Origin of the sequence: Paenibacillus terrae (assembly GCF_005217525.1) — a bacterium.
GTDB lineage: Bacteria > Bacillota > Bacilli > Paenibacillales > Paenibacillaceae > Paenibacillus > Paenibacillus terrae_C.
Map to the genome: position 1 here is coordinate 776,194 of NZ_PNXQ01000016.1, position 41,667 is coordinate 817,860.

General features: G+C 47.9%; 42 protein-coding genes, 1 pseudogene, 1 riboswitch and 1 other annotated feature. Of the genes and pseudogenes, 3 read left to right on the forward strand and 40 right to left on the reverse strand.

What is annotated here, in order from left to right:
• From C1I60_RS25930 to C1I60_RS21175, 19 genes and pseudogenes are all read right to left on the reverse strand, one after another.
• Window positions 1-137 (reverse strand): annotated as a pseudogene (locus C1I60_RS25930) (ABC transporter permease); the annotation flags it as partial.
• On the reverse strand, window positions 134-1,651 hold the full coding sequence (locus C1I60_RS21090; RefSeq protein ID WP_137063470.1) for a sugar ABC transporter ATP-binding protein: 1,518 nt from the start codon (window positions 1,649-1,651) through the stop codon (window positions 134-136). The pseudogene C1I60_RS25930 and the gene C1I60_RS21090, both read right to left, overlap by 4 nt.
• Before the next feature lie 67 nt (window positions 1,652-1,718).
• Window positions 1,719-2,822: a sugar ABC transporter substrate-binding protein gene (locus C1I60_RS21095; RefSeq protein ID WP_137063471.1), complete on the reverse strand. Its 1,104-nt coding sequence runs from the start codon at window positions 2,820-2,822 to the stop codon at window positions 1,719-1,721.
• 211 nt (window positions 2,823-3,033) lie between these two features.
• On the reverse strand, window positions 3,034-4,512 hold the full coding sequence (gene spoIVA / locus C1I60_RS21100; protein ID WP_137063472.1) for a stage IV sporulation protein A: 1,479 nt from the start codon (window positions 4,510-4,512) through the stop codon (window positions 3,034-3,036).
• 13 nt (window positions 4,513-4,525) lie between these two features.
• The gene (locus C1I60_RS24990; protein WP_137063473.1) at window positions 4,526-4,807 is read right to left on the reverse strand and encodes a hypothetical protein; all 282 of its coding nucleotides are present in this window, start codon (window positions 4,805-4,807) and stop codon (window positions 4,526-4,528) included.
• 190 nt (window positions 4,808-4,997) lie between these two features.
• A complete protein-coding gene (locus C1I60_RS21110) occupies window positions 4,998-5,348 on the reverse strand; it encodes a 2Fe-2S iron-sulfur cluster-binding protein (protein ID WP_044646787.1) in 351 nt (116 codons plus the stop codon).
• 53 nt (window positions 5,349-5,401) lie between these two features.
• Window positions 5,402-6,028 (reverse strand): hypothetical protein, encoded by a 627-nt coding sequence (locus C1I60_RS21115; RefSeq protein ID WP_170970885.1) that lies wholly within the window; start codon window positions 6,026-6,028, stop codon window positions 5,402-5,404.
• A 185-nt stretch (window positions 6,029-6,213) separates the two neighbouring features.
• Window positions 6,214-6,489, reverse strand: a complete 276-nt coding sequence (locus C1I60_RS21120) for a stage VI sporulation protein F (RefSeq protein ID WP_137063474.1) — start codon at window positions 6,487-6,489, stop codon at window positions 6,214-6,216.
• Window positions 6,490-6,660: 171 nt separating this feature from the next.
• Window positions 6,661-7,701 (reverse strand): NAD(P)H-dependent glycerol-3-phosphate dehydrogenase, encoded by a 1,041-nt coding sequence (locus C1I60_RS21125; RefSeq protein WP_137063475.1) that lies wholly within the window; start codon window positions 7,699-7,701, stop codon window positions 6,661-6,663.
• Window positions 7,694-8,302 (reverse strand): glycerol-3-phosphate 1-O-acyltransferase PlsY, encoded by a 609-nt coding sequence (gene plsY, locus C1I60_RS21130; protein WP_137063476.1) that lies wholly within the window; start codon window positions 8,300-8,302, stop codon window positions 7,694-7,696. Before plsY ends, C1I60_RS21125 begins: the two co-directional genes overlap by 8 nt.
• Before the next feature lie 11 nt (window positions 8,303-8,313).
• On the reverse strand, window positions 8,314-9,636 hold the full coding sequence (gene der / locus C1I60_RS21135) for a ribosome biogenesis GTPase Der (RefSeq protein ID WP_137063477.1): 1,323 nt from the start codon (window positions 9,634-9,636) through the stop codon (window positions 8,314-8,316).
• Window positions 9,637-9,780: 144 nt separating this feature from the next.
• Complete coding sequence (gene rpsA / locus C1I60_RS21140; RefSeq protein ID WP_137063478.1) at window positions 9,781-11,007, reverse strand: 30S ribosomal protein S1; 1,227 nt, start codon at window positions 11,005-11,007, stop codon at window positions 9,781-9,783.
• Window positions 11,008-11,126: 119 nt separating this feature from the next.
• Window positions 11,127-11,720 (reverse strand): lysophospholipid acyltransferase family protein, encoded by a 594-nt coding sequence (locus C1I60_RS21145; protein ID WP_137063479.1) that lies wholly within the window; start codon window positions 11,718-11,720, stop codon window positions 11,127-11,129.
• Entirely contained in the window at window positions 11,717-12,424 is a 708-nt protein-coding gene (cmk, locus tag C1I60_RS21150; RefSeq protein WP_137063480.1) for a (d)CMP kinase, read from the reverse strand. Before cmk ends, C1I60_RS21145 begins: the two co-directional genes overlap by 4 nt.
• A gap of 132 nt (window positions 12,425-12,556) precedes the next feature.
• Complete coding sequence (locus C1I60_RS21155) at window positions 12,557-13,213, reverse strand: flagellar brake protein (RefSeq protein ID WP_137063481.1); 657 nt, start codon at window positions 13,211-13,213, stop codon at window positions 12,557-12,559.
• A gap of 176 nt (window positions 13,214-13,389) precedes the next feature.
• Window positions 13,390-14,772: a germination protein YpeB gene (gene ypeB / locus C1I60_RS21160; RefSeq protein ID WP_137063482.1), complete on the reverse strand. Its 1,383-nt coding sequence runs from the start codon at window positions 14,770-14,772 to the stop codon at window positions 13,390-13,392.
• Window positions 14,773-15,037: 265 nt separating this feature from the next.
• Window positions 15,038-15,733, reverse strand: a complete 696-nt coding sequence (gene prsW, locus C1I60_RS21165) for a glutamic-type intramembrane protease PrsW (RefSeq protein ID WP_137063483.1) — start codon at window positions 15,731-15,733, stop codon at window positions 15,038-15,040.
• Between the two features lie 86 nt (window positions 15,734-15,819).
• Window positions 15,820-16,434: a genetic competence negative regulator gene (locus C1I60_RS21170; RefSeq protein WP_137063484.1), complete on the reverse strand. Its 615-nt coding sequence runs from the start codon at window positions 16,432-16,434 to the stop codon at window positions 15,820-15,822.
• A 197-nt stretch (window positions 16,435-16,631) separates the two neighbouring features.
• Window positions 16,632-17,009, reverse strand: coding sequence for a hypothetical protein (locus tag C1I60_RS21175; RefSeq protein WP_137063485.1), 378 nt, complete (start codon window positions 17,007-17,009; stop codon window positions 16,632-16,634).
• Between the two features lie 93 nt (window positions 17,010-17,102).
• Here C1I60_RS21175 and C1I60_RS21180 point away from each other — a divergent pair, with 93 nt between their 5' ends.
• On the forward strand, window positions 17,103-18,029 hold the full coding sequence (locus C1I60_RS21180) for a polysaccharide deacetylase family protein (protein WP_137063486.1): 927 nt from the start codon (window positions 17,103-17,105) through the stop codon (window positions 18,027-18,029).
• Window positions 18,030-18,185: 156 nt separating this feature from the next.
• Here C1I60_RS21180 and C1I60_RS21185 read toward each other — a convergent pair whose 3' ends face one another.
• Both C1I60_RS21185 and C1I60_RS21190 read right to left on the reverse strand, forming a co-directional pair.
• Window positions 18,186-18,521 (reverse strand): hypothetical protein, encoded by a 336-nt coding sequence (locus C1I60_RS21185; RefSeq protein WP_137063487.1) that lies wholly within the window; start codon window positions 18,519-18,521, stop codon window positions 18,186-18,188.
• Window positions 18,518-19,105, reverse strand: a complete 588-nt coding sequence (locus C1I60_RS21190) for a type II CAAX endopeptidase family protein (protein ID WP_137063488.1) — start codon at window positions 19,103-19,105, stop codon at window positions 18,518-18,520. The genes C1I60_RS21185 and C1I60_RS21190 overlap by 4 nt, the downstream gene beginning before the upstream one ends.
• A 184-nt stretch (window positions 19,106-19,289) precedes the next feature.
• Window positions 19,290-19,541: a binding site (T-box leader), on the forward strand.
• Window positions 19,542-19,801: 260 nt separating this feature from the next.
• Here C1I60_RS21190 and serA point away from each other — a divergent pair.
• Window positions 19,802-21,394 (forward strand): phosphoglycerate dehydrogenase, encoded by a 1,593-nt coding sequence (gene serA / locus C1I60_RS21195; RefSeq protein ID WP_137063489.1) that lies wholly within the window; start codon window positions 19,802-19,804, stop codon window positions 21,392-21,394.
• Between the two features lie 222 nt (window positions 21,395-21,616).
• Here serA and C1I60_RS21200 read toward each other — a convergent pair whose 3' ends face one another.
• The 6 genes from C1I60_RS21200 to C1I60_RS21225 all read right to left on the reverse strand — a co-directional run bounded on the left by C1I60_RS21200 (window position 21,617) and on the right by C1I60_RS21225 (window position 27,303).
• A complete protein-coding gene (locus tag C1I60_RS21200) occupies window positions 21,617-23,059 on the reverse strand; it encodes an ATP-binding protein (protein WP_137063490.1) in 1,443 nt (480 codons plus the stop codon).
• Between the two features lies 1 nt (window position 23,060).
• Window positions 23,061-23,777: a response regulator transcription factor gene (locus C1I60_RS21205; protein WP_137063491.1), complete on the reverse strand. Its 717-nt coding sequence runs from the start codon at window positions 23,775-23,777 to the stop codon at window positions 23,061-23,063.
• Between the two features lie 110 nt (window positions 23,778-23,887).
• Window positions 23,888-24,646, reverse strand: coding sequence for a pseudouridine synthase (locus tag C1I60_RS21210; protein ID WP_137063492.1), 759 nt, complete (start codon window positions 24,644-24,646; stop codon window positions 23,888-23,890).
• A gap of 78 nt (window positions 24,647-24,724) precedes the next feature.
• Complete coding sequence (locus C1I60_RS21215) at window positions 24,725-25,255, reverse strand: spore maturation protein (protein WP_137063493.1); 531 nt, start codon at window positions 25,253-25,255, stop codon at window positions 24,725-24,727.
• Window positions 25,256-25,262: 7 nt separating this feature from the next.
• The gene (locus C1I60_RS21220; protein ID WP_137063494.1) at window positions 25,263-26,000 is read right to left on the reverse strand and encodes a nucleoside recognition domain-containing protein; all 738 of its coding nucleotides are present in this window, start codon (window positions 25,998-26,000) and stop codon (window positions 25,263-25,265) included.
• A 40-nt stretch (window positions 26,001-26,040) separates the two neighbouring features.
• On the reverse strand, window positions 26,041-27,303 hold the full coding sequence (locus C1I60_RS21225) for a D-alanyl-D-alanine carboxypeptidase family protein (RefSeq protein ID WP_137063495.1): 1,263 nt from the start codon (window positions 27,301-27,303) through the stop codon (window positions 26,041-26,043).
• A 210-nt stretch (window positions 27,304-27,513) separates the two neighbouring features.
• On the opposite strand from C1I60_RS21225, the gene C1I60_RS21230 reads away from it, so the two are divergent.
• On the forward strand, window positions 27,514-28,230 hold the full coding sequence (locus C1I60_RS21230) for a protein-glutamine gamma-glutamyltransferase (protein WP_137063496.1): 717 nt from the start codon (window positions 27,514-27,516) through the stop codon (window positions 28,228-28,230).
• Window positions 28,231-28,328: 98 nt separating this feature from the next.
• Here C1I60_RS21230 and ytfJ read toward each other — a convergent pair whose 3' ends face one another.
• The 13 genes from ytfJ to C1I60_RS21295 form a co-directional block, all read right to left on the reverse strand.
• A complete protein-coding gene (gene ytfJ, locus C1I60_RS21235) occupies window positions 28,329-28,820 on the reverse strand; it encodes a GerW family sporulation protein (protein WP_137063497.1) in 492 nt (163 codons plus the stop codon).
• A gap of 86 nt (window positions 28,821-28,906) precedes the next feature.
• On the reverse strand, window positions 28,907-29,608 hold the full coding sequence (locus tag C1I60_RS21240) for a DUF2953 domain-containing protein (protein WP_137063498.1): 702 nt from the start codon (window positions 29,606-29,608) through the stop codon (window positions 28,907-28,909).
• 187 nt (window positions 29,609-29,795) lie between these two features.
• Entirely contained in the window at window positions 29,796-30,398 is a 603-nt protein-coding gene (gene scpB / locus C1I60_RS21245; protein ID WP_137063499.1) for an SMC-Scp complex subunit ScpB, read from the reverse strand.
• Window positions 30,367-31,161, reverse strand: a complete 795-nt coding sequence (locus tag C1I60_RS21250) for a segregation and condensation protein A (RefSeq protein WP_137063500.1) — start codon at window positions 31,159-31,161, stop codon at window positions 30,367-30,369. The genes scpB and C1I60_RS21250 overlap by 32 nt, the downstream gene beginning before the upstream one ends.
• A 173-nt stretch (window positions 31,162-31,334) precedes the next feature.
• Window positions 31,335-31,799, reverse strand: a complete 465-nt coding sequence (gene ribH, locus C1I60_RS21255) for a 6,7-dimethyl-8-ribityllumazine synthase (RefSeq protein WP_137063501.1) — start codon at window positions 31,797-31,799, stop codon at window positions 31,335-31,337.
• Window positions 31,800-31,845: 46 nt separating this feature from the next.
• Window positions 31,846-32,538, reverse strand: coding sequence for a 3,4-dihydroxy-2-butanone-4-phosphate synthase (gene ribB, locus C1I60_RS21260; protein WP_137063502.1), 693 nt, complete (start codon window positions 32,536-32,538; stop codon window positions 31,846-31,848).
• 28 nt (window positions 32,539-32,566) lie between these two features.
• Window positions 32,567-33,232 (reverse strand): riboflavin synthase, encoded by a 666-nt coding sequence (gene ribE / locus C1I60_RS21265; protein WP_137063503.1) that lies wholly within the window; start codon window positions 33,230-33,232, stop codon window positions 32,567-32,569.
• A 331-nt stretch (window positions 33,233-33,563) separates the two neighbouring features.
• Window positions 33,564-33,737, reverse strand: a riboswitch (FMN riboswitch).
• A 68-nt stretch (window positions 33,738-33,805) separates the two neighbouring features.
• Complete coding sequence (locus tag C1I60_RS21270) at window positions 33,806-34,273, reverse strand: IDEAL domain-containing protein (protein ID WP_137063504.1); 468 nt, start codon at window positions 34,271-34,273, stop codon at window positions 33,806-33,808.
• Window positions 34,274-34,494: 221 nt separating this feature from the next.
• Complete coding sequence (locus C1I60_RS21275) at window positions 34,495-36,783, reverse strand: thiamine pyrophosphate-dependent enzyme (RefSeq protein WP_137063505.1); 2,289 nt, start codon at window positions 36,781-36,783, stop codon at window positions 34,495-34,497.
• Window positions 36,783-37,796 carry a 2-oxoacid:acceptor oxidoreductase family protein gene (locus C1I60_RS21280; RefSeq protein ID WP_137063506.1) on the reverse strand — a complete coding sequence of 338 codons (1,014 nt, stop codon included), beginning with the start codon at window positions 37,794-37,796 and terminating at the stop codon, window positions 36,783-36,785. The genes C1I60_RS21275 and C1I60_RS21280 overlap by 1 nt, the downstream gene beginning before the upstream one ends.
• Window positions 37,797-38,045: 249 nt before the next feature.
• The gene (locus C1I60_RS21285) at window positions 38,046-38,480 is read right to left on the reverse strand and encodes a peptidylprolyl isomerase (protein ID WP_014282150.1); all 435 of its coding nucleotides are present in this window, start codon (window positions 38,478-38,480) and stop codon (window positions 38,046-38,048) included.
• 160 nt (window positions 38,481-38,640) lie between these two features.
• Window positions 38,641-40,008, reverse strand: coding sequence for a diaminopimelate decarboxylase (lysA, locus tag C1I60_RS21290; protein WP_137063507.1), 1,368 nt, complete (start codon window positions 40,006-40,008; stop codon window positions 38,641-38,643).
• A 110-nt stretch (window positions 40,009-40,118) separates the two neighbouring features.
• The coding region (locus C1I60_RS21295; protein ID WP_137063877.1) for a spore germination protein at window positions 40,119-41,667 on the reverse strand (1,549 nt) is incomplete at its 5' end.

Genomic DNA, 41,667 nt, shown 5'->3' on the forward strand with positions numbered 1-41,667 from the left:
GCAATTGAGCCAAGAATGTCCATCAAATTATCATACGTCCAGAAATAGGGCAATGTGGCTGAAAAAAACGCCAGCACTCCCATAATTACGACTACAGCCCCATAACGAAAGGAGATGTTTAACCATTTTTCCTTCATGAATGCACCTCTTCACCGCCGCTGGCATACAACAGAAGCTGCTCCTGCTCCACTTCGCCCCGCGTAAATTCCTTTATTATTTTTCCGTCATACATCACCGCAATCCGATCACCAATACCGATGCCCTCAGCAAATTCACAAGTTAGATAGATGACCGCTTTTCCCTGGGCCGCCAGTTCACCAATGATACGGAAAATATCACTTTTCGCCCCGATATCCACCCCCTTGGTCGGCTCGTCAAAAACAAACACATCTGCCCCGGAATGCAGCCATTTTCCTATCGCAACCTTTTGCTGATTCCCGCCACTCAAATATTTAACATTCTGGAGCAGAGATGGCGTCTTAATGCCAAGGGAAGCAACGACTTCGTTACCGTTCGTACGTTCTTTGCGCCGACTGATAAAACCAAGAACACTTAACTTGCCCAACAGCGGAAGACTAAGGTTTCGTTCTACCGTCTCTTCGATCAATACACCCTGCTTACGCCGTTCCTCAGGTATGGACACAATCCCCTGAGCTATCGCATCCGCAGGCTCTCTCAGACGAATGGAGCGGCCTTTGAAGACCAGTTCCCCCTTATCGGGCTTATCCGCGCCTGTAAGAAGCCGGGACAGCTCCGTTTTGCCCGCACCGACCAAACCTACGATCGACAAGATTTCCCCGCGTCTGACCTGCAAATCGACACCGTGAACCCGTAATCCCTTGTGAAGCCCTTTGGCTACGAGCACCGTTTCACCGATAGGAGCATCCGTTTTTGGGAATTCCTCCTCAAATGTTTTACCAAGCATATGCGTAACGATGTCGCCCACACTCAGATCAACAGATGGACCTGTGAACACTCGCTCCCCATCACGCATCACTGTAACACGGTCGCTGTGTGCGATGACCTCCGGCAATCGGTGGGTAATAAGAATACATGCAACGCCCTCTGACTTAAGCGTATGGATCGTGCGGAACAAGCGCCGCGTTTCTTCTTCACTGAGTGGCGCTGTAGGCTCATCGAAGATGATCGTATTCGCTTGCTGTGTCAAAATACGTGCAATAAGCACAAGCTGCTTTTCTGCCAACGTCAACTCAGATACGTATTGCCTTACGTCAATATCGGCCTCCAGCCGTTCCAACGCCTCGCGCGCACGTTTGCGCATGGAACCCGGCGCAGCCCACCAGCGTCCTTCAGGTGCAGACAAATCATCCAGGACAATGTTCTCCGCAACGCTGAGCTGCGGCACAAGCGCTGAATCGACCTCCTGATAGACACAGTGAATCCCGGCTCTCTTCGCCTCCCATGGCGAACCAATGCTCAGTTCCTTGCCTCCTGCAACAATGCTCCCCTGATCGGAACGATACGCGCCGGATAAAATTTTCATCAGTGTACTTTTACCTGCTCCGTTTGCGCCCAGCAGAGCGTGAATTTCGCCGCCATGCACCGTAAAATCCACGGACCGTAGCGCATCCACACCAGCAAACTGTTTGCTGATTTTCTTCATTTCCAGTGTATACACTTGTGAACTCATGGTACCTCCCTCACGCCTGCTTATGATAAAAGCGCGCCGAAGCGCGCCTTGTGCTTTATCTTAAAGTTTATTTGGCCGTTTCATATTCTTTCATCCAATCCTTGTAGCCTTGCTCGCTTTGGCCCCATCCCTTTACATATTGAGACAGCTCGGAGGTGGAGATTTGCTTATCTGGCAATGCTTCACGCTGCACGTATACCGCCTTCAGTACCACTTGCTCCTCCGGTTTATCTCCGTGCAGCTTCTGGTATGCATAGCGCACTTGTACGCGTCCGATATCTGTCGGATCTACAGCCGCTGAAGCCACCCAAGAATTTTTCGGGTCCTGAATCATTTGCAAATCCTCGTCGCTCATATCAATGCCGTACACTTTAATTTCCGTGCGTCCAGCTTGCTGGATGGCGCGTGCTGCACCTTTGGCAAATTCATCCCAGGCAGCCCAGACCGCTGTAATTTGACCCTTAGGATATTGTTTCAACACAGCTTCCATTTTGGCTTGTGTGTCCAAAGCCGGATTCTGAGCTGAGCCAAAAGTTGCAATTTCTTTAATATCCGGATTGGCTTTTAAGAACTTATCGTAAGCAACCTGACGACGCTCCATCGGTGCAAACCCAGCAACCCACACTTTTACAATGTTACCTTTGCCGCCGATATCCTTTTTCATTTGCTCCAGAGTCAGCTCGGCCATGCTTTGGTCATCCTGTGAAAGCACGACAGCCCCCGGAACGTTAACCGCAGCATCGAAGACGATAACCGGGATATTGCGGGAAACCGCTTTTTTCAACCCTGTTTCCAGTAACGCATCACCATGGTCTGTCAAAATGACATCAAACTGCTGGTTAATCGCGCTATCAAGCAAGGAGGCCATTTTTGCCTTGTCGTTGTCTGCTACAAACTTGGTCAGCGTGCCGCCAAATTTCTTAACTTCCTCTTCCACGCCCTGAACATACTGCTGAGAGAACGTGCCTGTGTTAAACTCCATAATTAATGCAACCCGTTTGCCTTTTAAATTTAAACCGTCTGTTTTTGTATCCGTTGTGTTCGCTCCTGTACTGCTTGTCCCTTGGCCGCCGCTCTCTGTTTTCGGCGCACCACATGCAGTGACCAGCAAAACCAGCACCAGCAGCATCATAGCTCCTAGTCCTAGCTTCTTGTTTTTTTGGATATTCATGTTTCGTTTCCCCCTCGTTCATTCAACAAAATGATTCAAATTTGATACTTAATATATCGCGTTAAACCAAGTATGTAAATAGGTTTTATAAATATAAAAATATTTTCTGAGCTTTTATGACAAATTGCGACAAGTCCACATTAAAAAAATAACACAAAGAGCGGATAGCTCTCTGCGTTATTTTTCTTACACGATTTTCATTTACTTTCACTTAAAGAATGATGGCAATCAGACCGCCTGAGCCTTCGTTAATAATGCGGCCCAGCGTTTCCTGAAGCTTGTAGCGTGCATTGTCTGGCATCATGGCGATCTTGCCCTGAATGCCTTCACGCACAATGGAATGCAACGAGCGTCCGAAAATGTCCGATTCCCAAATTTTGATCGGGTCATTTTCAAAATCCTGCATCAGATAGCGCACAAGCTCCTCGCTTTGCTTCTCTGTTCCGATAATCGGAGCAAATTCCGATTCCACATCGACACGAATCATGTGAATGGAAGGCGCTGTGGCCTTGAGCCGCACACCAAATCTCGTGCCCTGACGAATTAGCTGCGGTTCATCCAGCGCCATCTCAGCCAGCGACGGAGCAGCAATACCGTATCCGGTCGTCTTGACCATTTCCAATGCCTCGGCGAAGCGGTCATATTCCCGTTTGGCATGGGCAAAATCCTGCATCATTTGCAGCAGATGATCCTTGCCGCGAATCTCTACCCCGACCACCTCGACCAAAATCTGATCGTACAGTTCATCCGGTGCGAACAGATCAATCTCCGCCACACCCTGCCCCATATTCATCCCGCTTAGACCGGCCCTGTCAATGAATTCATACTCCATAAACTGGCCGACCACTCGGTCTACATCACGCAGGCGTCGAATGTCTTTTACCGTATCGCGGACGGAATTCTCATAATTGCTGCGCAGCCAGTGATCTTCATTCAGTACCATAACCCAGCTTGGCAGGTTCACATTCACCTCATGCACTGGGAATTCATATAATACTTCACGAAGCACGCCTGTAACATCATCTTCTGTCATCGTTGCTGCACTGAGTGTCATGACAGGAATATCATACTTGGCTGCCAACTCACTGCGAAGTTGAAGTGTTTCATCGCTGCGCGGATGCGTGGAATTGATGACCAGCACAAACGGCTTGCCTACCTCTTTCAACTCCTCAATGACTCGCTCCTCCGACTCTACATAAGAGCTACGCGGAATTTCCGCAATCGTGCCGTCTGTCGTGACGACAACACCGAGCGTCGAATGCTCCTGAATGACCTTGCGCGTGCCAATCTCCGCCGCTTCCTGAAACGGAATCGGTTCTTCAAACCATGGCGTGGAGATCATCCGTGGACCATTTTCATCCTCGTAGCCCTTCGCACCCTCTACTGCGTATCCTACACAGTCGACCAGACGGACATTCACATCCAGTCCTTCCGTTACTTTGATCTGGACAGCATTATTCGGTACGAATTTAGGCTCCGTCGTCATGATCGTTTTCCCTGCCGCACTTTGTGGCAGCTCATCTACGGCGCGGGCACGGTCCGCCTCACTTGTAATGTTCGGCAGAACAATCGTCTCCATAAACCGTTTGATAAAAGTTGATTTACCTGTTCGGACTGCGCCGACGACCCCAAGATAAATATCTCCTCCGGTGCGTTCGGCAATGTCTTTAAAAATGTCCACTTTCTCCAATGAAATCCCCTCCTCAAAAGTCTCCGAAGGAAAAATGCTTAATGAGCATCCGCTTCGTGTTCAACCAACTGCTTGATCCCAGATGCGGCAGAACAGCCTTTAAAATGCCCGGAAGTCGTCCGCCGCCGAGGTTCAGGAGACTGATGGAATCGGCGAAACGGCGTAAACTCGTACATGCATTTGGACTGATACCATCATATGTATCCCCTCCGTAAAATATGTTCAGTTTTTTGAAAAAATAGAGTACGTCACAGAGATCACTGCAAAACGATATTTTACGTTTGGGTCCACTCACCTAACATATGCGTGGTGGGGTTCCCCCATGACTTCGATGCTAGATTTATAATAAAAAAAGGATGTCTCTCTGACTTTCTAAGCCAACTCGCCCCCATATTAAGAACACTTTTTTGAGCGTTCACTTTAGGGGTATAGTTTCATAGTCGTCGGATAACATCCTTTGTTTCTTATTCATTTGAGCTTAAGTTTTACCACAGTTCGTCTTCCTGTGCCTGACGCTCAAGCTGTCGCCGAACAGCCGCCTTAAGCTTATCCTCTGGTATCATCACCTCAACATTACTCTGGGCGCGAGCCTGACATGACAAGCGGATGCCTTCATCCAGCAGAGGTCCCAGCTTGCGGCGCTCTGCATCACTTGGCTGGCCTGCGTGTACAGCCCATTCCTGTGAAATATGCACCTTGCACATGAGACAGGCCGCTTTTCCATCACAACGGGTTGGAATATACACGTTCGCTTTACGTGCGGCCTGGAGCAATGTCGTGCCTTGACCGACCTGTACGCGCCTGCCTGACGGCTTAAACGTAATATGCACATCCATAAACGGCCCTCCATTCTTTTAGCAACCACAAACCTGCCAAATTACAGCCTCATTCAGCTTCTGGAATGCAACTCGGGCCAAGGCAAAAGCTCTTGCAGCTTAGCCAGTTGGTCATCTGTCCAAATGTTGCTGATCAGCAGTTGATTCAGTACCGCGATATGTCGCTGCGGATCACGCTTCATGGCGTCTGCTATCGCCTCATATCGGTCAGGTCGATTTCGTAATAGATTAAATAGCAACTCATGACTGAGTGGCATCAGACGCAGTGAAGAACGCCCCAGGTCAAGCCGGATTCCAGCCACCCATAGCAGCCGCTCGACCTCCAAACGATATAAAGCTCCATCGCACAGCACCTCGAAACCACCCACAAGCTCAACTGGAAATCCCTCCAGCTCATAGTGGCTCAGTAATGAAACGTACGAACCACTACAATCCACCTGCTGTTGGTCGATCATTATACCCGGTGCATTCGCATGAAGCTGCTTCGCCGCGTGAATATCTGCATAAATATCAATATCTCGGGGCAGTCGATCCAGCTCAACCTCCTGCACAAGCAACGAACAGCTTCCTCCCAGCATCCAGGGAACAGCATTAGATGCCCAGCCGTCCGCCAAGCTGCTCAGCGCAGCCGTCAGCTCCTGAGGCAGCTTGTTCAATCGCACCGAAGGTATAGCCTCCATCACATGGTTTCCTCCCTTTCCATCCATCATCCCGTTTCCAGTTGGGCACCATTATAACATGTTATGGTTGGTAGTTCGACATTTTATGCATAAGAGAGCAGACGAGAATCTGCTGGAATATATAAAAAAACGTGAACCTGTTCGGTTCACGGAGAATAGAATCAGCCGGTATACGGCCGGAATTTTTATTTTTTCATCATCATTTTCATCAACGATTCCATATTGGAAGGACTGATTCCGCTCTTTTTGACGGCACCGACAATATCCCTTACTGTATCTTCCGACACTGGAATGTTGGCCATCGCAGATACCTGCTTTATCAACTGACGCAACTGTGCTTCACTTTGAAGCGTGTCCGCTTTCACGGTGCTTGCCAGCTTTTTCACCGCATTTTCAGATATGTTTTTTCCGCCTTTTTTGTTAATGGCCTTCAACGCATCTTTCGGAAAGTTTCTACTCACATTCTCCCCTCCTCCGCCATTGCTCAACTCAGTGTATGAACGGTGAAAGCCAAAGGTGATTAAGCTTACAAAAGACATGCCATACGCCTAACTGAAAAAGGCTGTCTCAACCTGTAGATAAAATCTACTTGCGAGACAGCCTTTTGTATGTTTTTATGTGTAGCTAAACCTTTATGAATGCCATTGTTCCCATGTTTGCAGAGGCATGACTTCCATTTCGGTTTTCGGGTCGCGCCCCATGAGCGCCTCGACGGCCTTGCGGACGTCACGTCCTTCAAATAGTACCCCGTACAGCACTTCCGTAATAGGCATCTGAACACCCAGCTTTTGCGAGATCGCATAGGCTGCTTTTGTCGTCCGAATGCCTTCTACCACCATACCCATGGATTCTAGCACATCATCAAGTTTTTGTCCCTGCCCAAGCAGTGAGCCTGCACGCCAGTTACGGCTGTGACGACTCGTTGCGGTAACGACCAAATCGCCAATGCCTGCAAGCCCGGCAAAGGTCAACGGATTGGCTCCCATTTCTACTCCGGCACGAGTAATCTCTGCCAACCCACGGGTCAGCAAAGCCGCTTTTGCATTATCCCCGAAGCCTAATCCGTCCGACATACCCGCACCCAGAGCGATAATGTTCTTCAATGCTCCCGACAACTCCACACCTAACAAATCCCGGTTCGTATACACACGGAAATAGGAGTTCATAAACAGCTCCTGTGCAGCCTGTGCTGCCTTCTCATTAGACGAGGCTACGACAACCGTCGTAGGACATTTTCGCACCACTTCTTCCGCATGGCTCGGACCGGACAGCACGGCAATATCACCCTCCGCAACTTCCAGCTCTTCTGAAATCACCGTGGACATACGTTTGAGTGTTTCCGTTTCAAAGCCTTTAATGGCATGGACAATCAGCATATCCTTGCTAAAGAATGCTTTCAAACTACGCGCCACCTGACGCGCAGCAGCGGAAGGAGCTACGATTACGACTGCTTTAGAACCGGACACCGCAACTTCCATATCGGTTGTAGCCATAATCCGTTCAGACAGGATGGAGCCAGGTAAATAGCGTTCATTCGTATGCTTCTTATTGATTTCAGCAGCTTGCTGTTCGTTTCTCGTCCAGACAGAGACATTGTTGTTATTGGCCGCAAGGACGGAAGCCAGAGCCGTTCCCCAACTGCCCGCGACCAGCACAGCTATTTTCTCAGACAAGACGATCTCCTCCTTTGGAGCCAAGCTTGTTTTCTTTCCCCCGTACCAGTTTGGCAATGTTGGTACGATGTCTCCACACAGCAAACACACAAATAACCAGAGCCGTCCAGAAGAACTGCCATTCATAACCAAGTACCAGCAATATCCAAGGGGTCAAAATGACAAAAATCAGCGATCCAAGGGATACATAGCGCGTAATTACGATTGCGAGAATCGCAATAATTCCAGCATACAATGCGGGAAGTAAGGCAATCGAGACCAATACACCAATGGCGGTAGCAATACCTTTTCCACCGCGAAAGTGAAAATATACCGGCCAGTTATGGCCTGCAATGGCCGCAATGCCACACAAACCCGGTAACCAGAGTGAATTTCCGCCAAGCCAGTGCCCAATCAGCACCGCAACAATCCCTTTAAGTACGTCCAGCAGCAGTACCAGTATGGCAGGGCCTTTACCAAGCACACGCAGCGTATTCGTCGCGCCGGCATTGCCGCTTCCATGCTGGCGAATGTCGATTCCTTTTAATTTTCCATACAGCAGACTGAAGCTGACAGAGCCAAGCAAGTAACTGAGTACGATGGCAACGATCTGTAAAATCAACCTATTCGCTCCTAACCTTCGTCAGACTTGCGCCGTGTAAAGATACGAATTGGAGTTCCCTCAAAGTTGAAGGCGGCGCGAATTTTGTTCTCCAGATAACGCTCGTAAGAGAAGTGCATCATTTCCGGATCATTTACAAATACAACCATCGTAGGCGGCTTAACAGCAACCTGAGTTACGTAGTTAATACGCATACGGCGTCCTTTGTCAGTTGGCGGAGGATTAATCGCAACCGCATCGGAAATAACATCGTTCAGCAAATGCGTCTGAATACGCAAGACATGCTGCTGCGCCACATGCTGAACAACAGGGAGCAGCTTTTGCAAGCGCTGCTTTGTTTTAGCAGACAAGAACACAATCGGAGCATAGGTCATGAACAGAAAGTGATCGCGAATTTTAGTTTCAAACTGGCGCATCGTTTTATCGTCCTTATCCACGACATCCCATTTGTTCACAACAAACAGCGAGGCTTTACCCGCTTCATATGCGTATCCAGCAATGTGCTTATCCTGCTCAATAATACCTTCCTCGCCGTTAATAACGACCAGTACGACATCTGCACGCTCAATAGCACGCATTGCACGCATCACACTATATTTTTCTGTCGTCTCATATACTTTACCACGTTTACGCATACCCGCCGTATCAATCAGTACATACTTCTGACCGTCTTTTTCAAAAGGCGTATCAATTGCATCACGCGTTGTACCTGCAATGTCACTAACAATAACCCGTTCCTCTCCCAGAATGGCGTTAACGAGCGAGGATTTGCCTACGTTCGGGCGGCCGATCAAGGCAACACGGATCACATCTTCTTCATAAATGTCCTCTTCCAGCTCAGGCAAATTGGACGTAATCGCATCCAATAGGTCACCAAGACCTATACCGTGGCTACCGGAAATGGCAATAGGGTCGCCGAATCCATAGGAATAAAACTCATAAATCAGATCCGCACGTTCCAGATTGTCCACCTTGTTTACAGCCACAATAACAGGCTTGCCTGAACGATACAGCATTTGGGCTACCTCTTCATCAGATTGCGTAATCCCAGCCTTCGCATCACTCATGAATACAATAACATCTGCTTCTTCTATAGCTAGTTCGGCTTGCATTCGGATGGATTTCAAGATTTCATCTTCTCCATCTATCTCAATGCCGCCAGTATCAATAATACTGAAGGATTTACCGTTCCACTCCGATATACCGTAAATCCGGTCACGGGTGATTCCAGGCTTATCTTCCACTATGGATAAACGATCCCCGATAATCCGATTAAAAATGGTGGATTTGCCCACATTCGGACGACCGACAATAGCCACAACGGGTCTTGCCATAAATTCACTCCTCCTGTCAATTCTTCCGCTATCATCATAGCAAAAAACATGCCTGTTAGCGATATTGTCACGTAACAACAATCGGCGAACCCTCTGGGTCCGCCGATGGTGTACGTTATGCTTATAAAGTGTATTGATTCAAACTCATTTAAATTTGTTCAGTTTATCGCCAAAACGTTCGCCAAGCGTAATGCTCAGACCGGAATTATTCAAAGAAACGTTCGGATTGTTCAGTTCCTCACGAGGTGCGCGGGATGCACGTGGCGCTCTTTCTGCTCTTGGAGCAGCTTCTGGAGCTTCCTCAGTTTCTTTAATGCTCAGGCTAACACGTTTTTCAGTGGGACTCATTTCAAGAATTTTAACCTTTACTTCTTGTCCTTCTTCCAAAACTTCTTGTGGAGTTCCGATGTGTTTGTGGGAAATTTGGGAGATATGAACCAAACCTTCCACGCCAGGAGCGATTTCAACGAATGCACCGAAGTTAACCAGACGTTTAACAACGCCTGTTACAACGTCACCGTTGTTAAATTGTCCAGCAGCAGATTCCCAAGGTCCAGGCTGTGCAGCTTTCATGCTCAAGCTGATTTTTCCTTTTTCAGGGTCCACTTTCAGGACTTTCACTTTTACTTGTTCGCCTTCAGAAACCGCATCGGAAGGCTTGTCAACATGAGTCCAGGCAATTTCAGATACATGAACCAAACCATCCACGCCGCCTACGTCAACGAAAGCACCGAATTGAGTGAGACGTTGAACCGTACCCACGATTTCTTGTCCTTCTTTCAGCTCAGCCATTACTTTAAGCTTGTTGGCTTCGAATTCTGCTTCCAGAACGTCTTTTTGAGAAAGGATTACTTTGTTGTTTTCATGATCCAGCTCTTTCACGACAACACGCAATGTGCGGCCTTTGTAATCGCTGAAATCTTCAACGAAATGGCGTTCTACCATGGATGCAGGGATAAATCCGCGCAGACCCACGTCTACAACGATGCCGCCTTTAACGACATCATTAACAACCACTTCAAATACTTCTTTGCTTTCAAACAGCTGCTCCAGCTTTTCCCAAGCATTTTCGCTGTCGATTGCACGTTTGGACAGAACAAGTTTTTCTTTGCCGTCGTCGATGCTGATAATTCTAGCTTCAACCTCTTGACCTACTTGTACTGCTTCTTCTGCGTTGTCCAAACCAGAAGACAACTCGCGAATTGGAATAATTCCATCGTATTTATATCCAATGCTTACTACCGCTTGGTTATCTTCCAATTTCACGATTGTACCTTTAACGGTGTCACCTTTTTTCAGGGAGACGATTTGATCGAGCTCGTCTTGGTTTGCCGCTTCAGCAGCTTCTTGATTTTTAATTTCTTCCGACATGTCAATACCCTCCTCAATTCAAAAAAACCATTTATTTAAACCTGCGCATGGCAGAGTTCAAAACACTGTTAAACTTCTGTTCTAGTTTTCCGAGATTAGACACAATTCATGCAGGCCTTTCAATTAATCGTAGGCTCGCCGGTTTCTCGCATTGTACGAATACGAGTCATAATCTCTTCTGTTGCCAGTTCAAGCGGATCTCCTTCGATAACGGCGCCTTTTTGGTAAGCATCCAAATTAACAGGTTTACCGTATATCACTTTCGTTTTACGGAAAAGCTTGTAATCACCAACAATGGCGACCGGAACGGCAGCCGCTCCACTACGCAGCGCAAAGCTGGCAGCACCCTTTTTACCGATTCCCCCGGCTCCCCTGGAACCTTCGGGAAAGATCCCCATAACCTTACCTTCACGCAAAATGGTCAAGGCCAGCTTAATGGATTCCTTGCTCACACCACCGCGTTTGACTGGAAAAGCTCCCAGCTTGTCAATTAACGGACCAAGTACAGGCGTATTAAATAGCTCGGCTTTCGCCATAAAGTGAACCTTTCGATCCAGCAAAATGCCAACTGTCGGAGGGTCCAGATTACTAATATGGTTAGAACACAACAGTACTCCGCCCACAGCAGGAACATTTTCCCTGCCTACTGCCTCAAGTCTGAACAGAAAGCGGTATATGAGACGCAAAATACGGACGCATACAGCATATATCATTGGTTGATCTCTCCATCCTTCGCCGTGGTGCAGTAAGATACAATGGTACCGACGACATCCTGAATGCCCATATGGGTTGTATCCAGCATGATAGCGTCGTCACTGCAACGAAGCGGGGATACCTCCCTCTCCTCATCAAGCTTGTCACGTGCCGCAATGTCACGTTCGAGCTGCTCCAGAGTAATATCATCAGTTCCGCTTAGTTCTTTAAACCGGCGAGAGGCACGTTCCTGAACACTTGCGGTCATAAACACCTTGACTTCCGCATCAGGAAGCACAGTGGTTCCAATATCACGACCATCCATAACGACACCTTTACGAGCTGCCATTTCACGCTGGTTTTCAGTCAAACGCGAACGTAACCCCGCAATACTCGAATACTGTGACACCTTGCCTGTCACTTCCATCGAACGAATCACTGTCGTTACATCTTCCCCGTTACAATAAACCTTTTGGCCTGTAGGGTCCGGTACTAATTCAATCACCAGCTCGGGCACATGTTGAAGCACTTTTTGTACATTTTCCGCCGGAATTTCCTTGCGAATCATATACCACGTTGCTGCCCGGTACATCGCTCCGGTATCTACATAAACATAAGAAAGTGCTTTCGCTACCAAGCGGGCCACCGTACTTTTCCCTGCACCAGCAGGTCCATCAATGGCTACATTTATTTTATTACTTGAAGATACATGTTGCCTTGCCAACGGGTAATTCCTCCTAACCTAACCTCAAGAAAAAAGCAGGCATTGCCTGCGACGTGAAAATTATACCACACATTCAGAGTTGATGCAAAATGAACGGCAGGTTAACAATAAAAGAATAAACCGGGATGATGGCTATCTCCCCCGGAATTCCAACTGACGCTCAAAGCAATATTTGATAAGCTTTTGACGCTCCTGATCAGCAATTTTCTCATATTTTAGCATGATCAGCCTGCGACCGTTTTCCATTTGCTGAATACGTACAATTTCGGATTGGAACGGGACATGCTCCTGAGTTCCATTTTTATAAGGGATCAGAATCCAGCAGGACAATGATTCACCTTCTTCCAGGTGATGTGATCCTTGGGTCTGAAAAGAAACTCCTCCACCTCCCACATCATGTGTTTCACCTACAAACCTTAATTCGTTTGATCCATACTTTACGGCAATTTCCAGGTTGGCCTGAACCCTTAGAAAATTTCGACGCTGAATTTTGCTGATGCTGTCTGGGATAGGCTTGTGAATGCGGACCATCCGAAGCACATCCTCTTTAAAGCCGGTAACGTGGGTATTGAAGTAGTTTTTTATTCCGCCCTCGCTCATAAAAAATATCGACAGTTCTTCTCCTAAAAACAGTTTTTTCAGTTGCCCGCTCGTTTGAGACATGGGTATTTCTATTAGAAAGTTCTGGGACTCCTCTTCCGCAATACGCGACTTAAATTCAAAATGTTCGTCCGCATGATCGGTACCAGCCACTTGTATGTATAGCACATCATTAATTTTAGGAAACAAACCGCCCACCATCCTTATCTATTTAAAAGCTTTAATAAGGTATATAATACCACGACTTTATGCCTATTTTAAGCATTATATTTGCTATAACCATGTCAAAAGCACAAAAAACCTCCTTACTGAAGGAGGTTTAGCGTGACTAATGGTTCATTTTTACGTATTTACCCTATTTACACTTAAACATGACTTCCAGAAGCCGGTTCGTCCGAGTCTTTAACTTGCTCAATCGTTTCTTCCATCCCCGTATCAGCGTTAATGTAGATCCGGTAAATGGAGCCGTTGATTTTCCCGCCAAATTCATAACACAGTACCTCTTTGGACAGTTCATTTTCAATCAGTGCTTTCCGGTGATACGTTTCACGAAACTCAGGGTTCAGCTTCGCACGTGCTGCCTTCACATCCAGCTTAGCCTTCGGAATACGGCGGAGATGGCTATGCTCGTACACGTAGTCACTCGACTGAAAACCGATTACTTGCCCGTTATCGAGGCCGGATCTAACTGTGATTTTTTCTGGATATATGATCACATCCCCTTTTTGGGTGGCGAATGTGATGCTCGCTAAATTTCCATTTTCATCATAAGAAACAGGCTTCATCCCCGGATATCCCTTACGTTGGAGGTATTCACTCGCATAGCGGATCGCCTCATTGCGAGTTGATTTTTTCGGGCCAACCGTTCTCATATCATGGTAAGAAATAAGCTTGCCGCCTTTTTTGGTATAATCCATGGTGGCTACAGGCTTCTGTTTGTTATACAAAGTAGCTGTATAGGATGCCCATTCCGTTCCTTTACCATTTTCATGGACACGGATTTGGCTTTCCGGTTTCCCTGTAAATTCTGCCGCATTCCGCTTAATTTGCTCCGCGCTCACAGCAGGAAGACTCAGCTTCTTCACAGAGCGCTTATCATAGATGCTAGCCACGGATGGTCCCCAATCCAGCTCCTTGTAGCTCTCCACCTTTTTGTCCACAGTTTGGAAGCCATCAATAATGGTGTTATCCTTTGGACCCGTTTGTGAGCCTGGCGCCATGTCTACATCCGTCCAGCGCAAGTTTTTGCTAATAACTTTTTGACGAACTTCGTGCATATTTTTCGAAATTTCTTTGGAATTGTTATATAACGCTTTTAGATTTGATATTTCTTTCTCATTCAAAGGCTCGTGGTCCAGATCACGTACGGCAGTCTGATACGAAAATGCAGATACATGCGACAGCAAATCCTTCGCATGATTAAACGGCATTACATTGAGAGGCAACTGATTAACATCATTTTGGGCCTCACTTGTAATCCTCCACACGTTCATCAAACATTTGCGATGCATCGCGTGTGAAGTATTATGGACAGCAACCGCGTTACCAAGTTGGGAGTGCAGCTGGTCCATACGAAACGACAAATCATGAAACGCACGCTGATATTGGTTTTCCGCTTTAATCGACATGCTTTTTGCCTGAAGAGATACCTCTTTTCTCATCTGGCTTTCCCGATAACCCCACACAAATGCTCCTATCAGAATCAGGGTAACAATCGGAAACATTACGGCACTAAGTCGTCTATACATATTGGGAGTCTCCTTTCTTCAAGTACACTACCGATAGTGTGACAAGAAGAATGCTCTCTTATGCATGGTTTTCCATAAGTTCGATAATAAACTCACAGTTATCGCAGATACAGCGCTTAAATCCGGTCTGAACACTCCCTTGCTCCATCCGTCCTCTCAGTACGAAACGTTCACCACACCTTTTACAATATATCCTTACTTTAATACGCAAAAAAAAGACACCTCTTTCTCTAACAGGTTTGTCAGATCAGTGTGCCCCAATTTGTTACATATTAACCTTTTCATCCCGTTTGAACAATCGAAATGGAGATCGGTTGTTGGCCCTACCGATTTTTGCCATCCCTCCATACCAGAGGAATGCCATCAGAGGAATGATAAACCAGATCCAGTCATGTGAAATTGTCGTCAGAATCAGGTCATATATGCCATGCCAGAACCACGGAAGTACCAGTGACAGAAGCAACATATATTTGCTTTTCCAGTCCTCTGAAAACTTGGCCTTCCCCATGTAATAGCCCATCATGACTCCAAACATCGCATGACCGGATACCGGAAGTAATGATCTCATCAGCATCATACTAACAGAAGCGTGGCCTGCCCATGCGTACAACAGATTTTCAACGGTTGCAAATCCAAGCGAGATTGCGGTGGCATACAAAATACCGTCATAAGGTTCATCGAACTCGGTGTGATTATATATAAAGTGGTACAGCAAAAACCATTTAAAAAACTCTTCCACTCCGGCCGAAATGCCGAACACCTGAAATAACGTATTATCCCCCAGCCAAAGCAGCAACCCGCGTTGAAAAATCATGACAGGCAGTACCACCAAAAAACCGAGCAAAAACACTTTGATAACCATGTGCAGCGGCTCGGATTCATATCTGTCCTTCAAGTAAAAATACATTAATAAGGCGAGACCCGGCGCAGTTGCTGCCGCTAAAACAGAAAACAGAAGCACCGATCATCCCTCCGTAAAAATGAGTCGGCCCTGCATTCAGCGCAGAGCCGACAAAGTCACTTCGATATTACTTTTCCTTAGTCTCATTAAGAGCGGCTGTCAAAATGAGTGCAGATGACATCAATCGCCTGTTCAGGAATGACCAGCTTGCCATACTCCTCCAGCATTGCCGGTGTTACGGATGAGCCTTCCCCAAATTCAGCAAGAACCGCGATCAAGGCCGCAAGCTTGGGCTCTTCCACTTCTTCAGGTTCCAAATGCAGAATCCATTTTCCTCTATAATGATACAGCTTGCCTGCATCCGTGGTGTTACTACGGAGCATGTGAGCCGCTTCTATGAGTACTTCGAAATCGCTAAACGCGTAGACGATGGAATCGCTGTGCTCCAGCGTAACTTCCATTTCATACACTTCCTCCGGAAGATCATCATCGGGACCCGAGCCATATTGCTGGTGGTCGTATTTCCCCCGAGTGACGATAACTACCATGCCCTGAGCAGGAAGCGCAAATACTTCGACAGCTAACGGTCCCGTGGCGTCGAAGCCCAGCTCACTATATGCCTGATCCATCATTTCGGTGAACAGCTCATGGACTCTTGGAATCTCTTGCCACATATCGTCTTTTTGAATACCGCGTTCGCTCAAATCGTCAAAGGTAAGGAAAATCCGTATCTTGTCTTGGCTTAATCTTTCTATTTTCATACTGGACCCTCCTCCTGGCAGCCGAGTGTTATTAACAGATTATGATGCATTTATGGTGCTTGTGAAGAAAATGGTTCTATGTAATCATGTTATCATTTTATAATCGTAAATGCACGCAATAAAAATGATAAAAAAAAGAATCATTTGAACGGCTTTTACAAAAAAGCCGCAAAATGATTCGGGATAGAGGTTCCGGGTTACAAACCCGGTACGGCTGTATGAGTTTCTTTCAGGATTTGCTCGACCTCACGCTTAACATCGGGACTGGTGCTGATAAAATCTTTAATCAGCTTCATATTTTCTTCTTTTGTTTGGGCTGTATGGGCGCTATGAGCTGTTTTATCTGTTGTGGAACGGTGATCGTGATCCTTATGGGTGTCTTGCTTGTTAAGCGTAATATCACCCATTCCGGGGAACGCCGCATCCATCATTTTGGTACGGGCTTTTTGAACCAGATTACCGCCTTTTTTTCCATCCATGTTCATAGATAAGCCTAACATACTGCGGTTACGGGAGATCATAGTGCTCGCCACTGCACCCAAAACGATTCCCAGGAAAAATGAAGATGTTTTCACATTTAGAACCTCCCTTTGTGGTAGAATCAAGCATAGTGTTCGTCAGCAGAGACAAACTCATACGGTATAAATACAGGAAGGTGAGATGAATTAATGGGTACAAAAACAGCAGCCGCCTTGTTGACCGCATGTCTGCTGCTAAGTGCTTGTACTGCGGCCAAGCCGGAATCGGCAGCCACAAGCAATAACCAGACCCCGGCAACGTCTGAAACCAGTGACAACACAGACAAAGGACAGGGCACAGCTTCTTCCCCAACCAACAGCAGTGAGCATGCAGGCAGTAATCATGTTAACAACTCAGCAGTCCAAATAACACCGCAAACTGGCAACACCGTGGCCGACAGCAACGAGGCTATAAATTCAACGGCTACTGCTAACAAAACGTATCATTTGGACAAGGCTTACAACGTGGTCCCTAACCAGCAAGGAGCGGAGAAAAAGGTTGTTTTGCTGACCTTTGACGACGGACCCAAGGAAGCTGTCATGATCAACAAAATCATTGACATACTGGACAAGCACAAGGCTAAAGCCATTTTCTTCGTAAACGGTTACCGCGTAAAGGAGCACCCTGAGCTGCTCAAGCTCATACATGACCGTGGGCAGCCCATTGGCAACCATAGCTGGGATCACATCGTGCTAAAGAACAAATCCGAGGCCGAAGTGGAGAAGCAAATTGAATCGGTGCAAAAAATTGTTAAGGACACAACGGGTCAAACGCCGCTGTTCTTCCGCCCTCCTCATGGTGCAGGTGGGGATGTCGGCCGCAAGGTCGCCAAGGAAAACGGACTTTTATATATGACATGGTCCGTTGGTTCGCTCGATTGGACAATGAAAAAGAGCCAGCCGAATAAAACCGATGCAATTCTCAAAAATGTGACGGAGCAATTGCATCCAGGCAGTAATATTTTAATGCATGAGCTGCCATGGACCGTAGAAGCATTGGATAACCTGTTGACCCGTCTGGAGCAAAAGGGTTACCAATTTGTCGATCCACAAAGTATTGAGGTGCCTGTCAGTTAACAGCCCTTATATTTCTATATACCGTTCCTAAACAATGGCAAAAGAGCCTCTTTACCCGCAAGTCTTATAAGCGGGTAAAGAGGCTCTTTTAGTATACCATTCGCAATGCTTGATCCTATAAATAACTCTCACACAAGCGATCACACGGGTTTGTAATTACCAAAGCATTTTACTAATGGGCGGTGCCCCTTTGATGCCCCACCACAGCAATGCTGCTGTAATCAGCACAAAAAGTGTGCTCAAAAAATTTAAAAACCACTTGCTCACCCGGATACGGCGGGACGGAAACATTTCTGCCCGTGTCCGGTACTCACTGACAGGAGCATCATCTTCCATCGTCACAGCAACTTCCGGTGCAGCAGCAACGTGAGCCAATTCCGGTGCGGGCCGTGAAGCACGGGAGCGAACCGGTTTTGGACTGTTATCTTCCTTGCCTTTGCGTCCATTTCGGCGGGTGCCGTAAGTATGCACTCTGCTAAGTTCCTGATTCATGCTTCATACCTCCGAAAACGTAGCGCCAAACCGGATATGAGGTCAATCACAAAATGACAAATAATCGGCGCCCACAGGCTACCAGTCTGCACGTATATGTAGCCCAAGCCGTAACTACTCAGAAAAACCCAGCCTGTTGGAATCCAATGCCGCAAATAACGGATGTGGATGACCGCAAACAAGATACTTGTCCAGTAAGGCCCAAAGCTGTACTGAATCGCTCCTCTGAACAGTAGTTCCTCACAGATCGAAACGATGGCAGCTATACATACAATATGCCAGATGGGGCGGTTTTGAAACAGCATCTGGTTAATGCCCCCGTCATCCATAGCATCCTCGGGCATAATCCGAGACAGGAGCAGGTCCACCAGCAGCATAGCCGCAGCCAGTCCCAAACCCCACCACAAAACATGCAAACTGCTCGGCCAGGCAAACAGCTCCAGCACATTTCTTTTCTGAAAAATAATCCAGATTGCGCCGACCAACAGGGTCAGTCCCTGGGTTAGATACAAATTGTAAAGCAGCAAGCGGTCATTCAATTCATGAATTTGCGCTCTTTTCCATTTCATTTTAAGCTTTTTCATAGTAGTTAGTCCTCTGCATAGTCTTCTTAAGCATCATAGCCAAAAAGTCGAACGGATTCAAGAAGTCTTAAAACTTATTATTCTGCTTTCTATCGCTATTTATCTAACCCGGTGTCTACGCATATCACATGTCCTATTGACATGTCCATGTAAGCCATGATACATTATGAAAAAATTATTATCGACAACAACATTGATGGAGAAAAAGTATTGATTTCGTTTTCAGAGAGCCGGTGCTTGGGTGAAAGCCGGTGACGGAGTAATTACTTTCAGCGCTCCTGAGTTATTGCACCGAAGCCTTGGGATGATTTCCCGGCATTAGATGCAATCGGCAGAAAACCGTTATCCTTTCGGTCATATTTATGACCGCTGAAGGCAGTCCGTTGCGAAACGGCTGCGAATTAGGGTGGTACCACGATAAACTCTCGTCCCTTACTATGGAGATAGTATGTGATTCGGGAGTTTTTTTGATGCCTGCAAACCGCAAAGCGGTTCTGCATATGACCTTTTTAACCGTCAACTTGGTGCCTAATGCTATTTTATTCCTTTTCTGCGTCAATGCGTTATCACGTTAGTGCTGTCCGCGATCTTCTGCTTTTCAGAAGCAATTCAAGTTTATCTACGTTCTTTATGGAATGTATTTCAGTTGAAGTACATCCTGTCCATAAAAGAAGTTAACTTTGAGGAGGAAACCAAATGTTTAAAGTGTTAGTATCCGATCCGATCAGTGACCTGGGCATCCAGCAACTGATGGATGCAGACGATGTCACAGTGGACAAGAACACAGGTCTCAGCGAAGACGAGTTGGTTCAAATTATTGGTGACTATGATGCACTGCTCGTTCGTAGCCAAACCAAGGTAACAGAACGCATCATGACAGCAGGAAAGAACCTCAAGGTTGTCGGACGCGCCGGCGTTGGAGTGGACAATATCGATCTAGAAGCAGCAACACAACGAGGAATCATCGTCATTAACGCCCCTGACGGCAACACGATTACGACATGTGAGCATACTTTTGCCATGATGATGGCTCTGGCGCGTCATATTCCACAGGCGTATGCCAAAACCATCGGAGGTACATGGGATCGTAAAACATTTCTCGGAGTTGAGCTGCGCAACAAAACGCTTGGCGTACTCGGTATGGGGCGCATAGGCAGCGAGGTGGCCAAACGTGCCAAAGCCTTCGGCATGAGCATTCTCGGCTATGATCCGTTTCTGACGGAAGAACGCGCTGAGAAGTTGGGCATCAAGCTGGCAAGTGTGGACGAAATTATCCGCAACGCGGATTTCATGACGGTACACACTCCGTTAACACCGGAAACGAAGCATATGATTGCCCGTCCGCAGTTTGAAGTGATGAAAAAAGGGATGCGTATCATCAACTGTGCCCGGGGCGGAGTTATCGATGAATTGGCTCTCGTTGAAGCCATTGATGAAAGCATCGTTGCCGGCGCAGCCTTTGACGTATTCGAATCAGAGCCGCCAGCACAGGATCACCCTTTCCTGAGCCATCCGAAAATTATCGTTACTCCGCATCTAGGAGCATCCACAGTAGAAGCTCAGGAGAATGTAGCAATCGACGTTTCCGAGCAGGTGCTGCACATTTTGCGTGATGAGCCGTTCAAAAATGCCGTCAATATGCCTCCGGTACCATCTAACGTGATGACGCAATTGCAGCCTTATTTCTCGCTTGGCGAGAAGCTAGGCAGCTTTGCCGCTCAAGTGACGAATCAGGCTGTACGTGAAATCCAGGTGGATTACGCAGGTGATCTGTCTTCTGTAGATACACAGCCGCTGACACGTTATATCTTGAAAGGTGTGCTTAGTCGCCATCTGGGCAGCGATGTTAACATTGTGAACTCTGTCCACCTTGCCAAAACACGTGACATCCATCTTGTCGTCTCTCAGGCTCCGGCTACCAAGGGCTTTACCAACCTGATCACCGTCACGCTCAAAACTCAAAGCGGAGAGGAGCAACGTGTAGCAGGTACCCTGCTCGCAGGTTATGGCGAACGTATCGTCCGGTTGAACCAGTTCCCGGTAGACGTGGCACCAGAAGCGCATTTCCTGCTCATCTCCCACAATGACAAACCCGGCATTATCGGCCGTGTCGGCACTCTGCTTGGGGAGAACGGCGTGAATATCGCCTCCATGCAGGTAGGACGTAAAATTGTCGGTGGTGAAGCCATCATGATTCTGACCGTTGATAAAGCCGTTCCTAAAGACGTGCTGATCCAATTGGTTGGCTTGCCGGAACTGAATACCGCTCAAGAAGTGGTACTCGATTAATGATCAGCAGCAGAACATATGAACATGCTTTGCTTTTATAAGAGAGGCGCCCGGCGAACCGGGCGTCTTTTGTTATATATCCGTAACCAGCATTAGATGTACCTGTTCTGGAAGCTGAATGTTCCACGTTGAACAAGATAAATGTTGATTTTTCAACAAAAAGCACCCTCTTCCGAGGATGCCTGCGAACCGGGGTATATTCTGCACTTGGCTTACAAACTGTTACAAAGCCCGACTTTGTTTTTTTGAGATCGGCAGCAAAATAGTGAACTCCGTTCCTTCCCCCAATACGCTGGCAGCGGAGACAGATCCTCCGTGAGCCTCCACAATATTTTTAACAATAGCAAGCCCCAGACCGGTTCCTTTGTCCACGGCTCTTACTCTGGCCTTGTCTGCCTTGTAAAAGCGGTCAAAAATATAAGGCAGGTCCTCACTGGCAATACCCACACCCTCATCCTTAATCCGAATGCGGATCAGCTCATGCCGTTCTCCCAGAATCCGATCGGCACTAATGGTAACACTATTTCCGCCGGGCGTATGCCTGAACGCATTATCTAACAAGTTGGTCAGCACCTGCTCCAATCGGTCTTCATCTGCTTCAGGCAGCAGTAGATGCTGACCTTGCTCATGATAATCGAGCGTCAGCCCCTGTTCCTTAGAGCGCACCGTAAATTTACGGTGAACACGCTCGATCAATTCATTCACATCCACTTCCTGACGGTGCATGTCTGTATGACCTGCCTCCATTCTGGCCAGATCAAGCAGATCCTTGACCAATCTTCCCATACGCAACGATTCATCATGAATGACCCGTACCAATTCCTCGGATTCTTCTGGTGAGCCAGCCATTCCATCAAGCAAGGCCTCGCTATAGCCCTGCATCATGGAAAGCGGTGTACGGATTTCATGGGACACATTAGCAACAAAGTCACTCCGCATCTTCTCCAGCTTGACTTCCTCCGTGATGTCTCTGAGAACAGCGACAGCGCCACGAATTACATTATCCGTGTACAACGGCGCCATCTGTACCGACCAGGAGCCCTGTTTTACATGAATATAGTCCCCACCGTCATCTCCTCTATCCATAACAGTGTGGAACAACGGCAGCAATGGCCCAGGTACAGACACTCCGAATTCCTCCTGATCATGCTCTTGCCACTCCAGTTTTTTCCAGCTATCCAACAAACTTTGCGCAGGCGGATTCGTCAAAATGACTTGTCCGCTTCTGTCAAAGGTCATTACAGCATCAGACATACTTCTCAGCACGCTGGACAGATGATTCTTCTCCTCATTCAGACTGCGGATCGTTGCTTCCAGCTCGGTAGACATATGATTAAATGTTTTCGCCAGTTCGCCAATCTCGTCACTCGTTACCAGCGTAAGCCGCGTATCATACCTTCCCTCACGGATCGCATTCGCCGCCTGAATCAACAGCTGCATAGGCTGCGTGATTTTAGTAAAAAGAAACAAAGCAAAAAAAGTCGTCAGTAAAAAGCCGACAATGCATGCATAGATGAACAAGTGCTTTATTTCCGTCGATTCATGCGCCGCGAAATTCCTGTTGATGTACGGCAACAAAAATAGACCCAGAAAAATAAGCACACAGCCTACCAGACAAATGATGGTGATCCACAGCTTGCCTACCAGCGATTTCCAGAAGCTCACGTTATTTTGGTACCTCCAGCTTGTAGCCGACACCCCAAACCGTTGTAATCATAGCCGCTGCCTCCGGTGATACTTTGTTCAGCTTTTCACGAAGCCGTTTGACGTGTGTATCCACCGTGCGCAGATCACCAAAAAATTCATAATTCCACACATCTTTTAACAGTTCTTCGCGCGAAAATACCTTGTCCGGCGATACAGCCAAATAGTGCAGCAGCTCATACTCTTTAGGCGTGAGACTGATTTCAATCCCACCTGCGCTTACGCGATGCGCATCATGCTCAATAATAAGATTCGGAAAAACAATGCTGTTGCTTGGCACCGTCTCCTTGGTCAAAAAGGCAGTTTCTGACGAACGGCGCAAAATTGCCTTTACCCGATAAATAACCTCTCGCGGGCTAAAGGGCTTGACCACATAGTCATCTGCCCCGACCTCAAAGCCCTGTACGCGGTTCACTTCCTCGCCTTTGGCAGTCAGCATGATCACAGGTGTAGCTTTGGTTTGACGCAGACGTGTGCAAACTTCAATTCCATCCATGCCCGGTAACATCACATCGAGCAGAATAATGCTGTAATCGTTTGCAGTGGCTTTATGGAGTGCAATTTCGCCATCCTCAGCTTCATCAATTTCATATCCTTCTTTTTCCAGGTACATCCGCAGAAGCCGGCGAATGCGTTCTTCATCATCTACAATTAATATACGGTTGCTTTGTTCTGACATATTCCCAGCCCCTTCGCTAAAAAAAGCATTCTCTCTATTTTACTATTTTCCCGTGCCCGGTCAAACCTTGCTCTGTTCATTCAGCTCTCTTTACACCAAAAAGGCCGGGGTTATGACCCCCGTCCTGTCCGTTTCTTTTTCGTGTTGTCTGACTTGGCAAGTTGAATGAGACGGTTAATTTCGTCCTTGGTGAGAGATCTTGTCAGCCCGCGCTTCAGATTTTGCAGCAAAAGATCGCCGAAGGCAATCCGCTTAAGCTTGATGACCGGATGGGAAATGGCCTCAAACATCCGTCTGACCTGACGGTTTCTGCCTTCATAAATGGTAATCTGAATTACAGACTCCTTGCCGTTTGGGTCCACATCCTTGTATTCTACCTCAGCGGGTGCGGTAATACCATCCTCCAGCACGATCCCTTTTTTCAGCTTGTCCAGCTCGGTTCCGTGCGGAACGCCTTTGACTGTCGCTACATACGTCTTGGGCACATGATGCTTCGGATGGGTAAGCAAATTGGCGAACTCGCCGTCATTGGTGAGCAACAACAGCCCCTCCGTATCGTAATCAAGACGACCTACCGGATATACGCGTTCTTTAACGCCTTTCAGATAGTCGGACACGACTTTACGGCCTTCCGGATCGGAAGCACTCGTAATCACGCCTTTAGGCTTGTTCATCATTAAATAGATTTTTTTCTCGGTTTTGATCGGTCTACCCTTTACCGTAATTATATCCTGATCAGGGTCTGCCTTCGTTCCCAGCTCTGTTACGGTAACCCCGTTCACTTCCACGCTGCCCGCCTGAATAAGCTCCTCACATTTACGTCGGGAAGCTACACCAGCCTGGGCCAGTATTTTCTGCAATCTTTCCATGTTCGCTAATTCACCTCATGCTAATGATACCCATCCATGAACAAAATCACAAGCCCCGTTCACAAATCAATGCAGGAATCAAAAGACAAGCAGGCAAATCGCAATCGCCGCCACAAAACCAACTACGTCTGAAAACAGTCCCACTTTCAAGGCATAACGTCCATTTCGGATACCTACCGCGCCAAAATATACAGTCAGCACATAGAGTGTCGTGTCTGTGCTGCCCTGAATCGTGGAAGCAATACGACCGATCATGGAATCCGGGCCATACGTGCGGATCAGATCCGTCGTAAAGGCAAGCGAGCCGGTGCCCGTCAACGGGCGTAGCAGTCCTAATGGCAGTACCTCGCCGGGTACGCCCCAGCTTTTGATCCATGGCGTTACCCAGGATATCAAATAATCCAGAGCGCCGGACGCTCGAAAAATGCTGATAGCCACCATCATGCCCACGAGATGAGGAATGATGCCGATGGCCGTGGAGAAGCCATCTTTAGCTCCATCGACAAAGGAATCGTAGACGGGTACCTTTTTGGCATAGGCATATAAAGGAATAAAGGCAAGAATAGCAGGAATGGCCCAAGTCGATACGAGGTTAATGAAATAGAGCATGCCGCCCTCATCCTTTCCAGGTGATGTTCCTTCCCTTGGCAGCCGTCAGTCCTGATCGTGAAACGGGCGGCGTAGCGGGAGAGGACGCAGATACTGGCGTAGTCTGTGGTCCCTGTGTCTTTTGTGGCGGAAATGTTGATGTCGATGGCGGACTGGCTGGAGGCCGACGCAGCTCCCGACTACGGTACCAGCGATCCGCAGCAATTGCGGCAAAGGTGGCTATCGCAGTCGCCACCAGCGTCGTCCCGACAATTTCCGTCGGATTGGCGGAATGATAATTGAGCCGGATCGCGATCAGCGTGGTTGGAATAAGCGTAATGCTGGCCGTGTTCAAAGCGAGCAGCGTACACATAGCGGGTGTAGCGGTCTGCTTGTCGGGATTCAGAGATTGCAGCTCTTGCATCGCCTTAATGCCCATCGGAGTTGCTGCATTGCCCAAGCCGAGCAGATTAGCGCTCATATTAGACAAGATATACCCCATAGCCGGATGATTACGCGGAACATCAGGAAACAGAAAAGCTACTAGCGGGGCGAGCAGTTTGGATATTTTCTGTAAAAGCCCGCCATCCTCCGCCAGCTTCATCATACCCATCCAGAACACAAGCACACTAATTAGTCCAAAGCATACCGTGACGCCCGTAGCCGCCCCATCAAATGCCGCCTTGGTCACCACTTCAATATTCCCTTGCGCGGCGGCAAACACAAATCCAATACAAATCAGAGCTACCCATATGAGATGAATCAAGGCCGGTCCCTCCCTTTCACCGATGAATGTAAACTAACCCCTATGCTCCAAACAGATTTCTTAAAATTGCGCTCCATCCGCTCGCCCAGGTGCGCTCTTGGTTGCCGCCGCTTGCGGAAGCTTGTGGAGTCGGCATTTCCTGTTGTGGTTGTACTGTGCTTGGATTGGGTAGCTTGCTACCTTTTTCATACACAGGTACGGAGCCAATAAGCTTGCCTTCCAGCAGGAACTCGACACGTCCCCGCAAACCAAAGGATGCGTCAGCTCTGTTAGAGTTGGCCTTTTTATACAGGACCAGTCTTTTGTGCAGCTGCGCCTTCTCCCCATCATGCAAAGGATAAGCGAAGCTTGTGCCAGTCAAGAGCGGATAACCGTCAATCGGTTGTTGCTTGTCCGTAATCGGAACAAGTGGATAATATTGGAATCCGTAGTCGAGCATGCGGGCATGGTCGTTCCAATCGTCTCCATCATTTAAGGTAACAGCGGCAAGCTGACGACCGTCCCTTGTAGCAGAACTAACCAGACAGCGAAACGCTTTTTTCGTAAAACCCGTTTTTACACCATCAGCCCCCTCATAGAGCCTTAGCATCTTATTCTTGTTATGCCATGAATAATCCCATGATTCATTCGGATTAGGCGCTTTTTTTAACTCCGTCTTCACAATGCGGGCAAAGGTCGGATTATGCAGCGCATAAGCGGTAAGTCGGGCCAAATCATTAGCAGAGGAATAGTGACCCTCGGCATCCAGTCCATGCGGATTAGCAAAGTGGGAATGGCTTAGTCCAAGCTCAACCGCCTTCTCATTCATCAAATGAACAAATCCCTCTTCCGTCCCTCCCACATGCTCAGCAATGGCGGAAGCCGCATCGTTACCGGAACGGAGCATCAAGCCGTACAGCATATTTTCCAGTGTCATTTGTTCACCCTTTTGTAGAAAAAGCGAGGAACCCTCTTTGGCAAAAGCCGTCGGACTCACCTTTACCGGATCCTGCAAGCGTCCATGTTCGATGGCTACGATCGCGGTCATGATTTTGGTCAAACTGGCAATTCGCAGCTCTCGGTCACCCTCGGCGGAATATATGATTCTTCCTGAAGTGACATCAATAAGAGAGGAAGCCTGTGCATGTGTTGTAAAAACAGGTGGAACTTCCTCCTTCTTTACTGCCCCCCGAACAGGCTGCGGATTCATTAATGTGAGCGGCAATGTCAGGACGAGCAGCAGTGCCAGCGGCAACACAAATGTACATGTCTTGGGCGAAAGCTGGCTGTGGACCGTTTGGATTGTTGGCTTTCTTTTAAACATTTGGATTCCTCCGGTTTTGAACAAGTCTTGTACCATTCTATGTCCAAGCTGTTCAAAGTATGTCCACCTTTATAGCAGAAAATCCCTCCAGAATTAATGGTGTACCGCTCATTTCTTCCGCTTACTTTTTGAAAGAAATCAGGCAATTTGCACTCCAGATGACATATATATAATAGTTACTAAACTTGATGAATGAATGGAGGTACCCACATGCAGCGGCAACAGTTTGAAACGACCTTAAGAAGCCGAATTGTCGAGGCAGCGGAAGCTTTGAATCAAAGCGGTGTATCCTTTGCCACCTTTGATACCGCACGCTGTAACGAGCAATTTTGGAATTTGACGGAAAAAGGCGGATTTCAGCTCAAAGCAGGTATCACTCCGGCGCAGGGGATCAGGGATATTTTTGAGAATGGACATAAATATGCCTTTGAGTGTGCGACAGCTATGGTCATTGTGCTCTACAAAGGAGTGCTGGATTCCATTCTGGAAAGTGAATTTAATCGGATTTTTGCCGATATGCTGCTGTATGATTGGCACTATGACAGTGATCTCAAACTCATACAGGAGCAAGGGAGTCACAAGGCTGTTCCTGGCGATATTCTGTATTTCAATAATCCTGATGTATCACCCGAAACGCCGGAGTGGAAAGGAGAAAATGTTGTCAAGCTAAGGGAAGACTCGTTTTATGGTCACGGCATCGGCATTCGCACAGCGGAAGGCATCATTGACTCCCTCAATCGTCATCGACGACCGGGGGCCACCACTTCTGCTTATTTGACAAATGAAGTGATCTACCCCGATTTTGCCTATCTGTCGCAGTTTGCCCCTGAAGGAAACCGGGAAGAAGAACTTGCGCTGAGCCCTTCACAAGAGCACCCTCCCCGTATACATGCGAGCATTGGTGGAAGACAGTATATCCGTGCATAAAAGTACTATGGTTAGGTATATGTAAAAAAAGAGGGTGTTCCTTAGCCAATAGCTGACTTTGGAACACCCTCCTGTGCTAAAAATCCTACTCCATACCGTTACAAAGAAGCTGGGCCAGTGTGATTGTGATCTGTGTTAACATCTACCGGGACCTGTGGAGGCGGAGTATGCATATCCACGTCGGCATTCCGGAAGATAGATTGGACTTTATCAATCAGGTATGGTGTAGAGTCGATCAATTTTTCAATCAGATGAGTCTGATTATCCAGCGGAACGATTTGTGCACCTTGTTTGCCAACAACCAAAAAAGCGATTGGATGAATGGATACCCCGCCACCGCTACCGCCACCAAAAGGATGTCCTTCCTTGCCGCTGTGAGCACCTGACGACGAGGATGTATGAAGCGCCTCTTCATCTACATTAAAATCGCTGCCCCCGGCTGCGAAGCCAAATCCCACCTTACTAATCGGCAAAATAACGGAACCATCGGGTGTTTCCACCGCGTCCCCCACAATCGTATTCACGTCCACCATGGCTTTGATGTTCTCCATGGCGGTTTGCATGAGCCCTTGAATCGGGTGATCTGACATGATTATTCCTCCTCTGCTTTGTTCAAGCGTAGACTGCCTTTTCTTACGCTATTGTGCGCAGGGTTCAAGGAAATATGTATGGCTCATTATTCCTCATGCTTTATTGGTTGCTTGGAGAATACCCGTTTCCACGCCTCTGCACCGCCTGGTACGCGCCATATGCGGTAAGCCAGCATGAGCATCGAATAAACGACATAACCCAGTGAAATACTTGCCTCACAGGTCAAAGTGGTAGTAAAACGCAGGCGATCCACCCAATAAGGCACGACAAACAGCTTAGGTGTGCAGTTCATTCGCACAAAGCTGGAGGCAAAACCGATCAGTGACGTTTTCAGCCCCCACAGTATCCCGGTAGAGGTAGCTGTATAAGCAGCGTCAGCAAGACTGATATTGGTGGACCATTCCATTTTCGACATTGTCACATGGGCTAGTGTATGACGTATCCATCGTTGGAAGGACCTCGTTCCTTTCAGCAGTATCCGAACGTCGTGTATAAATCGCTTAATTTTCTCTTTATCGATGGTGCCGCTGTCAATGGTGGCGTCGGTTTTATGTATGTTTTTGTTGCGATCGAGTCGATAGAGAAGCCCTTTTTGCAAACCAGCCAGCAGAATAGCCGGAATGTCATAATTTATTTTAATCCACCCGTACAGAAATCTGATCTCCAGATGCGCCCGGTCATCAGTATCATGCTTGGCAATATCCAGCTTCAATCGGATACGGGAGAGCAGAACAGCCAGCACAAGTAACAAAACGACGATGATGGCGATACCGATCCATTTCCACACTGGCGAGTCCTCCCTGCCTTTTTTCTCCATGGATATACCATGGCAAAAATAGTATGGCCCTTCGCCCGGAAAACATGCATCCTGAAATGCTAAACAGCCAGCTCCCATTACGCGAGGACTGGCTGTTTACTAAATTTCGAACCTGTAACAATGAGGAGGAACCCGTATAAAAGGCTTCTGTCAGGCATCAAGATTCCGTATTATTCATATCCGGCTGACTGCTCTCCAAACGTTCGAACAACAATTGTGTCTCTTCCTCCAAATGTTCCGAGTCCTCAAACAGCTCAGGCTGCGGCAAATCCACTAAAGAACCCAGACCAAAATAATCCAGAAATGACTTCGTCGTACCATACAAAATCGGCCGTCCTATAGCCTCAGCCCGACCTTTTTCCTCAATAAGCTCCTTGTTGACCAGAGTATGTATGGCCCGCTCAGATTTGACACCGCGAATATCTTCGATTTCAATTCTTGTAATGGGCTGGCGATAGGCCACAATGGCAAGTGTCTCCAAAGCTGCTTGCGACAGCGAGGCACGTGCCGGAGAGTAGGCGAGCTTTTCAAAATAAGGTGCATGTTCGGATAAGGTTGCCAACTGATAGTGACCGGCGATACGGACAATTTGCAGACCTCTTCCTCCCTGCTCCATGTCCTGCTTCATATCCTCCAGACCCTTTTCAACCAGCTCTTGCTGCTGCTCTACAATGTCGGCGATCTGCTTGGCGGACAACCCTTCCTCTCCCGCGAGAAACAGCAGTCCCTCAATAATTGATTTCAGCTTCAGATAATCCATTAACCCGTAAATCCCCTCTCCACTCCATTACAATATCATCGAAAAGTTTCTCCTGATAGCAGAAAATCTGTTTCATTTTCATCAGTTCGAGGATAGCCAAAAAGGTGACTACCACTTCATGCCTATACATATCCTCATGCATCAGCTTGGAGAATAAAAGCCGTCCCCCCGTTCCCACCAGCTCCAACGCCCCGATAACCTGCCGAATACGGTCCTTGACCGAAATCTCATCTCGGTGAATACGGGTTACCGTCGTACGTCGTTCTGCTTTTCTCAGTGCACGCTGAAAAGCCGCGACCAAATCGCTTGCATGCAGCCCGTGCACGGGATTGGCAGGTTCGGTGGGCAGGAATGCGCTCAGATCCTCCGGTTCCTTGCCATAGATCAGACTTCGTTCCCATTCACGTTCGCTCAGATGGCGGGCAATCCCTTTATATTTACGATACTCCACCAGCTTGCGAACCAGTTCATCCCGTGGATCATAATCCTCTTCTTCATAAAAATCCAAATCGTCATATTCCATTACAGGTGGCTTGGGAAGCAGCAATTTACTCTTAATGGATAAGAGCGTCGCCGCCATTACCAGAAACTCGCTCGTAATGTCCAGTTCCAGCTCCTGCATACTGTGCAAAAAAGCCATATACTGATCGGTAATATCACTAATAGGGATATCCTGAATATCGATCTCGGCCTTATCAATCAGATGCAACAGCAGATCCAGCGGACCCTCGAATGTTTCCAGCTTGTAATTTACGACTGTCAATATGCTTCCCCCTGCCTTGCTCCAATCATCATTCAACAATACCTTTCCCCGTTAGCACGTATGCTCGACTTTATCAATCCCTCTTTCTGTAGTATATACGTCATCGCCTTGCTTAACAATCCAATCCCATTTTCCGGCTATAGTTATGCCGTTCCAATCAGATGTTCACAAAATTAAAACTGCTTGCCCAGATTCGCCATCTCAATCGCAGCCAGGGCTGAATCCCAGCCTTTATTACCAGCCTTCGTACCTGCACGCTCAATAGCCTGTTCTATGTTTTCCGTCGTCACTACACCGAAAATAACAGGCACACCTGTTTTCAGACTGCTTGCCGCCACACCCTTGGCCACTTCATTGCAGACGATATCATAATGCGAGGTAGAACCACGGATCACCGTACCCAGCGTAATAACAGCATCGTATTTACCGCTTGCAGCCATTTTTTGAGCAATTAGTGAAATTTCAAAAGCGCCTGGCACCCAGGCCACATCAATCTCATCTTCCTCCGCTCCATGCCGCTGAAGTGCGTCGATTGCACCGCTTAACAGCTTACTCGTAATAAACTCATTAAACCGGCCCACTACAATACCATACTTCAAACCATCCGATACGAGATTACCTTCCAGAAAACGTGCCATATGAATCAACCTCTCTTTTTTAAAATAATGAGTTGCAAAACTGTACTTACAATGACATACGACGACGATAATCAATCAAATCCTGAATACTGATCAGCTTCAAATGATGACGCTTGGCGATCACTGCCAAATCAGGTACCCGAGCCATGGACCCATCTTCCTTTATAATTTCGCAAATGACCCCGGCGGGTTTGGAGCCGCAGAGCCGGGCCAGATCAACAGCCGCCTCGGTATGACCCGCACGCTGCAAAACACCCCCATCGTGGGCGATCAGCGGAAACATGTGACCTGGCTTGCGGAAATCACTTCCTGTGGCTGTTTCGTCGGTCAGCGCACGCACGGTCAATGAACGCTCGGCTGCTGAAATCCCCGTTGTCGTCTCTATGTGATCCACCGACACGGTAAAGGCTGTGCCGTGGAAATCTGTATTTTGCTCCACCATCGGCTGCAATTCCAGTGCCTCGGCTCTTTGCCCTGTAATCGGCACACAGACCAACCCGCGGCCTTCGGTAATCATGAAATTAATGACCTCGGGGGACGCCTTTTCAGCCAGAGCGATAAAATCGCCTTCGTTTTCCCGTTGCTCATCATCCACCACGATCACGACTTTACCGTTCTTTAGTTCCTCCAGCGCTTCTTCAATGGAATCCAGACGAATTTCCATTTCCTGCTCCAACACACCATACTCCACGACGTCAGCCACTATGTTTGAATGGCTCTCTCTACTCCCGCTTTCCATTACGCTTTCCTCCTTATTTCTTGTGGCATCAGGCAAAGCCGTGCTTCGTCAAATAATCCAGACTCATAGGAGCTTTCTCTGTTCCCTCCGTCACTGCTAATTTTCCGTAGTTCAAAAGCTGCTCCACATATTTGCCTAAGATGTCGCATTCAATATTGACGGAGTCTCCCTCACGTTTGGCCTGCAAGGCCGTCTCGGATAAAGTATGGGGGATGATAGATACGGCAAAGGTATCTCCCGTGCGCTGGGCAACCGTAAGGCTGATACCGTCGAGAGTAATCGAGCCTTTGAGAAGAATATATTTGAATATTGCCTGATCAGTAGGAGCAACTTCATACACAACCGCATTCTGGTCTGAGGTCACCCGACGAATCGTGCCCGTTCCATCCACATGTCCTTGTACGATATGCCCTCCGAACCTGCCGTTCGCCACCATAGCCCGTTCCAAATTGACCTGGCTACCGGATTTCAGCTCCTTCAAATTGCTGCTGCGAAAGGTTTGCGGCATCACGTCTACCTTAAAATCCTTAGTACCCACCTGTGTTGCGGTCAGACAAACACCATTCACGGAAACACTGTCTCCTATTTTCAAATCGCCCAATACCACAGCACCTGTAATGCCCAGCACCATCGCTTCTCCGCTTCTGGAAATCTGCTGAATCCGTCCCACCTCCTCGACCAATCCGGTAAACATGCCTTCACTCCTTTCCATCTAAAGTTCAGTTTATTCCTGATTCATCAGGGTAAGCGCAAAAAACCCCCAGTCCGGATCATATCCGTCATGGGGGTGATGAGAGTCGAATTTGCAGTATGCAAGCGCAGTCCATATACATCCTGAGACCACATGAATAACAAGCTTGCCAATAGAAAGCATGAATGTGCATACGACCAAATACGCTCAGAAGCGTCTCCGAAAAAAGCTTGAAGAACAAGCAATCTTCCGTATGCTATCTGCAACGAAATAAGCCGTACGTACCATTACGTATGCTAAAAATCGGCACATGTCACGTCATGCACATGCGCTTCGTATCCTTCTCCCATCCAGACTATACTGTCGGTCCCGGAATTGCACCAGGTCCACCGTCTGCTGATCGTTCAGCATCCGGGTCACGGACTAAGCCGCGCTGTTCATCGCAGAAGCTATGTACAGACACGTCATCACCGCCGGTGGGGAATTGCGCCCCGCCCCGAAGGATCTTGCTCTTATTTAATTGAATTAGCATTAAACTTGTTACGTATATTAGCACCGACTTCTAAAAAAAGCAAGTTATCGGATAGAAGCTCCTGCTTTTGTTTTAACATATTGGCTGGAAAGCTCCTCAAACCAGGTTTTATCATTCATATGAAGCGCCAGATCAATCAGATCAGCCAGTTCTTCCAGGCCGAGCTGTGTAGCATGGTCAAAGGTAATAACCGCTGAAGCCGTGGGTCCGTGACCTCCTTCAGAGCATGCGTCATAATCCAACCGTACCTCAACATGCCCGTCAATAAACTCACATTTTAGAAAATAAATAATTTCACACATTAATATCGGACGCACCTGCGTTTCCAGCACACAATCCATCACCTTGGCGGAATAATGCTGGTTCGTCAGCGTGAATTTGTGATCCGTCGCTGCCAGCGATGTCCGTCCAAAGTCATACGTAAATTTCAGTTCCACTGGCGTGATATTCATGACCTTGGGAATTTGCTTCTTTATAATTTCGATTATTTCAACTGTATTCAGCTTAATCATACCTGCACCTCATTGCATCTTAAAATTCAGAGAAAGCTCTAATTCAATATTTTTCACGTAGGCCTTCACTCCTATATCGGAAATCATTACCTGATTTTTTATGCTTCATCCCATAAACGACAAAAAAGATTCTTCGCGCAACAAGCGCAAAGAATCTTGATCGTACCGGTGCCGCAATATCTTATAACAATGTTCAAATTTTATTATGCAAAAAAATTGGATTATAGCTCCGAAATTTCATGTTTCTTTTTCAGGATACTCCAGCGGCGTTCAATCTCCTGCTCAAAGGTAGCCAGCGTGGCTTCCTCCTTGAGAAGATGTTTTGTTTTGCCCATTAATTTGAGCCATTCTGCGGCTGGAATCCGTTTTCCCTTGTCCTCCGGATTGTACGTAATCGTCGTACTGCCTTGCTCAATCTCGTACAGCGGGAAAAAGCAAGACTCCACAGCTGCACCCACAATGCTGGTACCCAGTCTATCCTCGGATTTCCAGTTCAGTGGACAGGCGCACAGGATTTTACCATAGGCCGTTCCCACGTTATTGGCATACCATTGTGCCTTGGCCGCTTTACGCAGCATATCCTGCGGATGGCTTTCCGCTGCCGTGAAGGCATATGGAATATTGCAGGCAGCCATAATTTGCACCGTATCCTTGTGGTGACCCTGCTTGCCTTTTTGCATTTTCCCTACGCCTGATGTGCTTGTCATGTGACCTACCGGAGTCGAGTACGATTGCTGCGAGCCTGTATTCATGTAGCCCTCATTATCATATTCCAGCATGATCAGCTTATGATTACGCAGTGCAGCCCCGATAGCCGACCCCATGCCAATATCCATCCCGCCGTCACCACTGATCATTATAAAGGTCGGGTCATCTGCCATCTCAATCTCATTGCGGCGCTTCATCTCCATGTAAGCCTCCAGCGCTCCAGAGAGTGTAGCAGCCCCATTTTGAAAAAGATTATGAATCATAGGCTGCTTGTGTGATGTATACGGATAACCTGTCGTCACCACGTATACGCAGCCTGTTTGGAACAGCACGACGATATCGCCTTCGATGCCTTTGAAAAACAGCTCCAGCGCAGACAGCGCTCCACAGCCTGGACATGCCCCATGACCCGGCGTGAGACGGCGTGGCTTGGTCGTCAGCGAGCGCAGCGGCGGCACCTTGACCTTGAGCTTCCCGGTCGCCTCATCCGGCGTAACCTGAATCAGACCCGTACGGTACGCATCTCCCCGTGGCGGCTGCATAACCTGCGGCATGACCTTGTCCGGGGACCCCGGATTAAGCCCGTAATAATCAAATGGCTTCTCGGTCCGTCCGGCTTCCGCCGCCTCAATCGCAAGCTGGAAGAACGCCTCAGCGTCTTCCGCATAAAAATCCTTGCCGCCCAAGCCAAAGATGCGGCACAATACAAGTGTCCGGTTCAGCGGGTCCTCCTGCAAGGCCGCCTTGATTTCGTGCGTCAAATTACCGCCATCGGCGCCGTACGAATCCGCACGTTCACCCACCAGCAGCGCCTTGACATGGCGCAATGTCTCACGCAGCTGCGCGGCCGGAAACGGTCGAATGATATTCGGACGAATCACACCGGCCTTAATGCCACGCGCGCGGAGCTGATCGGCTACATCCTTGGCCGATTCAGCCGCTGAATTCAACAGGAATATTGCAACCTCGGCATCCTCCATATGATAGAGATCCAAAATCGGATATTCCCGCCCGGATAATGCGGCATATTCTGCGGCTACCTGCTCATATACTCCTTCTGACCGCTTTAACGCCTCGGATAACTGAGCATGATTATTCGTCAGGTCATCGCCATTCATATGCGCCCCGACAGTAACCGGATGGTCAAAATCGGAAATATTCGGATAATTCAGATTCGGATTTGGCCCCACAAAACCACGCACCGTCTCTGCATCAGCAAAATATTGCACCTTACGCTTCTGATGGGACGTGTAAAAACCGTCATAAGCGACCATCACAGGCAGTCTAACATCGCTGTGCTCTGCGATTTTCAGCGCCATGATGTTCATATCATACACAGCCTGCGGCGTACTTGCGGTCAAAATCACCCAGCCTGTATTCAAACCATAATACAAGTCTGAGTGATCCCCACGGATATCCAGCGGGCCACTGATAGCCCGGGTCACCAGATTCATAACCATAGGAAAACGAGTGCCTGACTGCACAGGCAACTGCTCCAGCATATACAGGAAGCCTTGCGAACTTGTTGCATTCACAACCCTCGCTCCCGCTGCGGCAGCACCATAGCATATCCCTGCCGATCCATGCTCACCGTCTGCTGCGACCAGCTTAATGTCATGCTGACCTCTCGTTCTCATCTGATCCAGATATTGCGCCACCTCGGTCGAGGGTGTGATCGGAAAATATCCCATCATATGATAATTGATCTGCGCAGCCGCCGTAGCCGCCATTTCATTGCCGGATTCGAACGTTGTCACCTGTGCGGCGCCTGTCTGCTTGAGCTCCTCCTCCAGTTTCGCCATTACACACGGCCTCCTTCATATACCGGAAATTGATGGGCAATCCGATGCTGCTCCGCCCATCCCCATTGCTCACGACGCGAGCTTAATGCCCCCGACGGGCAAATATCTACGCATTTCAAGCATCCTTTGCAATACTGGTAATCAATCCCTTGCAAAAATGGCAGCATTCTTCCCCGTTTGTCCGCCTGCTCTTCCCATACAAAACAGTAATCCGGGCAAATCGAATCACACTTGGCACAATGTGTACATTTATCAGCTTCATATTCAGGCACAAAGCCCTGACGTGAACCGCTGACATCTCTCGTCATGCTGTTTCCCTGCGTGGCTATAATACCTCCCGAGGGTTGTGTTTCATAGCCCAGCAAAGGCTGCGGCCGTTCAAAAATGTGATCCTGGGCATCGTTTGTAACTGGATATACGTGCAGTTCCATTTCCTCAAAGCCCCGGTTAAACGTACGCAAATTAGGCTCCACCAGTTGTGGATTTTTCTTCTCAAATGTACTGCGAATGACCGATCTCATCGCCTCCGGATCTAAAAAATCACAGACACGGAACAGCGCACCCAACATGGACGTGTTCAGCTTGGTCCGCTCCTCCAGTGCGATTCCCATCGCATCCACTACCGCCAGCGTACCGGATACCAGCCCCAAATCAGCACGTATTTCCTCTGCCGGACGCGTGGAATTGACCACAACGATCCCATCCGCTGGAAGCCCGCTGATGACATTGACCGTTTTGTACAATGTTTCATGAAAAATACCTACCACATGCGGTTGCTCGATCGGACTGTGATCACGGATATCGACCCCGGGATCACAAAAGCGTACAAAGCTTTTGACCGGGGTTCCCTTTTTTTCCGAACCGTAGGACGAGAAATTGGAAGCATTTAGCCCCAGACCAAGCACACCCGTTTCGGCCAGCATTTTTCCAGCCAGATTAGCGCCGAGTCCACCAATGGATTCCAGCCGGATTTCAAAAAATCCAAGTCGATTTGTGCGTGTTAATATAGACAAAGTGATGAGCCCCCTTCTTTTGCAACCATTACTGTGCTGTAAAACTCATAACTAAAAATGGAAAATGCATTCTAATGAAAAGGCTATCACAACACTTACTTTTCGAATGTGATTTTATTCACTTCAAGACCCGCATGTACGCGAAAATCAGCAAACCGTCAAACAAAAGACAACAAAAAGCCGCTCTGTCCAAAGACAGAACGGCTTAGGTGTAACATTATACAAAAAGATCATGCATTTAACGGTATACTACGCGTCAAATACTTTAACCTCTTTCATTTTGTCGCCTTGTTTTACAGCATCAATGAATTCCATACCTTTGGTCACTTGACCAAATACAGTATGTACTCCATCCAAATGCGGCTGTGGAGCGTAACAGATAAAGAACTGGCTTCCGCCTGTGTTACGGCCTGCATGCGCCATGGACAGAACGCCCTTGGCATGCTTCGTTGTGTTCGTAGCTGTTTCGCAGTCGATTGTGTAGCCAGGGCCGCCTGTGCCTGTTCCATTAGGACAACCACCTTGGGCAACAAAGCCTGGAATTACACGGTGAAAGCTCAAGCCGTTGTAGTAGCCGCTGTTTGCCAGCTTTTCAAAGTTAGCAACCGTGTTTGGCGCTTCTTCTGGAAAAAAATCAATTTCGACGATACCGCCATTTTCAAGATCTATTCTACCTTTTTTCATTGTTTGTAGCTCCTTTTCAACCTGTTTTGAAAGCTAAATAGCATCAAGTTCCAGTTTACTATGAATTGCCGCTCTTAGCAAAGCCTTGTCCAAAAAAGAGACCATTATCCCCGGTATATCACTTCCGGCTAAATGGTCTACTTCGTCACGCTTATCAAAATCAGGAAGAAACCGTTATCTTGGCATTGGGATGAACCGATGAACCGGCTTGGTCACGAACTAGGCGCTGTGGCACGACATCATTCCGAACGATATCCTCATAGCTTTCCCGGCGCACCACCAGCTCGGCCTCACCATTGTTTACAAATACAACCGCTGGTCGGCGTATCCGGTTATAATTACTCGCCATAGAATAATTGTAGGCTCCGGTTGAAGCAACAGCGAGCAAATCCCCGTTGGTCGGACGCGGCAGCTCCACATCCCAAATGAGCATATCGCCGCTTTCACAGCATTTGCCCGCAATGGATACCGTCTCCTCGTTCGCATCGTGCGCCCGGTTAGCCAGCATGGCTTCATACTTCGCCTGATATAGCGCTGGACGGGGATTATCCGTCATTCCACCGTCCACCGAGACGTATTTCCGTACCTGCGGAATATCCTTGATACTTCCTACCGTGTATAAGGTTGTGCCGGAATCGCCTACAATGCTCCGTCCCGGTTCAATCCAGATTTCAGGAAGCTCGTCATACAGCCCGGAAAAATGAGTTTTTACCGCTTCGCCGATAGCCTGCACATAAGTGGAAATTTTCAGTGGTGTATCCTCTTCTGTGTAACGAATGCCAAATCCCCCACCTAGATTAATAACCTTGAAAGAAAACTGAAGCTGTTCCTTGATTTCTCTGCAAAAAGCGGCAACCCGTTCGGCAGCCATTTGGAAGCCGTTCACTTCAAAAATTTGCGATCCGATATGGGAATGTACCCCCAGCAGGTTCAGATGATCTAGCCTGATAGCCTGCTCCACCGCATGGCGTGCTGTACCGTTCGCAATGTCAAAACCGAACTTTGAATCCTCTTGGCCTGTGGCCATATATTCGTGCGTATGTGCTTCAACCCCCGGTGTAACCCGCAATAAAATATTTACCTGCTGTTTCCGCTCGGAGGCAAGGGCCTGAAGCAAATGCAGCTCCATCTCGCTGTCGACCACGAAGCAACCAATTTGCGCATCTAGCGCCATTTCAATTTCTTCCGGTGTTTTGTTGTTGCCGTGAAAATGGATTCGCTCTGCCGGAAATCCAGCTTGCATCGCGGTGAACAGCTCTCCACTGGAAACGACGTCGAGCGACATCCCTTCTTCTGCAGCCAAAGCACACATCGCCATTACGCAAAATGCTTTGCTTGCATAAGCGACTTGAAACTTCAAGCCGGTTTCACGAAAAGCTTCTATAAACTCCCGGCAACGCTGGCGTACTAACTGTTCATCTACAATATATAGCGGTGTTCCAAAACGCTCCTTCAAAAACGTTGTATCACATCCGCCAATCTCCAAATGTCCATTGCTGTTAATTTTACTGCTTCCATGCAAATACATGTTCTGGCGCCTCTCTTTCTGGAACAAACAAGTCATATTCCATCGAATGTTAACACCAGTATAGCAAAAAAAGCATCAAGAAGAATGGATTTTTATGCAGATCATTTATATTAATGTTCTTGCCTGTTGCCAGAGTTCGAATCCGTGCTTGCATCCGTGTTCGGCATACGCGTATTGTCCCGCGTTTTGTTAGATGACGGACGGTTAGGCGCATTCAGCACAGGCATACGAAACAAGATGGAAGCCATCGCCTTGGCATTAAAAGGAATGAACGGCCACAGATAGGAAGAGTTATATGACCGATGCAGCGTCAGCATCAAAATGATCAGTGTCGTGCCTACAATAAAACCCGGAACGTGGAAAATAGCCACAGCGATCAGCAAAAACAGCCGAATGAGCCGATTCGCCAATCCCAATTCATAGCTCGGCGTTGCAAACATCCCGATAGCAGCCACAGCCATATACAGCACAACTTCGTTGACGAAAAGTCCCGTTTTGACCGCAATATCCCCGACCAAAATGGCGGCGATCAAGCCCATCGCGGAAGCCAGCGGTGTCGGTGTATGGACAGCCGCCATGCGCATTAGATCGACCCCTAGCTCCACAATGATGAACTGGGCAATTAACGGTAGATGGGCTTCCTTTTGAGGACCGATAAAATCGAGAAACGCCGGTTTTAGCTCGGGATTGATGACCATAAGCAGCCACATCGGAAGCAAAAACATCGAGGCAAAAATTCCTATAAAGCGAACCCAGCGCAAATAGCTCCCCATAAAAGCCGTTTGCCGATTCTCTTCTGCATGCTGACAAAGGTCAAAAAAGGTGGTAGGCAAGATCATCACGCTGGGTGAGGTATCGACGAAAATAACGACTCGCCCTTCCATAATATGCGAAGCCACGACATCTGGTCGCTCCGAATACCGTACTAATGGATATGGATTCCAACCTTTATTAATTATCGTCTCCTCTAATTGCTTATCCGCCAGCGGGATGCCGTCCAGATCGACGTTTTTAATTTTGTCGCGTACGGTATCCACCATCACTTTATCCACGATATCATCAATGTAGCCCAAGCATACGTCTGTCCGGGTGCGACGCCCAACCTGCATCGCCTCAAATTTAAGGCCGGGGTCCCGCAAACGGCGGCGAACCAGACCCACATTTGTCAGCATCGTCTCTGTAAAGCCGTCACGGGCACCGCGTACGACGCGCTCCAGTGACGGCTCTTCGGGATTGCGTACCGGGTAATTACGGGTGTCCAAAATGATCGAAAAGCGCTCACCTTCCATAAAGAAGGCGCTATAGCCTGTCAGCACCTTATTGATGACAACCGACATTTTGTCCGTCTTTTCCACCTGAATATGCGGAATATAATTTTCAAAATACGATTGCAGTCCGTCCGTAGACAAATCATCCGGTGTCAGATAGGTGAGCCGCTTTAGCACTTCAACCATGACCAGGTCCTTGGCAAAGGTATTCAGAAACAGATAGCCGATATGACGCCCGCCTAGTGTCATCTCCCTGAATACGACATCAAAGGTCTCTCCCAGACCGATTACTGTTTTGAGTGTTTCCTGATTTTCCTTCATTCTTGGCGATATATCATCCTTACCCTGCCAATAAAGAACGGATTCCTCTACGTTATCAGAACGCTCACTC

What these genes read in the sequence shown, in the direction of transcription:
- C1I60_RS21090 (WP_137063470.1), bottom strand. Translation starts at nt 1,651, where the DNA reads ATGAGTTCACAAGTGTATACACTGGAAATGAAGAAAATCAGCAAACAG.
- C1I60_RS21095 (WP_137063471.1), bottom strand. Translation starts at nt 2,822, where the DNA reads ATGAATATCCAAAAAAACAAGAAGCTAGGACTAGGAGCTATGATGCTG.
- C1I60_RS21110 (WP_044646787.1), bottom strand. Translation starts at nt 5,348, where the DNA reads ATGGATGTGCATATTACGTTTAAGCCGTCAGGCAGGCGCGTACAGGTC.
- C1I60_RS21115 (WP_170970885.1), bottom strand. Translation starts at nt 6,028, where the DNA reads ATGGAGGCTATACCTTCGGTGCGATTGAACAAGCTGCCTCAGGAGCTG.
- der (WP_137063477.1), bottom strand. Translation starts at nt 9,636, where the DNA reads ATGGCAAGACCCGTTGTGGCTATTGTCGGTCGTCCGAATGTGGGCAAA.
- rpsA (WP_137063478.1), bottom strand. Translation starts at nt 11,007, where the DNA reads ATGTCGGAAGAAATTAAAAATCAAGAAGCTGCTGAAGCGGCAAACCAA.
- C1I60_RS21145 (WP_137063479.1), bottom strand. Translation starts at nt 11,720, where the DNA reads ATGATATATGCTGTATGCGTCCGTATTTTGCGTCTCATATACCGCTTT.
- ypeB (WP_137063482.1), bottom strand. Translation starts at nt 14,772, where the DNA reads ATGTATAGACGACTTAGTGCCGTAATGTTTCCGATTGTTACCCTGATT.
- C1I60_RS21170 (WP_137063484.1), bottom strand. Translation starts at nt 16,434, where the DNA reads ATGAAAATAGAAAGATTAAGCCAAGACAAGATACGGATTTTCCTTACC.
- C1I60_RS21180 (WP_137063486.1), top strand. Translation starts at nt 17,103, where the DNA reads ATGGGTACAAAAACAGCAGCCGCCTTGTTGACCGCATGTCTGCTGCTA.
- C1I60_RS21185 (WP_137063487.1), bottom strand. Translation starts at nt 18,521, where the DNA reads ATGAATCAGGAACTTAGCAGAGTGCATACTTACGGCACCCGCCGAAAT.
- C1I60_RS21190 (WP_137063488.1), bottom strand. Translation starts at nt 19,105, where the DNA reads ATGAAAAAGCTTAAAATGAAATGGAAAAGAGCGCAAATTCATGAATTG.
- serA (WP_137063489.1), top strand. Translation starts at nt 19,802, where the DNA reads ATGTTTAAAGTGTTAGTATCCGATCCGATCAGTGACCTGGGCATCCAG.
- C1I60_RS21205 (WP_137063491.1), bottom strand. Translation starts at nt 23,777, where the DNA reads ATGTCAGAACAAAGCAACCGTATATTAATTGTAGATGATGAAGAACGC.
- C1I60_RS21210 (WP_137063492.1), bottom strand. Translation starts at nt 24,646, where the DNA reads ATGGAAAGATTGCAGAAAATACTGGCCCAGGCTGGTGTAGCTTCCCGA.
- C1I60_RS21215 (WP_137063493.1), bottom strand. Translation starts at nt 25,255, where the DNA reads ATGCTCTATTTCATTAACCTCGTATCGACTTGGGCCATTCCTGCTATT.
- C1I60_RS21225 (WP_137063495.1), bottom strand. Translation starts at nt 27,303, where the DNA reads ATGTTTAAAAGAAAGCCAACAATCCAAACGGTCCACAGCCAGCTTTCG.
- C1I60_RS21230 (WP_137063496.1), top strand. Translation starts at nt 27,514, where the DNA reads ATGCAGCGGCAACAGTTTGAAACGACCTTAAGAAGCCGAATTGTCGAG.
- ytfJ (WP_137063497.1), bottom strand. Translation starts at nt 28,820, where the DNA reads ATGTCAGATCACCCGATTCAAGGGCTCATGCAAACCGCCATGGAGAAC.
- scpB (WP_137063499.1), bottom strand. Translation starts at nt 30,398, where the DNA reads ATGGATTATCTGAAGCTGAAATCAATTATTGAGGGACTGCTGTTTCTC.
- ribH (WP_137063501.1), bottom strand. Translation starts at nt 31,799, where the DNA reads ATGGCACGTTTTCTGGAAGGTAATCTCGTATCGGATGGTTTGAAGTAT.
- ribB (WP_137063502.1), bottom strand. Translation starts at nt 32,538, where the DNA reads ATGGAAAGCGGGAGTAGAGAGAGCCATTCAAACATAGTGGCTGACGTC.
- ribE (WP_137063503.1), bottom strand. Translation starts at nt 33,232, where the DNA reads ATGTTTACCGGATTGGTCGAGGAGGTGGGACGGATTCAGCAGATTTCC.
- C1I60_RS21270 (WP_137063504.1), bottom strand. Translation starts at nt 34,273, where the DNA reads ATGATTAAGCTGAATACAGTTGAAATAATCGAAATTATAAAGAAGCAA.
- C1I60_RS21275 (WP_137063505.1), bottom strand. Translation starts at nt 36,783, where the DNA reads ATGGCGAAACTGGAGGAGGAGCTCAAGCAGACAGGCGCCGCACAGGTG.
- C1I60_RS21285 (WP_014282150.1), bottom strand. Translation starts at nt 38,480, where the DNA reads ATGAAAAAAGGTAGAATAGATCTTGAAAATGGCGGTATCGTCGAAATT.
- lysA (WP_137063507.1), bottom strand. Translation starts at nt 40,008, where the DNA reads ATGTATTTGCATGGAAGCAGTAAAATTAACAGCAATGGACATTTGGAG.